This window comes from Pseudomonas sp. FW305-25 (assembly GCF_017351415.1).
Taxonomy (GTDB): Bacteria; Pseudomonadota; Gammaproteobacteria; order Pseudomonadales; family Pseudomonadaceae; genus Aquipseudomonas; species Aquipseudomonas chlororaphis.
Genome location: NZ_JACNDE010000027.1, coordinates 1 through 56,455 on the forward strand (window position 1 = coordinate 1; position 56,455 = coordinate 56,455).

The window sequence follows — 56,455 nt, forward strand, 5'->3', positions numbered from 1 at the left end:
GGAATTCTACAGCGTTACACGCTGCTGTCAACACCTCTTTTTCTCCGCTTTCGACCGAGAAGATCGAATCGTTAACTCGGCGAAAACTGACTGCCGAATCAACTCCTTCGGGCTTCGATAAACTGAAGCGTAACCGCTGTCGAAAACCGCTTAACTCGTTGAATCTCAAGGAGTTTTCCGCTTCGACTGCGCCGGAAGTGGGGCGAATTATAGACTTCCAGAATCTGCCGTCAACACTTATTTTCACAAATCTGTCATATCAGTCAAAAAGCCCCTAAAAGCAAAGGCCGCCCCCAAGGGGGCGGCCTTTAATACCCTTCTACTTATTACAAGCTAGGGAAGGCGAACTGCGAGGCTTCATGACTGGCACGCTGTGGCCAACGTTGAGTGATCGCCTTGCGACGGGTATAGAAACGCACACCGTCCGGACCGTAGGCATGCAGGTCGCCAAACAGCGAACGCTTCCAGCCGCCGAAGCTGTGGTATGCCACCGGTACCGGCAGCGGTACGTTGACCCCCACCATCCCGACTTCAATCTCGTCACAGAATAGGCGCGCCGCTTCACCGTCACGGGTAAAGATGCAGGTGCCGTTGCCATATTCGTGATCGTTGATCAGTTGCATGGCCTCTTCCAGGCTGTTCACCCGCACGACGCACAGCACCGGCCCGAAGATCTCTTCTTTATAGATGCGCATTTCCGGGGTGACGTTGTCGAACAGGCAACCACCGAGGAAGAAGCCTTCTTCGTGACCCGGCACGCTCAGGCCACGACCGTCGACCACCAGCTTCGCGCCCGCCTTCACGCCATCCTCGACATAACCGCTGACCTTGTCCCGCGCCTGCCCTGTGACCAGCGGCCCCATGTCCAGGCCACAGGAAGTGCCGGCACCGATTTTCAGCGCCTTGATCTGCGGAACCAGCTTGGCCACCAACGCATCGGCCACCTGGTCGCCGACACACACGGCAACCGAGATCGCCATGCAACGCTCGCCGCAGGAACCATAGGCCGCGCCCATCAAGGCACTGACCGCGTTGTCCAGGTCGGCATCCGGCATCAGCACAGCGTGGTTCTTCGCGCCGCCCAGTGCCTGCACGCGTTTGCCGCGCTTGGTGCCTTCGGCGTAGATGTATTCGGCAATCGGCGTCGAACCAACGAAGCTCAGTGCCTTGACTTCCGGCGCTTCGATCAGCGCGTCCACCGCGGCCTTGTCGCCGTGCACCACACTCAGCACGCCTTTCGGCAGGCCGGCTTCCAGCAGCAGCTGGGCAATCAGCAGGGTCGAACTCGGGTCACGCTCGGATGGTTTGAGGATGAAGCAGTTGCCGCAGACGATCGCCAGCGGATACATCCACAGTGGCACCATCGCCGGGAAGTTGAACGGGGTGATGCCGGCAACCACGCCCAGCGGCTGGAAGTCGGACCAGGCATCAATGTTCGGGCCGACGTTGCGGCTGTACTCGCCCTTGAGGATTTCCGGAGCGGCACAGGCGAACTCGACGTTTTCGATACCGCGCTTGAGCTCACCGGCGGCGTCTTCCAGGGTCTTGCCGTGTTCTTCGCTGATCAGCTGGGCGATGCGCGATTCGTTCTGCTCCAGCAATTGCTTGAAGCGGAACATCACCTGGGCACGCTTGGCCGGCGGCGTGTTGCGCCAGGCCGGGAAGGCAGCCTTGGCGGCATCGATGGCGCTCTGGATGGTTTCGCGGCTGGCCAGCGGCAGCTTGTGGATCGCCTGACCAGTGGACGGATTGAACACATCGACCGCGCGACCACTCTCGGTCACCAGTTCACCATTGATCAAATGCGGGATAACGCTCATCGGGGAACTCCTGAAGTTGTCCACAGGCGCCCGCCAAGGGGCGCCTGCTCTATATAGATGACTTTGAATATGAGCCAAACCACGGTGGCGCCTATAAGTACGCCATCGCGAGCAAGCTCAGCTCCTACAGTTTTTGGGAATCAGTCGAGCTTGTTCAGCACTTCGCCGACGGCATCGAACAGACGATCCAGATCCTGCGGCTTGCTGTTGAAGGTCGGGCCGAACTGCAGGGTGTCGCCGCCGAAGCGTACGTAGAAACCGGCTTTCCACAGGGCCATGCCCGCTTCGAACGGACGCACGATGGCATCGCCATCGCGCGGGGCAATCTGGATGGCACCGGCCAGGCCGTAGTTACGGATGTCGATGACATTCTTCGTCCCCTTGATGCCGTGCAGTGCCTTCTCGAAATGCGGTGCCACGTCAGCGACGCTCTGCACCAGGTTTTCTTTCTGCAACAGATCCAGTGCCGCCAGACCGGCCGCGCAAGCCACTGGGTGCGCCGAGTAGGTATAGCCGTGGGGGAATTCCACCGCGTACTCGGGGGTCGGCTGGTTCATGAAGGTCTGGTAGATCTCGGAGCTGGCAATCACCGCGCCCATCGGAATCGCGCCGTTGGTGACTTGCTTGGCGATGCACATCAGGTCCGGGGTCACGCCAAAGCTGTCGGCACCGAACATCTTGCCGGTACGGCCGAAACCGGTGATCACTTCGTCGAACACCAGCAGGATATTGTGCTGGTCGCAGATTTCCCGCAGGCGCTTGAGGTAACCCTGTGGCGGCACCAGCACGCCAGCGGAACCGGCCAGAGGCTCGACGAACACCGCGGCGATGTTGGAGGCGTCATGCAGTTCGATCAGCTTGAGCAGTTCGTCGGCCAGGGCGATACCGCCCTGCTCCGGAATGCCACGGGAGAACGCGTTGCTTGCCAGCAGGGTGTGCGGCAGGTGGTCGACATCCATCATCGCCTGGCCGAACAGTTTACGGTTGCCGTTGACCCCGCCGAGGCTGGTACCGGCGATGTTCACGCCGTGATAGCCACGGGCACGGCCGATCATCTTGGTCTTGGTCGACTGGCCTTTCAGGCGCCAGTAGGCGCGCACCATTTTCACCGCGGTATCGGCGCATTCGGAACCGGAGTCGGTGAAGAACACGTGGTTCAGATTGCCCGGGGTCAGCGCGGTGATTTTCTCGGCCAGCTGGAACGACAGCGGGTGACCGTACTGGAAGCCTGGCGAGTAATCGAGGGTGCCCAGTTGCTTGGCCACCGCTTCCTGGATTTCCTTGCGGGTGTGGCCGGCGCCACAGGTCCACAGGCCGGACAGCGAGTCATAGACCTTGCGCCCCTTGTCGTCGACCAACCAGCTGCCTTCGGCGGCGACGATCAGGCGCGGATCGCGCTGGAAGTTGCGGTTGGCGGTGTAGGGCATCCAGTGAGCATCGAGCTTGAGCTGGCTGGCCAGGGAAGCTGGAGCGTTTTCATGCATGTTCATGGGGCAAAACCTCGCAGGGCAATAAGCGGCGCAGGGATCGGAAAGCGTTGTTGCAGCTAAGTTGCCACGGCTATAAAGTCGGTGAAATCCAACTTTTATAACCTTCAGTCAGTGGCCCACTAAACTATGAGCAGCCGTCGCGCCGACCCGCTGGCGCAAGTCAGCGACTTTGATATCCGCCTGCTGCGGATCTTTCGCAGCGTGGTCGAGTGCGGAGGCTTCTCCGCCGCGGAAACTGTGCTCGGCATCGGTCGCTCGGCCATCAGCCAGCAGATGAGCGACCTCGAGCAGCGTCTCGGCCTGCGCCTGTGCCAACGCGGACGCGCCGGTTTCTCGCTGACCGAAGAGGGTCGCGAGGTATATCAATCGGCCCTGCAACTGTTGAGCGCCCTGGAAAGCTTTCGTACCGAGGTCAACGGCCTGCACCGGCACCTGCGTGGCGAACTGATCATCGGCCTGACCGACAACCTGGTCACCCTGCCCCACATGCGCATCACCCATGCACTGGCGCAACTGAAGGAGCGCGGGCCGGACGTGCAGATCCAGATCCGCATGATCGCCCCCAACGAAGTCGAACAAGGCGTGCTCGACGGGCGCCTGCATGTCGGCGTAGTGCCCCAGGCCAGTGCCTTGTCCGGGCTGGAATACCAACCGCTGTACAGCGAACGCTCGCTGCTTTATTGCGCCGTCGGCCACCCGCTGTTTTATGTCGACGACAAGCAACTGGACGATAGGCGCCTCAACGAGCAGGACGCCATCGCCCCGACCTTCCGCCTGCCCGCCGAGATCCAGGCCCATTACCAGGCGCTCAATTGCACCGCCAGCGCTTCGGACCGCGAAGGCATGGCGTTCCTGATTCTCACCGGACGCTACATTGGCTACCTGCCGGACCACTACGCCAGCCTCTGGGTCCAGCAGGGACGACTGCGCGCGCTCAAGCCCGGCTCACGTTTTTATGACCTGAGCCTGGCATCGGTCACACGCAAGGGCCGTCGCCCCCATTTGGTGCTGGAAAGCTTCCTGGACAGCCTGGCGGCCACCCGCTGAAAAAACCTACGACACTATAAAAGCCCCGCCCCCATTGCCCCATAACGGCAAACACAGGCAATAACCTGAGCACATGGACAGCTTTTTGCAGGGCACGATGACCTTGAACCATCAGCCCTGAGTTCCCCGTCCATGCAGCCAGACACCTTGCGCCAAAGCGACCTGATCTACGGTCTCGACGATCGCCCGAAACCACTCGCCGCGATCCTCGCCGCCCTGCAGCATGTGCTGGCGAGTTTCGTCGGCATCATCACCCCGCCACTGGTGATCGGCTCGACCCTGGGCCTGGGCGCCCACCTGCCCTACCTGGTCAGCATGGCGCTGATGGTTTCCGGCGTCGGCACCTTCATTCAAGCGCGTCGGCCGTTCGGAATCGGCGCGGGGATGATCTGCCTGCAAGGCACCAGCTTTGCCTTCCTCGGCGCGGTGCTGTCCGCGGGTTTTCTGGTCAAGCAACGGGGCGGCAGCCCGGAAGACATCCTGGCGATGATTTTTGGCGTGTGCTTTTTCGGCGCGGCGGTGCAGATCGTCCTGAGCCGATTCATCGGCCAATTGCGCCGGGTCATCACCCCGCTGGTCACCGGCATCGTGATTACCCTGATCGGTGTCAGCCTGATCAAGGTCGGCATCACCGACCTGGGCGGCGGCTTCAATGCCGCGGATTTCGGCGCGCCGGGCAACCTGGCGCTGGGCCTGTTGGTGCTATTGACCATCATCCTGCTGAACCGCTCGAACACGCCCTGGGTACGGCTGTCGGCGATCATCATCGGCCTGGCCCTGGGCAGCCTCGCCGCCTGGTTCAGCGGCAAGCTGGTGCCCCAGGCGTTGCCCGACCTGCCGCTGATCAGCCTGCCGACGCCCTTCCGCTTCGGTTTCAGCTTCGACTGGACGGCGTTCCTGCCCGTGGCGCTGATCTACCTGATCAGCACCCTCGAAACCGTCGGCGACCTGACCGCCAACTGCATGCTCGCCCGCCAGCCCATCAGCGGCCCTTCTTATATAAGCCGGCTCAAGGGCGGCATTCTCGGCGACGGCGTCAGTTGCATGATCGCCGCGACCTTCAGCGCCTTCCCCAACACCACCTTCGCCCAGAACAACGGGGTGATTCAGCTGACCGGCGTGGCCAGCCGCCATGTCGGGCTGTACATCGGCCTGTTGCTGTTTTGCCTGGGCCTGTTTCCACTGATCGGCGCGGTGCTGCAGCAAATCCCCAAGCCAGTGCTCGGCGGCGCCACCCTGGTGATGTTCGGCAGCGTCGCCGCGGCCGGCGTGCGCATCCTCGCCCAGGCACCGCTGGACCGGCGCAGCATGCTGATCATCGCCACCTCCTTCGGCGTCGGCCTGGGGATCGCGGCGCAACCGAACCTGCTGCACCTGTTGCCCAAGGTGGTGCAGAACCTGTTCGACTCGGCGATCACCAGCGGCGGCCTGACCGCGATCCTCATGTGCCTGTTGCTGCCGGAAGATCGGGCCGCGCTGCGTAGCGCAAATCCGGCCGGCGAAAGCGACACCCTGGAACCGCTTTGAGGGTTTTCTGCCCATTAAGACTTGTCTGAGGCCTGTGGGTGCGCTATCAACGCACTGGTTGCACCCACAGAACAGCTCGGAAATGCCTATGACCCTTGAAGTCCCAGCCCACGCCGGCCCTCAAACCGCCAAGCCCGCCAGCCGTATTCGTCAGAAAAACGAAGAAGCGATCATCAAGGCCGCCGAAGACGAGTTCGCCCGTCACGGTTTCAAAGGCACCAGCATGAACACCATCGCGCAGAATGCCGGCCTGCCCAAGGCCAACCTGCATTACTACTTCACCAACAAGCTTGGGTTGTATGTCGCGGTGCTGAGCAACATCCTCGAGTTGTGGGACAGCACCTTCAACACCCTGACCGCCGAGGACGACCCGGCCGAAGCGCTGACCCGCTACATCCGCGCCAAGATGGAGTTCTCCCGGCGCCAGCCGCAGGCCTCGCGAATCTTCGCCATGGAGATCATCAGCGGCGGCGAATGCCTCAGCGAATACTTCAGCCAGGACTACCGCGCCTGGTTCCAGGGGCGCGCCGCGGTGTTCCAGGCCTGGATCGACGCCGGCAAGATGGACCCCGTGGACCCGGTGCACCTGATCTTCCTGCTGTGGGGCAGCACCCAGCATTACGCCGACTTCGCCACCCAGATCTGCCGCGTCACCGGTCGCAGCAAGCTGACCAAGCAGGACATGGAAGACGCCGGCAACAACCTGATCCGCATCATCCTCAAGGGTTGCGGTCTCAAGCCTGCCTTATAAAGAACACAACGCATGCCCTTTACCCTCGCCGGCCTTTGCGAATACCGCGAAGAGATTCGCAAAAGCCGCTTTATCGCCCTCGCCGCGCCAATCAGCAGCGCGACCGAGGCCCAAGCCTTTATCGAACGGCACAGCGATCCCAATGCCTCCCACAACTGCTGGGCCTGGAAACTCGCCGAGCAATACCGCAGCAGTGATGACGGCGAGCCCGGCGGCACCGCCGGCCGCCCGATCCTCGCGGCCATCGAAGCCCAGGACTGCGATCAGGTCGCGGTCCTGGTGATTCGCTGGTACGGCGGCATTCAGCTGGGCACCGGCGGCCTGGCCCGCGCCTATGGTGGTAGCGCCAACAAATGCCTGCAAGGCGCCGAACGCATCGAACTGATCAGCCGCGTAGCCCTGCGTTGCGCCTGCAGCTTCAGCGAGCTGGCACTGGTCAAGCTGCGGGTCGCCGAACTCGGCGGGCTGCTGGTCGAGGAACACTTCACGGCCAACGGCGTAGAACTGCAACTGGCCCTGGGCGAAAGCCAGATCGCCACCTTACAAAGCCAGCTGGCCGACCTGAGTCGCGGGCGCATCCTCTTGCAGCGCTGAGCGCACCAATACGCACCAACGCCTCGAAATCATCCTGTGCACAACGGCCCGGTGGATAGCCGACTTGCCCACACCTGCTGTGCACCCGACTGTGGATAACCTGAGCACACTTGCCTGTAACCCTTCTGTCACGTGGCTTTGCAGCGATTGCTCACTTTTCAGCCAATCACCCGCCAAAAACATATTTTTCAAATTAAAACAGTAAGTTAGCGTGGTTTATCGCTTTTAGAAGAAAGCCACACAGTGCTTATGCCCGGCCTTCGGGCTTGCACACAAATACTGTGGAACAAGCTGTGGATAACCCGTGCAAGGCTGCGCCAGCCGCATAGAGCGCAAGGCTTGCAGGCACCTGATCATTTTTCGACCAGACCGTTCGGGCAAAACCGCCGCCGTTTCAAGCTCCTTGCCCTGAACTGGTGCCGAATAGCGGTGCAGGTAACGAGCAAAGGGGGCACGAGGCCGCAGTTCATCGGGGTCTCGGTAGTTTCCTGACTCACTGGCCAGGAAATTGCTTTATCCACCGGCATAACGTTCAGCAACCCGAGTCCGTCATGCCCAACCCTGTTCCCATCCCCGCTGCAACACCCCGCCTGCAACTGCGCGGAATAACCAAGCGTTATCCCGGTTGCCTGGCCAACGACGGGATCGACCTGAGTATCCAGCCGGGGGAAATCCACGCCCTGCTCGGTGAAAACGGCGCCGGCAAAAGCACCCTGATGAAAATCATCTACGGGGTGACCCAGGCCGACTCGGGCGAGGTGATCTGGCAGGGACAGCATCAGCTCATGCGCAATCCGGCCCAGGCGCGCAGCCTGGGGATCGGCATGGTGTTCCAGCATTTCTCGCTGTTCGAGACCCTGACCGTGGCGCAGAACATCGCCCTGGCCATGGGCACCGCGGCCGGCACACCGAAGCAGCTGGAGCCGAAGATCCGCCAGGTCTCGCAGCGCTACGGCATGGCCCTGGAGCCGGAACGCCTGGTGCACAGCCTGTCCATCGGCGAACGCCAGCGGGTGGAGATCATTCGCTGCCTGATGCAGGACATCCGCCTGCTGATCCTCGACGAGCCGACCTCGGTGCTGACGCCCCAGGAAGCCGACGAACTGTTCGTCACCCTGCGCCGCCTGGCCAGCGAGGGCTGCAGCATTCTGTTCATCAGCCACAAGCTCGGCGAAGTCCGCGCCCTGTGCCACAGCGCCACGGTGCTGCGCGGTGGACGGGTGGCCGGGCACTGCATACCCGCCGAATGCTCGGACCAGGAACTGGCGCGGCTGATGGTCGGCGAAGCCGCGAGCCTGATCACCGATTACCCGAAGGCCAAGGGCGGCGAGGCCTTCTTGCAGGTACAGAAACTGTCCTGGCCCAATCCGGACCCGTTCGGCTGCTCGCTCCAGGACATCGACCTGGACGTGCGCAGCGGTGAAATCGTCGGCATTGCCGGGGTCGCCGGCAATGGCCAGGACGAACTGCTGGCCCTGCTCAGCGGCGAACAGCATCTTGGCCGTACCGCCGCTTCCACCCTGCGCTTCGCCGGCCAGTACGTTGCCCATTTGCATCCCGATGCCCGCCGCCGACTGGGCCTGGCGTTCGTCCCGGCCGAGCGCCTGGGCCACGGCGCCGTACCGGAACTGAGCCTGGCGGACAACGCCCTGCTGACCGCCTTCCAGCATGGGCTGGTGAGCAACGGCCTGATTCAGCGCGGCAAGGTGCTGGCCTTGGCCGAGGACATCATTCGCCGCTTCGCGGTGAAAACGCCGGACAGCCAGACCGCCGCCCGCAGCCTGTCCGGCGGCAATCTGCAGAAATTCATCCTCGGCCGGGAAATCCTCCAGCGCCCCAGGCTGCTGATCGCCGCGCACCCGACCTGGGGCGTCGACGTCGGCGCCGCCGCGACTATCCATCGGGCCCTGGTGGCCCTGCGCGATGCGGGCGCGGCGATCCTGGTGATCTCCGAAGACCTCGATGAACTGTTCCAGATCAGCGATCGCCTGGCGGCCCTGTGCAGCGGTCGCCTGTCGGCCCTCAAGGCCACCGCGGACACCAGCCTGGTCGAAGTCGGCGGCTGGATGGCCGGCCAGTTCGATACCCCCGTCCACCTATCCGCTCAGCCAGCGTAACGGAGCTGTTTATTTATGCTGCTTTCTCTCGAACCCCGCGGCCAGCAATCGCGCCTGATGCTCTGGTGCTCGCCGCTGTTGGCCGCCGCCCTGACCCTGGGCTGTGGCTCGTTGCTGTTCGTCGCCCTGGGCCACGACCCGCTGGAAACCCTGCACACCTTGCTGATCGCCCCGATCAGCGACCTGTATGGCGTCTCCGAACTGTTGGTCAAGGCCCTGCCGATCCTGCTCTGCGCCCTCGGCCTGGCCGTGGCTTACCAGGCACGGATCTGGAACATCGGCGCCGAAGGCCAGTTGCTGCTCGGCGCCCTGGCCGGCAGCGCCCTGGCGGTGAACATCATCGACCTGCAAAGCCGCTGGGCGCTGGTGCTGATCCTGCTCACCGGCACCCTGGCCGGCGCCGCCTGGGCCGGCCTCACCGCCTGGTTGCGCACGCACTTCAACGCCAATGAAATCCTCACCAGCATCATGCTCAACTACATCGCCCTGAACCTGCTGCTGTACTGCGTGCACGGGCCGCTGAAAGACCCGGCCGGGTTCAACTTCCCCGAGTCGGCGATGTTCGGCGATGCCAGCCGCCTGCCGCTGCTCCTGGAAGACGGCCGGGTGCATGCCGGGGTGTATTTCGCCCTGCTGGCCCTGGTGGCGGTGTGGGTGCTGCTGCAAAAAAGCTTCGTCGGTTTCCAGATCAAGGTGCTGGGGCTGGACAAGCGCGCCGCCGGCTTCGTCGGTTTTCGCGAGAAGCGCCTGATCTGGCTGGCGCTGCTGATCAGCGGTGGGCTGGCCGGCCTGGCCGGGGTGTGCGAAGTCACCGGTCCCATCGGCCAGCTGGTGCCCCAGGTATCGCCCGGCTATGGCTATGCGGCGATCACCGTGGCCTTTCTCGGCCGCCTGCACCCGATCGGCATTCTGTTCTCCAGCCTGCTGATGGCGCTGCTGTACATCGGTGGCGAGAACGCGCAGATGAGCCTCAACCTGCCGCAAGCCATCACCCAGTTGTTCCAGGGCATGATGCTGTTCTTCCTGCTGGCCAGTGACGTGCTGATTCTCTATCGGCCGCGCCTGAACCTGCGCTGGGCACGTCGCGCCGCCAACCCTTGCGTGCAGGCAGGAGCGCTGTGATGGATATCGATCTGTTGAGCAATATTTTCTACGCCATGATCCGCTGCGGTACGCCGCTGCTGCTGGTGGCCCTGGGCGAACTGATCTGCGAAAAGAGCGGCGTCCTCAACCTCGGCCAGGAAGGCATGATGCTGTTTGGCGCGGTGATCGGTTTTATCGTCGCCCTGAACAGCGGCAACCTGTGGCTCGGCGTGCTGCTGGCGATGCTCGCCGGGATGCTGCTGTCATCGCTGTTCGCCCTAGTGGCACTGGTGTTCAACGCCAATCAGGTGGCCACCGGCCTGGCCCTGACCATCTTTGGGGTCGGGCTGTCGAGCTTCGTCGGCGCCAGTTGGGTCGGTAAACCGCTGGCCGGATTCGAGCCCATGGCGATTCCGCTGCTGAGCGAGATCCCCTTGATCGGGCGCATGCTGTTTGCCCAGGACCTGCTGGTCTACCTGTCCTTCGCCCTGTTCGCCCTGGTGGCCTGGGTGATCCTGAAAAGCCGGGTCGGCCTGATCATCCAGGCGGTCGGCGAAAACCCCGACGCGGCCAGCGCCATGGGCCTGCCGGTGCTGCGGGTACGCACCCTGGCGGTGCTGTTCGGCGGCGCCATGGCCGGCCTGGCCGGGGCATACCTGTCCCTGGCCTACACACCGATGTGGGCGGAAAACATGAGCGCCGGGCGCGGCTGGATCGCCCTGGCGCTGGTGGTGTTCGCCAGCTGGCGGGTGTGGCGCCTGCTGCTCGGCGCCTACCTGTTCGGCCTCGCCAGCATCCTGCATCTGGTGGCGCAAGGCCTGGGCCTGGCGGTCCCCTCGAACCTGCTGGCGATGCTGCCGTATGCCGCGACCATCCTGGTGCTGGTGCTGCTGTCCCGGGATGCGCTGCGCACCCGCCTGTATGCGCCGGTTTCGCTGGGGCAACCGTGGCAGGCGGGGCGATAGGTAGCGTTCGGGCGGGCGTTATCGCGGGCAAGCCTCGCTCCTACGGAATCCCTGGCAAGGGGTCGAGGCGTCTGTCCTGCTCGCGAACCGGCCACAACTGCGCCACCGCCCAGGCCAGCTCGAAAAACAGGATCACGCCGATCAAGGCCGTGCCACCCTGGGCCAGGGCGTAGATCTGCCAGGTGGCGAACAGCAGCCGGCCGGTGGCATCGTAGCGTCCGAAGGCCAGCTGCGGATCGCGGATGCGCAGCACCGACCACACGCAGACGATCGAGCCCATCAGGTTGACCATCAGCATGTGCATGGGCTCGAACGGCGGCAGTGCGCCGGGCAGGTCGAGGGCCTGGCTCCACTGCTGCATCAGGCCGTGCAGGGCGAGAAAGCTCCAGGGGGTGACAAAGGCGGCGGTGACGATCAGGTCGTACCAACCGCTGGCCCGCACCAATTGACGGTATTGCGCTGTGCTCCACATAAAGGATCGCTCCGGATATTCAAGGAGCACATAAGCTAAAGCCTGGAGTATGCTCCAGGGTCAAGCCCTTCCGAGACTCCAGCATGCGCATCGGTGAACTTGCCCAGGCCTGCGCCGTCAGCCGCGATACCCTGCGCTTCTACGAGCAGCGCGGGTTGATCGCGGCGCAACGCAGCGCCAACGGCTATCGTGAATACCCCAGCGACATGGTGCAGCTGGTGCTCTACATCAAGACCGCGCAGCGCCTGGGCTTCAGCCTCGGCGAGATCGGCAGCAGCGTTGCCGCGATCTGGCATGCCAGCGATCCGGACAGCGCCGTGACGCAACTGCTGCAAGACAAACTGACCCTGATCGAGACCCGAATCAGCGAACTGGGCGAGTTGCGCCAGGAGCTGCGACAACGGCTCGGCCAGCGTTGCCCATTAAATCCATGATCTTCACTCATCAAGGAATCCCCGCATGTCTACGCCAAAAACCGCACTGATCATCGGCGCCTCCAGAGGCCTGGGCCTGGGCCTGGTGCAACGTCTGCTGGACGCTGGCTGGCAGGTCAGCGCCACCGTGCGCAACCCGCAAAAAGCCGAGGCGCTCAAGGCCCTGGGCCCGGTCCGTATCGAGCAACTGGACATGGACGACCAGCAGGCGGTGATCGCCCTGAACCAGAAGCTCAAAGGCGAAGTGTTCGACCTGCTGTTCGTCAACGCCGGGGTCAAGGGGCCGGACGACCAGACGCCAGGCAAGGCGACCCTGGCGGAAGTCGGCCAGCTGTTCTTCACCAACGCCGTGGCGCCGATCAACCTGGCCCAGCGTTTCCTCCCGCAGATCCGTCCGGATAGCGGCGTGCTGGCGTTCATGAGTTCGGTGCTGGGCAGCGTGACCATGCCCGACGCGCCGGAGCTGGCGCTGTACAAGGCGAGCAAGGCAGCACTGAACTCCATGACCAACAGCTTCGTCACCCAGCTCGAGCAGAAGCTCACCGTGCTGTCGCTGCACCCGGGCTGGGTGAAGACCGACATGGGCGGCGAAGGCGCGGACATCGACGTCGAGACCAGCACCCGCGGCCTGATCGAGCAGATCAATGCCTATACCGGCAAGGGCGGGCACCATTTTGTCAACTACAAGGGCGAAACCATTCCCTGGTAAGCCTGCACCTGTAGCCGCTGCCAGAGACTGCGATAAGGCGCGAAGAGCCTTCCCGCGGCTGACATCGCAGCGCCCACTGCGTGGTCGAACGCAGCCTTCGGCAGCGGCTACAGGACGTCATCGCGGGCTAGCCTTGCGCCTACGGAGGGCGAGCTGGCCAGCGATAGACCGCAACGCGGTCTCGCCGTAAACTGCACCCCGCGTCGATCCTGACGCCCCTGGATCAGCAGACAGGGCAACACTGAGCTGGCTAACCTGAACCCACTTTCAGAGGAGCCGGCCATCATGCCTGCGACCCGTACCTGGTTAAAGAATCCCCTCGCCATTTTCACTGGCAATGCCCTCGACGCCCGTGGTGGCCTGGTGCTGCAAGACGGCCTGATCGTCGAAGTGCTCGGCGCCGGCCAGCAACCCGCCCAGCCCTGTGGACAGGTCTTCGATGCCCGCGAGCATGTGCTGCTGCCGGGGCTGATCAACACCCATCACCACTTCTATCAGACCCTGACCCGCGCCTGGGCGCCAGTGGTCAACCAGCCGCTGTTCCCCTGGCTGAAAACCCTGTACCCGGTCTGGGCCCGGCTGACCCCGGAGAAACTCGCCCTGGCCAGTAAAGTGGCGCTGGCCGAACTGCTGCTGTCGGGCTGCACCACCGCCGCCGACCACCACTACCTGTTCCCCGAAGGCCTGGAAAACGCCATCGACGTGCAGGTGGCCAGCGTGCGCGAACTGGGCATGCGCGCCATGCTCACCCGCGGCTCCATGAGCCTCGGCGAAGCGGATGGCGGCCTGCCGCCGCAACAGACCGTGCAACAGGGCGAGGTGATTCTCGCCGACAGCCAGCGGCTGATCGCCGAGTACCACGAACGCGGCGCCGGCGCGCAGATCCAGATCGCCCTGGCGCCCTGCTCGCCGTTCTCGGTGACCCCAGAGATCATGGCGGCCAGCGCCGAGCTGGCGGCAAAACTCGACGTGCGCCTGCACACCCACCTGGCGGAAACCCTCGACGAGGAAGACTTCTGCCTGCAACGCTTCGGCCTGCGCACCGTGGACTACCTGGACAGCGTCGGCTGGCTCGGCCCGCGGACCTGGCTGGCCCACGGCATCCATTTCAACCCGGATGAAATCGCCCGCCTCGGGGCCGCCGGGACCGGCATCTGCCATTGCCCGAGCTCCAACATGCGCCTGGCCTCGGGCATCTGCCCGACCCTGGAACTGACCGACGCCGGCGTGCCCGTCGGCCTGGGCGTGGATGGCTCGGCCTCGAACGACGCCTCGAACATGATTCTCGAAACCCGTCAGGCCCTGTACCTGCAGCGCCTGCGCTACGGCGCCGAAAAGATCACCCCGGAGTTGGTGCTGGGCTGGGCCACCCAGGGTTCGGCACGGCTGCTGGGGCGCAGCGATATCGGCGAGCTGGCCGTGGGCAAGCAGGCCGACCTGGCGCTGTTCAAGCTCGATGAGCTGCGCTTCTCCGGCAGCCATGATCCGTTGTCGGCGTTGCTGCTGTGCGGCGCGGACCGGGCGGACCGGGTGATGGTCGGCGGCCAGTGGCGGGTGATCGACGGGCAGGTCGAGGGCCTGGATCTGAGGGGCTTGATTGCCGATCACAGCCAGGCGGCCCGGCAGCTGATCGCCGGCGCCTGACACCGGACGCGTTCGCGGGCAAGCCACGCTCCATGCATCTGTAGGAGCGAGGCTTGCCCGCGAAGCTTTTACAGCCCCAACAACGACAACATGATGAAGGTCGCGAACAGCACGAAGTGGGTCATGCCTTCGATGGCATTGGTCTCACCGTCATTGAGGTTGATCGCGCTGACGATCAGGGTGATGAAGATCATCACCGTCTGCACTGGGGTCATCGCCATCTGGAACGGCTGGCCGGTGTAGAGCGCCATCGCCTCCATCACCGGCACCGTCAGGATCACCGTCGACAACGACGCGCCCAACGCAATGTTGACCACCGACTGCATGCGATTGGCTAACGCCGCGCGCAGGGCCGTGAGGATTTCCGGCGCCGCGGAAATCGCCGCCACCAGGATCGCCGTGATCACCGGCGGCGCGCCCGTGCCTTCCAGCCCCAGGTCGAGGGTCTTGGACATCACCTCCGCCAACGCGCCGATCAGTACCACGCCGAACACCAGGGTGGCGATGGAAAACGCCAGGCTGACAGGCGCCGACTGATCTTCTGTCGGTTCTTTCTTGCGGCGTTTTTCCGGGTAGCTGTAGCTGAAGAAGTAGCTGTGGGCGCCGACCTGCATGCGCAGGAACAGGGTGTACAACAGCACCATGGCGCCAATGGTGAAGGCCGAGTAGAGCTTCCATTTCGACTCGGGAATGAACTCCGGCACTACCATCGACACGCCCATGGCGGTGAGGATCATCACACTGTAGGAACGCGCCGAGTCGTCGTTGTAGGCCTGCTCGCCATGCTTGATCCCGCCCATCAGCGCGGCCAGGCCGAGGATGCCGTTGATGTCGAGCATCACCGCCGAATAGATGGTGTCGCGCACCAGGGTCGGCGAGGCCTCGTTGCTCATCATGATCGCCAGGATCACCACCTCCACCAGGACCGCGGCCAGGGTCAGGATCATGGTGCCGTAGGGGTCGCCGACCTTCTCCGCCAGCAGCTCGGCGTGATGGGCGACGCGCATCGAGGCCGCGACAATAAAACCGATCAGCACCAACCCCGAGATCAGCGCCACGCCCTGGCCGCTGTTGAGCAGCGCATGCTCCAGCGGATAGGCAACCAGCGCCGCGAGCAGCGCCAGCAGCAGAAAACTTTCTTGCTTGAGTGAAGTGAACATTGCAGTCCTTTGACCGGATAAATCGAGCAGAAAGAGATGAGCTAAAGACTGCATGGAGTCACTAATGTTTCGTTACACCTTAGTGCACCAGGGGTTGGCATGAAGTGGACGTGGCGCACCGGGTTAGCTCTTGGGCGGCCTTGAGATTGATCGCGGGCAAGCCTCGCTCCTACAGGTTTTACGCCATGCCGGATCCCATGATCGCCGCGACTCTGTAGGCGCGAGGCTTGCCCGCGAAGGCTTCACCCTGGTCTCCGAAGATTTTGTTGTCCTGTTGGTCAGCTATTTGCATTGAGCCATTCAAGCCTTAGAGCCCAGCCACGCCCCACAACAAAATGGAGTCCGGATTCATGCATAAACGTCCGTTGCAAAAACTGCTGTGCGCCCTCACCGCGGCCATCGGCCTGAGCGTCTCGCTGGGCGCCAGCGCCGCCGATCCGTTGAAGGTCGGCTTCGTCTATATCGGCCCGATCGGCGACCACGGCTGGACCTATCAGCATGAACAGGGGCGCCTGGCGCTGGTGGAGAAGTTCGGCGAGCAGATCAAGACCAACTATGTGGAGAACGTTGCCGAAGGCGCCGACGCCGAGCGGGTGATCCGCAACATGGCCAAGGATAAGTACGACCTGATTTTCACCACCTCCTTCGGCTACATGAACCCGACCCTGAAAGTCGCCAGGCAGTTTCCCAAGACCACCTTCGAACACGCCACCGGCTACAAGCAGGACAAGAACCTCGGCACCTACCTGGCCCGCACCTATGAAGGTCGCTACGTCGGCGGTTTCCTCGCGGCGAAGATGACCAAGAGCAAGAAGGTCGGCTACATCGCCTCCTTCCCGATCCCGGAAGTGATCCGCGACATCAACGCCATCCAACTGGCCCTGAACAAATACAACCCGGGCACCGAGATCAAGGTGGTGTGGGTCAACTCCTGGTTCGACCCGGGCAAGGAAGCCGACGCCGCCAATGCCCTGATCGACCAGGGCGCCGACGTGATCTTCCAGCACACCGACAGCCCGGCGCCGATCCAGGCCGCCGAACGCCGTGGCGTGTACGCCGTGGGCTACGCCTCGGACATGGCCCACTTCGGTCCGAAAGCGGTGCTGACCTCCATCGTCAACAACTGGGGCCCGCACTACATCCAGGCCACCCAGGGCGTGCTCGACCACAACTGGAAATCCCAGGACTACTGGGGCGGCCTGAAGGAAGGCACGGTCCAATTGCCGATCAGCGACCTGGTGCCGGCCGACGTCAAGCGTGAGGCCGAGCAGATCATCGCCGACATCAAGAGCGGTGCCTTCCACCCGTTCACCGGGCCGATCAAGGACCAGGCCGGCGTGGAAAAACTCGCCGCCGGGGTCAGCGCCAGCAATGCAGAGCTCGCGTCGATGAACTATTACGTGGAAGGCATGAAGGCCGACATTCCGAAATGACTCGCCTGTAGCCGCGGCCGCGGGTTGCACCAAGTTCCGAAGGTCCTTTGCTCGATATCCAGAGCACGCCCCCTTCGTCGGAGTGCCGCCCAGATCGAACGCAGCCTGTGGCAGCGGCTACAGGGCAGTGAGTACCTTGAGAGCATTTATATGAACCAGCTGCCAATCATCGACATCAGCCCGCTCTACGGCGACGACGCCCAAGGCTGGAACAGCGTCGCCCAGCAGATCGACCGTGCCTGCCGCGAGTGGGGGTTCTTCTATATCCAGGGCCACCCGATCACCTCCGGGCGCATCGGCCAGTTGCTCGACGCCGCCCGGCATTTCTTCGCCCTGCCGGCCGCCGAGAAACTCAAGATCGATATCACCCAGACCCGCCACCATCGCGGCTATGGCGCGATCGCCACCGAGCAACTGGACCCGGACAAACCCAGCGACCTCAAGGAAACCTTCGACATGGGCCTGCACCTGCCGACCGAGCATCCCGAAGTGCTCGCGGAAAAACCGTTGCGCGGCAGCAACCGGCACCCGGATATCGCCGGCTGGGAAACCCTGATGGAGCAGCATTACCTGGACATGCAGGCCCTGGCCCAGACCCTGCTGCGGGCCATGACCCTGGCCCTGGGCATCGAGCGCGATTTTTTCGACCGCCGCTTCAAGGAGCCGGTCAGCGTCTTGCGCCTGATCCATTACCCGCCGCGGCATACCGCCAGCAGCGACGAACAGCAAGGCGCCGGCGCCCACACCGACTACGGCTGCATCACCCTGCTCTACCAGGACAGCGCCGGCGGCCTGCAGGTGCGCAACGTCCAGGGCCAGTGGATCGACGCCCCGCCCATCGAGGGCACCTTCGTGGTCAACCTCGGCGACATGATGGCGCGCTGGAGCAACGACCGTTACCGGTCGACGCCGCACCGGGTGATCAGCCCGCTGGGGGTGGACCGCTACTCGATGCCGTTCTTCGCCGAACCCCATCCGGATACCCGCATCGAATGCCTGCCCGGCTGCCAGGATACCGGGCATCCGCCGAAGTACCCGGTCACCACCTGCGCCGAATTCCTCTTGTCGCGGTTCGCCGATACCTATGCCTATCGCCGGGAACCGCAAGCGTCCTGATCGCCCGGCTGGTCAGGTTTTGCCGAATCGTCCGCGTGCGCCTGTAGAATGCCTGCCCTTATGGGCGCGACTGGAACCTGACGCGCCCGCGCAGCCCTGGTTAAACCCGGGGCCGGCGCCTGTCATCGAACCTTGCGGTGGGCTTTTCGCCGCAGGATGATGGAGCGCAATACGTTCACGCAGCGCTCGACTGCACCTGATGAGATCACACCCATGTACGACTGGCTGAACGCCTTGCCCAAGGCCGAACTGCACCTGCACCTCGAAGGATCCCTGGAGCCCGAGCTGCTGTTCGCCCTGGCCGAACGCAACAAGATCGCCCTGCCCTGGAGCGATGTGGAAACCCTGCGCAAGGCTTATGCCTTCAACAACCTGCAAGAGTTCCTCGACCTGTACTACCAGGGCGCGGACGTACTGCGCACCTCCCAGGATTTCTACGACCTGACCTGGGCCTACCTGCTGCGCTGCAAAGAGCAGAACGTCATCCACACCGAACCCTTCTTCGATCCGCAGACCCACACCGATCGCGGCATTCCTTTCGAAGTGGTGCTCAACGGCATCGCCAGCGCGCTCAAGGATGGCGAGCAGCAACTAGGCATCACCAGCGGCCTGATCCTGAGCTTCCTGCGGCATCTGAGCGAAGACGAAGCGCAGAAAACCCTCGACCAGGCGCTGCCGTTCCGCGAAGCCTTTGTCGCGGTCGGCCTGGACAGTTCGGAAATGGGTCACCCGCCGAGCAAGTTCCAGCGGGTGTTCGACCGGGCCCGCAGCGAAGGTTTCCTCACTGTCGCCCACGCCGGTGAAGAAGGCCCGCCCGAGTACATCTGGGAAGCCCTCGACCTGCTGAAGATCCAGCGCATCGACCACGGCGTGCGCGCCTTCGAGGACGAGCGACTGATGCAGCGCATCATCGACGAGCAGATCCCGCTGACCGTCTGCCCGCTGTCGAACACCAAGCTCTGCGTGTTCGATCACATGTCGCAGCACAACATCCTCGAGATGCTCGAGCGTGGGGTGAAGGTCACGGTGAACTCCGATGACCCGGCCTACTTCGGCGGCTACGTCACCGAGAACTTCCACGCCCTGTACACCCACCTGGGCATGACCCAGGACCAGGCCAAACGCCTGGCGCAGAACAGCCTGGATGCGCGGCTGGTCAAGCCGTAAACCACCATCGCGGGCAACCTGCCCGCGATAACCCTGTAGCCGCTGCCGAAGGCTGCGATCGACCGCGAAGCGGGCGCCGCTCTTGAGGGCCTCGAAAGGCTCTTCGAACCTTATCGCAGCCTGCGGCAGCTGCTACGAGTCAGGCGCCGACTTCGCTCAACTCTTCCAGCGTCTTGCCCCGGGTCTCCATCCCGAACAGCCAGACCACCGCCGCGGCGACCGCGAAACACAGCGCGCCCAGGGCGAACACCCCACCCTGCCCGGTCATCGGGAATACCACGCCGGTCACCAAAGGACCGAGCAGCGACCCGATGCGCCCCACCGCCGAGGCGAACCCGGAGCCGGTAGCCCGCGCCGAGGTGGGATACAACTCAGGCGTGTAGGTGTAGAGCACCGCCCACATGCCGAACAGGAAGAACTGCATCAACAGGCCGGAGCTGATCAGCAGCGCCACGTTGCCGCCGAACACCGCGCTCTGCCCGTAGAAGAACGCCATGACCCCACCGCCCAGCAAGGTGATCACACACACCGGCTTGCGCCCCCAACGTTCCACCAGCCAGGCGGCCATGAGGAAGCCGGGAATCCCGCCGAGGGAAATCAGCACCGTGTAATACACCGACTGAGTCACGGCGAAACCCGATTGCTGCAACAAGGCACTGAGCCACGAGGTCAGGCCATAAAAACCCAGCAGGGCAAAGAACCACACACTCCAGATCATCATCGTGCGCTGGCGATAGAGCGGCGACCAGATCTCGCGCAAGGCCGAGAAGAAGTGCCCCGGCACGCTCTCCACCCGCGGCAGGCGCACCGGCTCGGGCAGGTCCGCGCGCTGCAACGAGGCGCGGACCTTATCCTCGATCCGCCGCAGCACCTGGTCGGCATCAGCGTGCCGCCCGGCCTGCTCCAGCCAACGCGGCGACTCGGGGATGAAGAAACGGATCGCCAGCACGAACACCGCCGGGATCGCCAGGACCAGGAAGATGTCGCGCCAGCCGATCAGCGGCAGCAGGAAGTACGAGAGCACGCCCGCCGCGACGAAACCCAGCGGCCAGAAGCCGTCCATCAAGGCGATATAGCGCCCGCGCCGCTTGGCCGGGATCATCTCCGAGAGCATCGACTGGGCGATGGGAAACTCCATGCCCATGCCGATCCCCAGCAGCACCCGGAACAGGGTCAGGCTGTCCACCGTCTGCGCCGTGGAGCACAGGTAACTGGCGATGCCCCAGAGCACGATGCTCCACTGGAACACCGGCTTGCGCCCGAAGCGGTCGGCGAGCATGCCCGACAGCGACGCGCCGACCACCATGCCGAAGAAACTCGAACTGGCCAGCAGGCCGGCCTGGGCGGTGCTCAGGCCGAACTCGGCTTTGATCGAGCCGAGCAGGAACGTCATCATCGCCAGGTCCATGGAGTCGAAGAAAAACGCCAGGGCGATGATGATGAAAATGACCCGGTGATAACCGCTGATGGGCAAGCGTTCCAGACGCTCTGCCGCACTGTATCCCTGACTTACCATGCCCCGTCCCCCCGATTGAATGGTCTGCAATCGAGTGTGCAAGATCGACGCCGCCGCTCAGTGCTGGATGCGACCTGCCCGCACCCGGCAACGACGCCGCCGGCCTGGGTCAGTGATCGGCATGGGTTGGCTTGGGGTAATGCGCGGAAACTTCAGCGCAGCGCGCCTGCAACATGTCCCGCAGCAGCTTCACCGGTTTGCTCAGTTGCGCCCGATGCGCGCACAACAGGTTCAGCGGTGCCCGTTCGCAGCGCAGCTCCGGCAGCAGCACCTTGAGCCGCCCGGCCAGCACATCGGCCGCCACGTCGAGCCAGGACTTGTAGGCGATGCCCCTCCCCGCCACCGCCCACAGGCGCACCACATCGGCGTCGTCGCTGAAACGATCGCCGCTGACCGTCAGGCCGACCTCGCGCTTGCCGTCATGGAAACTCCAATGGTCATGCACCCGGCTGCCAAGCATGTAGAGCAGGCAATTGTGCTGGGCCAATTGCTCCAGCTGACGCGGCTCGCCGTGGCGGGCCAGGTACTCGGGGGCGGCCACCAGCACCCGGCGGTTCTGCGGCGCGACAGGCAAGGCCACCAGGCTGGAATCTTCCGGTTCGCCGTAACGCAGGGCGATGTCCACCGGCTGGCGAAACAGGTCGGCGATACGGTCACCCAGCAGCAGGCGCAGCGTGAGCTTGGGGTGCTCCAGCTGGAACTGGTCGAGCCAGGGCAGCAACAGATTGCGGCCGAAATCCGAGGGCGCGGACAGCTGGAGAACGCCGCTGACCTGATCCTGCCCGCTGGCCAGCAGGCGCCGGCCCTCCTCCAGGTTGCTCAGGGCCGCGCGGGCGTATTCGAGAAACCCTTCGCCCTCGGCGGTCAGGCGCAGGCTGCGGGTCGAACGCGCCAGCAGCCGGGCGCCGAGCTGCTGCTCGATACGCTTGAGGGCAGCGCTGGCCACCGCCGCCGACAGGTCCATGACCCGCGCCGCGGCGGACAGGCTGCCGAGGTCGGCGGCGCGCACGAACAATTGCAGGTCATCGAATCGCAGCATCTGGCTCACCGGGCATTATCAAAAAAATATTGAAAGAGACTGCTGTTTTAGCCGGTTTTATCTTCAGGGGAAATGGCCAATGATCGGCCTACCGTCATATCAGCTCGTCACGCCAGCCTTTGAAGGAACTCCCTATGTCGCAAGCTTTTACCGCCATTGCCACCCTTGTCGCCAAGAGCGGCCAGCAGGCCGTGCTCAAGCGCGAACTCAGCGCCCTGGTGCAACCGAGCCGCGAAGAAGCCGGCTGCCAGTACTACAACCTGCATCAGGACGCCGAAGCCCCAGGCACCTTTTATGTACTGGAGCGCTGGGACGACGAGGCGGCCCTGGAATTTCACAACGCCACGCCGCACTTCCAGCATTTTCTCAGCCAGACCCGCGAGGCGATCGAGCACTTCGAGCTCAAACGCCTGCTGCTCCTCTGACCCAACCTTCATCTTCATCAGGAAAACCCACCATGAAAGCCATCGCCTACTACGCCTCCCTGCCGATCGACGATCCGCTATCCCTGCAAGACATCGAACTGCCGGAACCGCTCGCCGGCCCCCGGGACCTGCTGGTGGAAGTCAAAGCCATCTCGGTCAACCCGGTGGACACCAAGGTCCGGCAGAACGTCCAGCCTGAAGGTGGCGCCGCCAAGGTGCTGGGCTGGGACGTGGCCGGGGTGGTCAAGGCGGTGGGCAGCGACGTCAGCCTGTTCAAGGCCGGTGACAAGGTGTTCTACGCCGGCTCGATCGCCCGCGCCGGCGGCAACAGCGAATTGCACGTGGTCGACGAACGCATCGTCGGCCATATGCCCAAGAGCCTGGGCTTCGCCGAAGCCGCCGCCCTGCCGCTGACCGCGATTACCGCCTGGGAACTATTGTTCGAACGCCTGCAGATCGCCGAAGGCCAGGCTGATCGGCAGCAGAGCCTGTTGATCGTCGGCGCGGCCGGCGGCGTCGGTTCGATCCTCACCCAACTGGCCAGCCAGCTCACCGGGCTCAAGGTCATCGGCAGCGCCTCGCGCGCCGAAACCCAGGGTTGGGTACGCGAGCTGGGCGCCGACCTGGTGATCGACCATAGCCAGCCGTTGAGCCAGGAACTGAAAAAAGCCGGCCAGGCCAGCGTCACCCATGTCGCCAGCCTGACCCAGACCGATACGCACCTGGACGAGTTGGTCGAGGCCCTCGCGCCCCAGGGCCGGCTGGCGCTGATCGACGATCCGAAAACTCTCGACGTGACCAAGCTCAAGCGCAAGAGCCTGTCGCTGCACTGGGAGTTCATGTACACCCGCTCGCTGTTCGAAACCGCGGACATGCAGGAGCAGCACAAGCTGCTCAATCGCGTCGCCGAGCTGATCGACGCCGGCACCTTGAAGACCACCCTGGGCGAGCACTTCGGCACGATCAACGCGGCCAACCTGCGGCGCGCTCACGCGTTGCTGGAAAGCGGCAAAGCCAAGGGCAAGATCGTACTGGAAGGCTTCTGAGGCCGGAGCGGATGGCGTCCTGCCTGCGCTAAAAAGGGGCAGGATGCCGTCAGTCCGAGAGTTGATCCTTGTCATACTTGTGACCGTATTCGGGTCTACACTGGGGGCCTTTGCAATGCAGTCTTTTACGCTAGGAGGTCAGCAATGAAGATCCTGATAAAAGAATTGGCAAAATCCAAAGGCACCCAATGGCAGGTTCAACTCGACCAGCATGCGGTGACTTTCCGCAGCGAGGCCGAAGCCCGAGCCTTCGCCAATACGCTGGAAACGCGTCTGCAAGCCCCCCACCGATTCCCCGAAAGCCAACAGCGCGCCGCCGGCTGATTACAGCTGGGCGGCTTGCAGCGCCCTGGCGTTCTGCAATTTGCGGGTGACCATCGCCAGCGTCACCACCAGAACCCCACACAGGCTGATGACCGTTGCCATCGGCACGGCGCTGCCATCGTGCAGCACGCCCACCAACGCCGCGGCGCCAGCCGCCACGCTGAACTGCAGGCAGCCGAGCATCGCCGAGGCACTGCCGGCCCGCGCACCCTGACCGTTCATGGCGCAGGCCGAGGCATTGGGAAGGATGCAGCCCAGGCTGGCGATACAAATGAACAGCGGCGCCAGCAGCGGCCAGAGTTGTGCCGGGTGCAGCGAACTGACGGCGAGCAAGGCCAGGCCACCCAGCAGGTAGATCCACACCGTGCGTGCCAGCAGGAACGCCGGGCCACGCTTGGCCAGCAACCGCGCATTGATTTGCGCCACCAGGATGAAGCCGCCGGCGTTGATCCCGAAGAACCAGCCGAAGTGCTCGGCCGGCACGCCATAGAGCTTGATGAAGACAAAAGGCGAACCGGCGATGTAGGCGAACATCCCGGCGATGGCGATGCCCCCGGTCAGGGCATGGCCGAGGAACACCCGGTCAGCCAGCAACCGACCGTACTGGCGCAAGGCCCCGGACAACGGCTGGCGCGGCACATGGGCCGGCAGGCTTTCCGGCAAGCCCAGGGCTACCGCCAGGCCGGCCAGGGCGCTGAACAGGGTCAGCATGATGAAGATCGACTGCCAGCCGTAGAGATTCACCAGCAGGCCGCCGAGCATCGGCGCCAGGATCGGCGCCAAGCCCATGACCAGCATCAGCTGGGAAAACACCTTGGCCGAACCCACCGCATCGCACTTGTCGCTGACCACCGCCCGGGAAATCACCATGCCCGCGCAGCCGCCCAGGGCCTGGACGAACCGCGCGCCGATCAGCCATTCCAGGTTCGGCGCGTAGGCACAGGCCAGGGACGCCAAGGTGAACAGCCCCACCCCGACCAGCAACGGGATGCGCCGGCCGAAGCGGTCGGCCACGGGGCCGTAGGCCAGCTGGCCGATGGACAGACCGAGGAAGTAGGCCGCCAGGGTCAGCTGAACGTGTTTTTCATCGGTGCCAAAGGCCAGCGCCATCGCCGGGAACGCCGGCAGATAGAAGTCGATGGCCAGAGGACCGAAGGCGCTCAGGGCGCCGAGAATCAGGATTGTGCGAAGGTTCATCAGGCATCCAGGTGCGGGTCGGTCGGCAGCCCGACAGTTTATCCGCGCTTGGAGGCCTTGAACATTCCGATAGGTCGCTAACTATTAAAAAGACCGGCTAAATCCGCTCAGGCCAGCTTGACCGCATAGCCTTCTTCGCTGATCAGGCTGATCACCTCGTCGGCGGACAAGCGACTTTCCACACCCACTTCCCTGGCCCCGAGATCGACCTTGACGCTGGCCGCCGGATCCTTGCTCTGCACTGCCTGGGTGATGGCCCGGACGCAGTGACCGCAGGACATCCCTTCGACATTGAACACTTGCATGACGCTTCTCCTGTAGTGAGGGTTGTCGCCAGTCTCGACCTTGCCATCATGGCAAGGTCAAGTTCCGGATGCATCTGCCGGGCTGGCAATCGGCGACGCGCTCGGCCAAGCTTCACCCCTCAACGACACGACACTAGGAGATTCAGCCATGCGCTGGTCGGTTATCAGCCTGTTCAGCCTCCTCGGCCTGATCGCGGCATCCCCTTCGGTCAACGCCGCCGGTGAGGACTACGGCGTCCTGATCATTTCCCGGGAACGCCTGGAAGTCGCCACGTCCTGCGAAATCGGCCTGTACATCGAGGACCAGTTGGCGGGCCGGCTGTTCCAGGAACAAGCCACGTCCTTCAACCTGCCGCCGGGCAAAGTCTCGCTGCGCCTGAAACTGCTGCCGGGGCAGATGCCGGGCTGCAACCCGGGCATGCTCGCGCCAGGCTCCCAGGACATCAGCCTCAAGGCCGGCGACGTACTGAAGTTCCGCATCGCCATGAGCCCGTCGGGCCTGCTCCTCCAGCGCACCGGCCTGGGATACTGAGGCCGCGGGTCGTTGCCTGTGCCCTGTCCCTCCCCGGAACCGGCACGGGCGACGATCCGGGCGCTACCCCCCGAGACAGATTGAAGCACCCCGCACCATGGCGCTTGACCTTGCCAGCATGGCAAGGTTGATCCTGTAGACCACCGTTTACAGGGAGTGTCAGTGATGTCCGAATCAACCACTTTTGACCTGCCGATTTCCGGCATGACCTGCGCCAGCTGCGCCGGGCGCGTGGAACGCGCCTTGAGCAAGGTCGCGGGCGCCGCGGCCGTCAGCGTCAACCTCGCCACCGAACAGGCCCGTGTCCAGGCGCCCAGCGACAGCCTGCCGGCGCTGATGGCCGCGGTGCAGGATGCCGGCTACAGCGTGCCGGCCCACAGCCTGGAGCTGAACATCGGCGGCATGACCTGCGCCTCCTGCGTCGGTCGCGTGGAACGCGCACTGAGCAAGGTGGCCGGGGTCACCCGGGTCAGCGTCAACCTGGCCAACGAACGCGCGCACATCGATCTGCTGGGCCAGGTCGATAGCGCCGACTTGATCGCCGCCGTCAGCAAGGCCGGCTACTCCGCCACCCTGTGGCAGGCCGACCACCCCGAGCGCGACGATCAGGAACAACGCCTGCGGCACGAACGCTGGTCCCTGGTGCTGGCGATCCTGCTGGCCCTGCCGCTGGTGCTGCCCATGGTGGTGCAACCCTTTGGCCTGCACTGGATGCTCCCGGCCTGGGCGCAGTTCGTCCTGGCCACGCCGGTGCAATTCATCTTCGGTGCGCGTTTTTATGTCGCCGCCTGGAAAGCCGTGCGCGCCGGCGCAGGCAACATGGACCTGCTGGTGGCCCTGGGCACCAGCGCCGGTTACGGCCTGAGCCTCTACCAATGGGCCATCACCCCCGCCGGCGGCATGCCGCACCTGTACTTCGAGGCCTCGGCCGTGGTCATCGCCCTGGTGCTGCTGGGCAAGTACCTGGAAAGCCGCGCCAAACGCCAGACCGCCAGCGCCATCCGCGCCCTCGAAGCCTTGCGCCCGGAACGGGCGATCCAGGTCGTCGATGGCCGTGAGCAGGAAGTGGCGATCAGCACCCTGCGCCTGAACGACCTGGTGCTGGTCAAGCCCGGCGAGCGCTTCCCGGTGGACGGCGAAGTGGTCGAAGGCCAGAGCCATGCCGACGAAGCCCTGATCAGCGGTGAAAGCCTGCCGGTGCCGAAACAGCCCGGCGACCCGGTCACCGGCGGCGCCATCAACGGCGAAGGCCGGCTGCTGGTGCGGACCCTGGCCCTCGGCGCGGAAACCGTGCTGGCGCGCATCATCCGCCTGGTGGAAGACGCCCAGGCCGGCAAGGCACCGATCCAGAAACTGGTGGACCGGGTCAGCCAGGTGTTCGTGCCGGCGGTGCTGGTGCTGGCCCTGGCGACGCTGATCGGCTGGTGGCTGTATGGCGCGCTGCTGGAAACCGCGCTGATCAATGCGGTCGCGGTGCTGGTCATCGCCTGTCCCTGCGCGCTGGGGCTGGCCACGCCGACCGCGATCATGGCCGGCACCGGCGTCGCCGCCCGCCACGGAATCCTGATCAAGGATGCCGAAGCCCTGGAGCGCGCCCATGAAGTCAGCACGGTGGTCTTCGACAAGACCGGCACCCTGACCTCCGGCACGCCACGCATCGCCCACCTGGATGCGGTCGACGGCGACGAAGACCGCCTGCTGCAACTGGCCGGCGCCCTGCAACGCGGCAGCGAACACCCGCTGGCCAAGGCGGTTCTCGACCTGTGCGCCGAACGCCAGCTGGCGGTAGCCGACGTCAGCGCCAGCCAGTCCCTGACCGGCCGCGGCATCGCCGGCACCCTGGACGGCCGCCAACTGGCCCTGGGCAACCGACGCCTGCTCGAAGAAAGCGGCCTGCAGGCCGGCGACCTGGCGGCCTCGGCCCAGGCCTGGGAAACCGAAGGCCGCACCCTGTCCTGGCTGATCGAACAACAGCCGCAATCACGGGTGCTGGGCCTGTTCGCCTTTGGCGACACCCTCAAGCCCGGCGCCCTGCAAGCGGTGCAGCAACTGAGTGTGCGCCATATCGGCAGCCACCTGCTGACCGGCGACAACCGCGGCAGCGCCAAGGTGGTCGCCGAGGCCCTGGGCATTACCGACGTGCACGCCGAAGTGCTGCCCGCCGACAAGGCCGCCACCGTCGCCGAACTGAAAAAGACCGGCGTGGTGGCGATGGTCGGCGACGGCATCAACGACGCCCCGGCCCTGGCCGCCGCCGATATCGGCATCGCCATGGGCGGGGGGACCGATGTGGCGATGCACGCGGCGGGGATCACCCTGATGCGCGGCGACCCGCGCCTGGTGCCGGCGGCCCTGGAGATCAGCCGCAAGACCTACGCGAAGATCCGCCAGAACCTGTTCTGGGCCTTCGTCTACAACCTGATCGGCATTCCGCTGGCGGCGTTCGGCCTGCTCAACCCGGTGCTGGCCGGTGCGGCCATGGCGCTGTCCAGCGTCAGCGTGGTGAGCAATGCGCTACTGTTGAAAACCTGGAAACCCAAAGACCTGGAGGACGCTCGATGAACATCGGCCAAGCAGCCCGCAAAAGCGGCCTGAGCGCCAAGATGATCCGCTACTACGAGTCCATCGGCCTGCTCCGGCCGGCCCATCGCAGCGACAGCGGCTACCGCCTGTACGGTGACGACGACCTGCACAGCCTGGCCTTTATCAAGCGCTCGCGGGATCTGGGGTTTTCCCTGGAGGAAGTGGGCAAGCTGCTGACCCTGTGGCAGGACCGCCAGCGCGCCAGCGCCGATGTCAAAGCCCTGGCCCGCCAGCACATCGACGAGCTCAACCGGAAAATCGCCGAGCTGGCCGGGTTGCGCGACACCCTGCAGGACCTGGTGCAGCACTGCCACGGCGACCATCGCCCGGATTGCCCGATTCTCAAGGACCTTGCTTCGGGCGGGTGCTGCACGCCCCCATGACCTGTAGCCGCTGGCGCAGGCTGCGACAAGGGCCGAAGGCCCTTCTGGCGGTTTCAAGAGCAGCGCCTGCTTCGCAGTCGATCGCAGCCTATCGGCAGCGGCTACGTGATTCACGGGCACAAAAAATCCGGCCGAGGCCGGATTTTTTGTGCCCGTGAATCACTGCATCCAGGGCGGAGGCGGTGGTTCCTCGGACTTGGCCGGTGGCGCGTCGTCGGCCATGCGCATGGCCTGGCGCCGTTCCTCGTCCAGGCGCGCCGCCTCGATCTCCCGCAGCACGCCGCCGACATCCGCCAGTTCTTCCGGATCGTCGAACTCGCCGGTCAGGACGCTGGCCGGGTGCAGGGTGCCGGCTTCGTACAGAGCCCACATCTCCTTGGCGTAGCGGGTGCGCTTGAGCTCCGGGGCGAAACGCCCGAAGTAGGACGCCATGTTGCCAACATCCCGCTCCAGCATGCTGAAGGCGTGGTTGTTGCCCGCCGCATCCACCGCCTGGGGCAGGTCGATGATCACCGGGCCGTCGGGGGTCAGCAGCACATTGAACTCGGACAGGTCACCGTGCACCAGGCCGGTACACAGCATCAGTACGATCTGGGAAATCAGGAAGGCGTGATATTCGCGGGCCTGATCCGGCTCCAGCACCACGTCGTTCAGGCGTGGCGCGGCATCGCCGTATTCATCCGCCACCAACTCCATCAGCAGCACGCCTTCGAGGAAGTCGAACGGCTTGGGCACCCGCACGCCGGCGTTGGCCAGGCGGAACAGCGCCGCCACTTCGGCGTTCTGCCAGGCGTCCTCGGTCTCCTTGCGCCCGAACTTGGACCCCTTGGCCATCGCGCGAGCCTGACGGCTGTTGCGCACCTTGCGGCCTTCCTGATACTCGGCCGCCTGACGAAAACTTCGTTTGTTCGCCTCCTTGTAAACCTTGGCGCAACGTAATTCGTTGCCGCAGCGCACCACATAAACAGCTGCTTCTTTACCACTCATGAGTGGGCGCAGCACCTCGTCGACCAGACCGTCCTCGATCAGGGGTTCAATGCGTTTTGGAGTCTTCATCAGCTTTTATCAGGGGTCCTTTATTACCAAACACGCGAATGTCACTCGTTATACGGCAATCCTCGCACCACGGGGAGAGGTTACCGACCTACGACAGTGCCGATGCACTCAATGTGCCAGGTCAACCCGTCATGTCGACAGGCTCGACCGACCAGGATCATAGCCCAGTGCTCGGTGGCTGCCCGTTATTAAAGGCTGGGGTATAGGTGACAGAAGCTGACGAGTGCTTCGCGCTCGATCGCGAGCAAGCTCACTCCTACAGGGGGCCGCCACTGCGCAAACACCTGGCCCCTCAGCGCTCGACAATCGCCGTCACGCCCTGGCCACCGGCGGCGCAGATCGAAATCAGGCCACGCCCCTGCCCCGCCACCTCCAGCAGCTTCGCCAGGTTGGCGACAATGCGCCCGCCGGTGGCGGCGAACGGATGCCCGGCGGCCAGCGAGCTGCCTTTGACATTCAGCCGGCTGCGGTCGATGGAACCCAAGGGCGCGTCCAGCCCCAGGCGGGTCTTGCAGTAGTCTGCATCCTCCCAGGCCTTGAGCGTGCACAGCACCTGCGCGGCGAAGGCCTCATGGATTTCGTAGTAATCGAAGTCCTGCAGTGTCAGGCCGTTGCGGGCCAACAAGCGTGGCACCGCGTAGACCGGCGCCATCAGCAGCCCTTCCGCGCCGTGGACGAAATCTACCGCCGCCGCTTCGCCGTCGCGCAGATAGGCGAGGATCGGCAAGCCACGTTCCTTCGCCCATTCCTCACTGCCCAGCAGCACCAGGGACGCGCCATCGGTCAACGGCGTGGAGTTGCCCGCGGTCAGGGTGCCTTTGTCGCCGCGTTCGAACACCGGCTTCAACGACGCCAGCTTTTCCAGGGTCAGGTCCGGGCGCAGGTTGTTGTCGCGGGTCAGGCCGAGGAAGGGGGTCATCAGGTCGTCGTGCCAACCCTCGGCATAGGCGGCGGCCATTTTCTGATGGCTCTCCAGCGCCAACTGATCCTGCTCGTCGCGGGGAATGTTCCAGGTTTGCGCCATCTGCTCGCAGTGCTGGCCCATGGACAAGCCGGTCCGCGGTTCGCCATTGCGCGGCAGTTCCGGCTTGAGGTGCCAGGGGCGCAGTTGCAGGAAGGTCATGAGCTTGTCGCCCAGGGTCTTGCCGCGGTTGGCTTGCAGCAGGATCTTGCGCAGCCCCTCGTTGACCCCGATCGGCGCGTCCGAGGTGGTATCGACGCCGCCGGCGATGCCGCATTCGATCTGCCCCAGGGCGATCTTGTTGGCCACCAGCAACGCCGCTTCCAGGCCGGTGCCGCAGGCTTGCTGGATATCGTAGGCCGGGGTGGTCGGCGACAGCCGCGAGCCGAGCACGCATTCGCGGGTCAGGTTGAAATCCCGGGAATGCTTGAGCACCGCGCCAGCGGCCACTTCGCCCAGGCGCAGGCCGTGCAGGCGGTAGCGCTCGATCAGGCCTTCCAGGGCCGCGGTAAGCATGGCCTGGTTGCTCGCGGTGGCGTAAGGCCCGTTGGAACGGGCAAAGGGGATGCGGTTGCCGCCGATAATCGCAACACGACGCAGCTGAGTCATGGAAAGCTCCCTATTCTGTGAGTGGCACAACCGACAAGCGTAGGTTCTGTAAGAAAAGTCGCCGAGCGGCGATCAGGCCGTTCATATGCAGAACCCAGCTTGTATCTCATGGACCGAACGACCAAAGGCCCCTCGTGGTCCACACTTTGAACCTCAGTTCCTGGAGCGTGTTCCATGTCAGATCGTTACATCGACTTCGCCAACTCGTCCATCGGCCACCGCCTGGTCGGGGCCCTTGGCCTGCCGTCGCCGGTACGTCTGGAGCGCTGGCAGGCCGGCCGCATGCGCCCGGTCGAGGGGGCGCTGCTGATCGGCGGCGGCCCGCTGACCCAGCAGGTCGGCGCCATCGCCCCGCGGCTGACCGAGAGCATCTACAGCTACGGCACCGATCCGACCCTCGCCACCGCCTGGATTCCCGGCCACGGCCCCAAGCTCAAGGCCGTGGTGTTCGACGCCAGCGACCTCCTGCAGACCGACCAGCTCAAGCAACTGCGCGAATTTTTCCAGCCGCTGATGAAGAACCTCGAACCCAGCGCGCACCTGGTGATTCTCGGCCGCGCCCCCGAAACCCTCGGCGATCCGTTCGCCGCCAGCGCCCAACGCGCCCTGGAGGGTTTCAGCCGCTCGCTGGCCAAAGAGCTGCGCAGCGGTGCCACCCTGCAATTGCTCTATGTCGGCGAGGGTGCCGAAAGCCAGCTGGAAGGCGCGCTGCGCTTCTTCCTCTCGCCGAAAAGCGCTTACATCTCCGGCCAGGCGATCCGCCTGAACCCCTGCGCGCCCCAGGTCCAGGACTGGACCCGGCCGCTGGCCGGCGCGCAGGCACTGGTCACTGGCGCGGCGCGCGGCATCGGCGCCTCGATCGCCGAGACCCTGGCCCGGGATGGCGCCCAGGTGGTGCTGCTGGACGTGCCCGCAGCCAAGACCGACCTCGAAGCCCTGGCCGCACGCCTGGGCGGCCACGCGATCACCCTGGATATCTGCGCCGAAGACGCCGCGACCCGGCTGGTGGAACAGTTGCCGGACGGCATCGACATCGTGGTGCACAACGCCGGCATCACCCGCGACAAGACCCTGGCCAACATGACCCCGGAATTCTGGGACGCGGTGCTGGCGGTCAACCTCAACGCGCCGCAGGTGCTGACCAAGGCCCTACTGAACAGCGGCTGCCTGCACGACAACGGCCGGCTGATCCTGCTGGCGTCCATCAGCGGTATCGCCGGCAATCGCGGGCAGACCAACTATGCGGCGAGCAAGGCCGGGCTGATCGGCCTGGCCCAGTCCTGGGCCCCGCTGTTGCAAGAGCGCGGCATCAGCATCAATGCCGTGGCCCCGGGCTTTATTGAAACCCAGATGACCGCGCACATTCCGTTCGCCCTGCGCGAGGCCGGGCGGCGCATGAGTTCGCTGGGGCAAGGCGGCCTGCCGCAGGACGTCGCCGAAGCCGTGGCCTGGCTCGCCCAGCCGGGCAGTGGCGCGGTCAGCGGGCAAGCGCTGCGAGTCTGTGGGCAAAGCGTATTGGGAGCGTGAACATGAGCCTGCAATGGCATGAGCTGGATACTCCGCCGAACCTGCCCGAGCTGTACTGGAAGGCCGCGATCCGCCGCAAGATCACCGGTATCGAGCTGCCTGAATATGGCCTGCGCCGCCAGGTGAGCGTGCAACCGGCGAAGCTTGCGGCCTATCGCCAGGTCTGCGGCTTTACCGAGAACGGCCTGCTGCCGCCGACCTATCCCCATGTGCTGGCGTTCGCCCTGCAGATGCAATTACTGACCGCCAGCGACTTCCCCTTTCCGCTGCTGGGGCTGATCCATCTGGCCAACCGCATTCGCGTGCTACGGCCCATGGGTGGGGTCGGCAACTTGAGCATCGGGGTGCGTGCGGACAACGTGCAGCCCCATGCCAAAGGCGCGGTTTTCGATCTGTTGACCTACGTCGACGACGCCCTGGGACCGCTGTGGGAAGCACAAAGCCGGATGCTCTGTCGGGGTGTGCAACTGCCGGGCGAAGCACCGGCCGAAGAGCCGTCGGCCGAGGCCAGCCTCAGCGAGCTGACGCGCTGGCAAGCCCCCGCCGACATCGGCCGGCGTTACGCCCGGGTGTCCGGCGACTACAACCCGATTCACCTGAGCGCCATCAGCGCCCGAATGTTCGGTTTCCCCCAGGCCATCGCCCACGGCCTGTGGAACAAGGCGCGGACCCTGGCGGCATTGAGCGAACATTTGCCGGCGGCCCCTATCGAGATTGCCGTGGACTTCAGAAAACCGGTGCGCCTGCCCAGCGAGGTGTGCCTGCTGGCAAGCGCTGCGGGCTCGAGCGGTGACCTGCGCCTGACCGGCGCGGGCGACCTGGAACATATGAGCGGGCACTGGCAGCCGCTGGCCTGAGCCCGCCTCAACCGCGACGAATCAGGAACACGCCCGCCAGGATCAGCACCAGCCCGGCAATCTTGCCCAGGCTGATGGGGGCCTCGCGAAACCCCGCCCAGCCGAAATGGTCCAGCGCCAGGGCCATGCCCAACTGCCCGGCGAGTACCAGGGCCATGAACAGCATCGCGCCGATCCGTGGCCCGGCGAAGGCCGCGGTGGCAATGAAAAACGCCCCCAGCAGACCGCCGCACCAGTGCCACCAGGTCAGGCTTTTCAAGGCAGTCAGGCCGGGCACTTCGCGCTGGGCCATGGCCAGGACCAGCAAGGCCACGGTACCGACAAAAAACGAGATCAGCGCCGCCGCCAGCACGCTGGAAACCTGCTTGGCCAATTGGCCGTTGATTCCCGCTTGCAGGGGTAAAAAAGCACCGGCAATCACCGGCAGGCAAAGCAGCCACCAGACAGGGGCAGGCATAAAGTTTCTCCAAAAAAAAGCCAGGCTGCGGATTATAAGACAAGTTGACGCCAAATCCGTGACGGGCTCGCCAGGCAATTAATTGTATATATATAACTTTCGTTGACGCGCCCTCACGGTTCTCACATGAAAAACACAACATACTGATTAATAACATCTTTTAAAAAACATATGCATTCACCACACCTTTGGCATTAGTCCTTCCGCAGGAGCAAAAACAGCCGATATATAAGTTGTTAATACCAACTTGAGAATGGTGAAAAAAAGCACTTGGGCCTTTTATAGCGACTACGGACGAAAACATCTCCAGCAACAGAACTGGAGAGTTATCGAAGACAACAAAACGTTGTAACAGGTGCAAGGAATCTCACTCATGAAAACTCAAGTCTGGTTGAAAACAAGCACAGCGCTGGCCCTGATCCTGGCCCTCGGCCTGACCGGTTGCAGCAGCGGCGGTGGCGGCCACAAGAGCAGTTCCGGCAGCTCCTCGCCCGACAGCGCGGCAGGTACCGACAGTGGCTCTGGTGGCTCCGGCGATGGTTCGGGCGGTGCCGGCGGCACCGCGGGCACAGGCGGGACTGGCGGAATCGATGGCGGCACTGATGGTACAGGCGGGATCGGCGGCGGTACGGGTGGTACAGGTGGAACCGGCGGCGGCACTGCAGGGACGGGTGGCACTGGCGGGACCGGAGGTACTGGTGGCGGGACCGGTGGCGGCACCGATCCAACCAACCCAACGGATCCGACCGACCCGACAACCCCCACCACTACCCCGTTGGTCACCTCGACCCTGGTGTCCGACCTCGGCAGCACCATCAGCGGCGTCGGCGACGGTGTCAGCACCCTCAGCAGCGCGCTGGCTCCGCTTCCGGTAGTCGGCGGGGTCCTGCAAAGCGCGGTGAACACTTCCGGCAATGTGGTCGACACCGTAGGCGATGGCCTGACCAATGGCCTCGGCCAACTGGGCAGCGATCCACAGGCCTTGAGCAAGACCACGGCCATAGTCGGCAACGTGGTGTCGGACGTCGGCGATGGCGTCTCGGACATCAGCGGCAAGCTGGCCACCAGCACCAGCAGCATTCCCCTGGTGGGCGGCGTGGTCACCCGGGTGGCGCCGGTACTCGACGGCGTCGGCGACAAGGTCAGCATGCTCGGCGACACCCTCACCACCGTGACCAGTAGCGGCCCCCTGGGGACAGTGACAGACAAGGTCGGCAACAACCTGCTGGTGCCGGTCGTCACCCTGGCAGAAGGCCTGACTGGCAAGGTGGTCAGCGCCACGGGCCTGAGCGCTCCGGTCGGCGGCCTGATCGACAAGGTGGCAACGACCGTTGACGGCCTGGGCGACAAAGTCACCGCCACGGGCAGTGGCAACACGCTGACCAATACCCTGGGCGGCACCCTGAACAATGTCGCCACCACCATCGGCAATACCAGCAGCCTGACGACCGCCCCAAGCACCGGCGGGGGAACCATCGGCGGCACCGGCCTGCTGGAAACCGTCGGCGGTGCGGTGGTCAACCTGGGTACCGGCTTGAATGCCGGCAACACCAACACCCTGGTCAGCGCCACAGGGGTAAGCACAGCGTCGGTCGGCAACGTCGTAGCCTCGGTGGGTGGAGCCCTGGGCGGCACGGGTGTGGCCAATGTCGGCGCCACTGCGCCACTGGCCGGTGTCGGCGCCACGGTCGGCGCAGCGTTGAACCCGGTCACCACGACCGTCACCGGCCTGACCCAGCAAGTAGGCGCCACGACCGGCACCGGCACCCCCATCGCCGGCCTGCTCACCCAGGTAGGAGGCGCCGTCAGCACGGTAGGCACCACCCTCACCGCCAGCGCCCCCAACCCTGTGGTGAGCACCGTCGGCCAGACCGTGAACACCCTGGGGACCACGGTCACCTCGGTCGGGACCCTGGTCGACGGTGGCACCACTGGCGGCACCACGGGCAGCCTCGGTGGTGTGCTCGGCGGGCTGACCGGAACCCTGGGCGGCACCCGATAAGCGTTTTGCACCTGGCCGATTCGACGGCCCTACCTACAGCGCCTACGCTTGGTTGGAGACGAGGGATTCGATTGAGTCTCTCGTCTTTTTCTTGCCTGGAGCATGACGGTTGCAGTCCTTGATCAAGGCCAAGACCCTGACAAGCGCCGCCGATTGAAGTACCTCTCGCGTTGCTGCGACTTGACCATGGAGTGTCCTATGCGCGCTTTGGCTCCCTTGCTGTTAGTCTCGCTTTGCTCATACGTCCACGCCGAAAACCTTCCCAGCTTTCTCAATAGCAACGAAACCATCCGCAACCTGCCGGTGCCCAACCTGCCGGCCGACGCCTACCGCCCCACGACCCCGGCGCCCAAACTGGCGCCCCCCACGGAACCCCAGGCCCAGCCCCTGATGATGGGCACCACAGTCAACGTCAGCACCGTGCAGATCGAGGGCGGCACCCTCTATCCACTGAGCGAGCTGGCAGAGATCTACAAGCCGCTGATCGGCCATGCAAGCACCCTGGGGCAACTGATCGAAGCCACCCGGGAAATCACCCGCCGCTACCAGCAGGACGGCTACCTGTTGTCCTATGCGTTCCTGCCGCAACAGAGCTTCGACCAGGGCACCGTGCGCGTGGTCCTGGTGGAGGGCTACATCAAGGACTACCAGCTGCAGGGCGATATCGGCCCGGTCTCGGCCTACCTCGACAAACTGGTGGCAAAACTCAAGGCCGAACGGCCGCTGACCCGCAAGACCTTCGAGCACTACACCACCCTGATGAGCCGCATTCCCGGGGTCACCCTGCAAGCCCAGGTGCCGCCACCGGGAACCACCGACGGCGCGGCCTACCTGATTGCCCAGGCCAGCCGCAAACCGTTCACCAGCAGCCTCAGCACCACCGACGACAACCGCAATGGCCTGCAAGCGCTGCTGGCGGTCAGCAGCAACTCGCAGACCTCCATGGGCGAGCAGGTAACCCTCAGCGGCCTGTTCCCGCCGGGGGACGATCACGAGCACTACTACCGCCTGGACTACAACCAGTTTCTCAATGACGAAGGCACCCAGCTGAGCCTGTACGGCACGCGCTACCGCGCCGACCCGGGGACCAATGTGCGGCTCGACAACGGCCTCGAACTCAAGCCCCACCGGGAGAACGACCGCTACTCCATAGGCTTGAGCCACCCAGTCATCGCCGCGCCCAACGAGCTGCTGATCCTGGGGTCGCGCCTGTATGCGGTCAACGACAAGACCCGCTATCAAGTGGTGGGTTATCCGCAGAGCGTCGAACTGAAAACCGACATTCGTGCCCTGGCCTTCGAGGGCGACTGGCGCAAGGCCAATGCACGCCAACTAAGGATTCTCAGTGCCGGGGTGTACCAGGGGCTGGACGCCCTGGGCGCGAAGACCAACGACAACCTGTACGACCTGGACTTCTTCCGCGTGCGCCTGTCCGGCGTGCAGAGCGACAAGTTCTTCGACAACTGGCAAGGGGTGCTGTCGGCGGCCCTGTACTGGAGCCGCGACAACCTGCCCGACAGCGAGCGCGCGGTGTTCGGCGGGCAGAACTTCGGCCGTGGCTACCCCGACGACCAGGCGTCCGGCGACAAGGGCTGGGGCGCGGCCTACGAGGTGAACTACAGCTTCAATCGCGAAGACCGCTGGCTGCGAATCCTCCAGCCGTACGTGGTGCTGGATCGCTCGCGAACCTGGTTCAACGAACTGCCGGTCCAGGGCAACGACCTGTCGTCGGCCGCCGTCGGCCTGCGCTTTGGCGACGCCAAGTACTACAACATCTCCCTCGAAGCGGCCAAGCCGATGTCCGATGAAGCCCTGGACACCCACAACCGGCGCCCGCGCTACACCCTGAGTTTCAGCTACCAGCTGTAAAAAGCCCCTCAAGCCAAACGAAAACGACCCGCTCCAAGGCGGGTCGTCTTGTTCAGGCAAGCATCAGAAGTCGTAGCGCACCTTGGCGGTGAAGGTGTCAGCAGAGAAGTCGGTCTTGGTCAGGTAGTTGTACGAACCGCCCAGGCTCCAGGCACCGACGCGATAGGTCGCGCCCAGGCTCGTTTCATAACTGTCGCGTACCGGCGATGCGCCGCTGGTGGTGAATGGCGTGCCCCCCAGGACAAAGGTCGAGGTGGTGTTGGCCTTGTCAGCGATGAAGTCGTGCCAGGCCATGACCCTGGCTTCCGGCTCCAGGCTGCCCCGGCCCAGATCGAACGCGGCGGCCAGGCGCGCGCCAATGCCCAGCTCGCCCACTTCATAACGCTGGCTGGCGACATTCAAGGCCGCCGAGCTGCCTTTTTCGCGGTACGAATCGATCATCACGTTGGCGTAACGGGCACCGATCTGCGGCTCGAGCAGCAGGTGCCGGTCAAGGCGCAGGCTGTAGCCGGCCAGGGCATTGACGCCGAAGATTTCACTGTCGTAATCGCCCTTGGCGCGGGTGCCGGCGACGTAGCGTTTGGACTCGTTGTCGTTCCAGCCGTACATCAACGAGGCGTCGACGAAGAAGTTGTCGTGGGTCCAGTCGCCATACAGGGTCAGGGCATGGCCGGTGACATCGGTCTTGTTGCCAGAGGAAGACTTCACGTCGCTATCCAGGTAGCTGTAGGCCAGGCCCAGTGTGGTATCGGCGTTGAGCTGGCCGTCGGCACCCACGGCAATCCCGTGGCTGTTGGCGTCATAACCCTCGACACCCTTGCGGCTGTCCTGGTCGGCGTCACTGGACAGCGCCTGGAGCCACACGCCCTTCCCGGCCAACACGTCGCCCGAAGACAAACCATTGCGAGCGCTGCTGGAGCGGTTGGTGATCACGTTGCTGACCAGATTCTGGCCGCTGGTGGCGGCATGAATCACGCCACGGCTGACGTCCGGGCCCAGGGTCTCGGAGAGCCTGGCCAGCTCGGCATCCGAGGAGGCGCTGGCAAAGGCGCGAAACACCGGATCGTTTTCATCGAGCCGTGTCATCAGGCTGTTCGACAACGGCTTGATGGCGTTCGCGGCGTTTTGCGAGCCGTCCGCCTGGATGATGTTCTCCTCGACCACCGCAGGGTTCTTGGTGGTGACCAGCGCCTTCAGGTCATTGCCTTCGATGCCGAAGCTTTTGACTTCCAGTAACGCGGACGACGACACCACATTGGCGTTCTGCGGCTCTTCCCAAGTGCCGGTATTGATCAGGGTGTAGCGTGTGCCATCGGCTCCGGTGCGAAAATTGCTGGAGCGCGCCGCCAGTTCAATCTGGCTGCCTTCGCCGAAAGAAGTAGAGCCCGTGACCTTCAGGATCGGCGTCGTCGGGTTGGTATCGTTGTCCAGCAACAAGCGCAAGATGGCGGTCGAAGAGTCCAGGTCGAGCCCACCATCGAGGGTGGTTTGCGGGCGCAGCAGGGTCAGGCGGCCGTCATCGATGTCCACATAGCCGGCGCGAATGGTCGAGCCGTCGAAGCTCACCTCACCGCTGGCTAACACACCGGAAAGCCCAAGCAGATCACCCTTGACCTGCCCTCCCTGCCAGTAGAAATAAGTGTTTGGCTGATCGGCCCGGATCGCCGCGATGCCCCCTTCGATCAGGCCCTCGGTCTGGCTGATGGAGAACAGCACAGAGGGGTTGGCAAAGCTGACCACGTGTACGCCGATACCATCGGCGGCAATCGTGCCGCTGTTGACGATACCGTTGCTGACCCCGCCGTTGGAAACGGCATTTTCGATTTCGATGCCCTTGGCGCTCCGCCCACGAGCGGTGATGGTGCCGCGATTGTCGATGGTCGTTGCGCTGATGGCGCTGTCGCTGCCGATGCCGGTGGAGGTAGAGAACATCAACACGCCGTAGGCGCCCTCCCCCGTGACCGCAATCGTTCCGGTGTTGAGCACCTGGCCGGCGATGGTCGCCTGGTAGATATCCAGGCCGACGGCCCCCTCGGCCGCCACCGAAATATTGCCTTCGTTGATCAAGTCACCACCGATCTGGCTGCCGGAATGCAAAATGCCGCTCGGCGTGGCAGAAGCATCCAGGCCGTCGATCCGGACCGAACCGCGGTTGATGAAGTCGCCGGTAAAGGTCGAAGCGGTCGACGCCTGAGAAGCGAAGAACAACCCGGCCTGGGTCGAGCCGCTGCTGAAATTGACCGCCCCGTCATTGATAAAACCGCCCTGGACCGTCAACCCCCTGAAATCGGCGCCAGTGTTCTGCGACGTCCCGCTCAACCGCACATTGTCGAAGGTCTGCAGCGTGCTGTTCAAGGCACCGCCACCGAGGTCGTAGTTCAGGTCCGCCGCCATCGACGATGGCGCATGGGGCACGGCGACGGCCACAGACAGCGCCAGCAGCGAGCGGCGCAGGAATGAAGTATTCAATGGGGATATCCCTTCCAGAAACGCGGACGACAGGTTTCAGCAGGCGCGCCGGTGTCTTTCAGGCATCCCTACCGGCTTGTCGGCAAACGCCCGGACAAGCGGCGGCAAATGTACAGGAGCCATCATTATGACACCATCGAAAAATCACACCGACGGCGACGAAAACCGGGCATCGGGAGGAGCGCGAAGGTTCAGGGATTGACCAGATGGATGCGTGGCTGCGGGAACAGCGTGTTCAGGGTTTCCAGCAGGCGCACGTGGTAGATGGGTTTGCGGAACAGGTCCAGCACTTGCAGGCGCAGCAGGTCGCTGACGTCATCCATGTCGGCATGCCCCGAGGTGACGATCACCGGCAGGTGCTGGCGGGAGGTGTGATCGCGCAGGCGCCTGATCAGCGACAGGCCACTCTCCTCCGGCATGCGCAGGTCGGTGATGACCAGCGCGATGTCCGGGTGTTGAGTGAGATGGGCCAGGGCGAGCTTGACCGAGGTCGCGGTGAAGCAGCAAAAGCCTTCACCTTCAAGCAATTCGGCGAGCTCGAGCAGAGCGTCCTCTTCATCGTCCACGAGAAGAAGCTGCTGGCGTGGAAACGAAGAGGAGCTCATGGGCAATACCTGAAAGTGACTGAATACCGATGGGTATCGACGCCTCGATAAAGCCTTGAGGACCGGTGTTACGGGGTACTAGGAGCAGCAGCGGTAGTGTCGCCCTCCAACGCCCCTTGCAAAGTCGTGAAGGTGGTGGTGATAGCGCTTGAAATGTCAGGTACGAATGCCGCGATGGCCACGGCCACCATACCGGCGATAAGTGCGTACTCGATTCCTGACGCCCCCTCGTTATTCTTGAGGAACCGCAGGAGCCGGGAGGCCAGAAGGGTGATCCATTGGGTAGCGAGAATGAAGAACATCTAGTTTCTCCTCAATGCATCGGGTGTTGCAGCGTTGCAACATGATTCCCCTGTGCCACCACAGCATTGTCAACAAAATTCCAGCCAACAACTGTAAGAACGAATTAATCATTAAGTATTAGCTCGTCTCTTTGACGTCAAAAAAAACGCGACATCAGACAGGGCACGGATAAGCCAAGTTATTTTCTCGACAGTAATGGCGTTTTGTTGCAGCTGTTCTACCTTCAAATAGCGAAATAGTTGCTTGTTCATAGCTGCCTGATTGCGAAATTGACTCATTGGATGTGCGAGTCGGTAATGCAGCGGGAAAGGGAGAGCCGTCATGAACAGTCGTATCACTATGGGGTTGGCTGGGGTGTTTCTGGTGGGGGCTCTCATTGCCGGTTACTGGGGCCTGGCATTGAGTCGCCGGCCCGCAGCGCAACCTGTAGCGCAGCCTTCCCCCGACGCCGTGCAAACCGTCACTGCTTCCGCCGATGATGCGACTCGCCAGCCCGTCGCGGTGCTGGTACGCGACATACCTCCGTTCGTTCCCATCAAGGCCGGCGATGTCACGCTGGAGCGGCTGCGCACCGCGCCCGCCGGCAGCCTCAAAAGCCTCGATCAAGTCATCGGACGCACGCCATGGCGGGCGTTGCCGGCGGGGACCTGGCTGAGCGAGGAAAGCTTCGAAGCCGGGGGCAGCGTGGCCCGCATGATCCGTGCCGACGAGCGCGCCCTGGCCGTCGCGGTAGACGAAGTCATCGGCGCCAGCGGGCAACTGAGCCCTGGCGACTACGTCGATGTGCTGCTGTTCCTGCGCCAGGACAGCAACAACCTGCTGCCCTCGGCCCAGGTCGTGGTGCCGGCCCTGCGGGTGCTGGGCATTGGCGAGCAACTGGGCCTGACCAACGATGGCAAGCCGGGCTCGCCGCCCGCCAGTGCCGAGGAAAAACTCAAACAGGATCAGCGTCGCCTGAACGCGCGCAGCGTGTTGCTGGCTGTCCCGGAACCCTTGCTGAGCCGCTTGATGCTCGCGGCTCAAGCCGGCGTTCTGCGCCTGGCGGTACGCAGCGCCGACGAGAAACGCCTGGCGCATTACTGGGCCGGCGAAAAAAGCGCGTCGAAGCATCTGCAAAACGCCGACAGATCCTTGATCCAGTTCAACCAGTTGGCCCTGTCCACCCCCTCTCCCTCCACCACCAGAACGTTCGACGCCACATCGCGTCGCGCCCAGATAGAAGTCATACGCGGCATCGAAGCGAGCCAACAAACACCCTGATCATGCAAGGACACTTCTTCATGTCCAATGATTCCCAGCCCCTGTTCAAAGGCCTGATCCGGCCCCTGATGTCGAGCGGTGTACCTGCCGAGGGCGACGCCCCGCTGTGTAAGCACGACCCGAACGGGTACTCCCTGGAAAACCGCAACTTCAATCAACGCAGTGGGCTATCGCAATGAGTCAGAACCTGAGCCAGACCTTCCTCGCGATCACCCGCAACGGCACCGACCTGGAATGGCTGCAAGGCGCCCTGGCGCCACTCGGGCAGGTGGTCAGCGCTGGCAGCGGCAGCCTCGACGAATTGCTGGCGCTGGTGGATGTGACATTCGCCAGCCTGGTCTTCGTCGGTCTCGATCGCGAGCATGTGGTCACCCAGTCGGCGTTGATCGAGGGCGCGCTGGAGGCCAAGCCGATGCTGGCCATCGTCGCTCTGGGCGACGGCATGGACAACCAACTGGTACTCAACGCCATGCGCGCCGGAGCCCGCGACTTCGTGGCCTACGGCTCGCGCTCCAGCGAAGTGGCCGGCCTGGTACGGCGCCTGAGCAAACGCCTGCCCCAGGTCACGCCGAGCACCCAACTCGGCGGCCTGACTGTGCTCTACGGCACCCAGAGCGATGCCGATGGCGCCCTGCTCGCCAGCCATCTGGCGCTGGTGGTGCAGAAGAGCGGCCAGCAGACGCTGTTGCTCGACCTCGGCCTGCCGCGCGGCGACAGCCTGGCGCTGCTGGGGCTGGAAAGCTCGTTCCACTTCGGCGATGCCTTGCGCCATCTGCGGCGCCTGGATGCGACCCTGATCGACAGTGCCTTCACCAGCACCGAAGCTGGGCTGCGGATCCTGGCCTATGCCGGCCATGACGAGCCGCTGGAGCGCACCAGCGCCGCCGAGTTGTACATGCTGCTCAGCGCCCTGCGCCAGCACTTCCAGCACATCGTGGTGAACCTCACCGGACAACCGGACAGCGAGGCCCTGCGCACCTTCGTCGGTCATTGCGACAAGTTGCTCTGGTACACCGACCAGAGCGTACTCGACTGCCGCCGCAACCTGGCGGTGCTCAATCTCTGGCGCGAAAAAGGCATGAAGCTGGAACACGCCCGCCTATTGGTCGACCGCTACCTGCGCGGGGTCGCTCCGGATGCGGAAACCCTGGGCAAGACCTTTGCCCTGGAAGTGATCGCGGTCCTGGCCTATAGCCCCGAGGTACGCCTCAACGCGAAAAACCAGGGCGTCACACTGTTCGAACTGGCCCCCCGCGAAGGCCTGACCCAAGCCCTGAAGACCCTCGGCGAGCGCCTGGCCAGACGCTCCCAAGGACTGCCCACGGCGAAGCCCGGCTGGTTCGAACGCCTCAGGGGAAGTCGATGAGCAGAGAAAAACTTTTCGGCGCCCAGTCCCACAGCCCGGTCGGCAACACCGATCACGAGGGCCTGAAACTGGTGCTGCATCGCTACGTCATCGACGCCATCGAGGAATCGGGAAAAAACCTGCTGGAAGGTTCGCGCCAGGCACTGGCGCGCTTCATTACCGACAAGGTGGCCGAGTACATCTCGCGCCTGCACCTGGCGATTTCCCGCTATGAAATGGAGCGCCTGGCCGAAGAACTGGTGGACGAACTCACCGGTTTCGGCCCGCTGGAAGTCTTGCTGCGCGATCCGGCGGTGACCGAGATCCTGGTCAACGGCCCGCACCGGGTGTTCGTCGAGCGCGATGGCGTGCTGCACCAGAGCGACCTGCGCTTCATCGACGCGCACCATGTGGAGCGGGTCATGCAACGCATCCTCGCGCCCCTGGGTCGACGCCTCGACGAGTCCTCGCCCATGGTCGATGCACGGCTGCCCGACGGCAGCCGGGTCAACGCGATCATCCCGCCGATCGCCCTCGACGGCCCTTGCCTGTCGATCCGCAAATTCCGCAAGGACATGCTCAAGAGCAGCGACCTGATGGCCATGCAGACCATCGACCAGGCGATCTTCGAATTCGTCCAGGAGGCCGTGGGCAAGCGTTGCAACATCCTGATCAGCGGCGGCACCGGCACCGGCAAGACCACCCTGCTGAATATCCTCAGCCAGTTGATCAACCCTCACGAACGATTGGTGACCATCGAGGACGTGGCCGAACTGCAACTGGGCCATCCCCATGTGGTGCGCCTGGAAACCCGCCCGCCGAACGCCGAAGGGCATGGCGAGGTCAAGGCCAGCGACCTGATCCGCAACGCCCTGCGCATGCGCCCGGACCGGATCATCCTCGGCGAGATCCGTGGCGTCGAAGTGCTCGATGTACTGACGGCGATGAACACCGGCCACGACGGTTCCATGAGCACCGTGCACGCCAACAATGCCCAGGATGCCCTGCTGCGCCTGGAAACCCTGGTGGGCCTGACCGGGCGCCAGGTGGCCGAACGCACCCTGCGGCAGATGATCTGCGCGGCCCTGGACGTGGTGATTCAGCTGACGCGCCTGCCCGATGGCCGGCGCTGCGTCAGCGAGGTGGTGGAAGTGGTCGGCGTACGCGAAAACATCTACGTCACCAACACCCTGTTCCGTCTGAACCGACGTAGCGGTTTCGGCTTTCTGCGCGAAGCGGCCAACCCCGCTGGCGACAAGCTGCGACGCGACGCCGACCTGCCCGTCAACTGAGCCAGGGAGCGCCACCGCATGTTAGGTCCCGTGCTGCTTGCCCTCCTGTGCCTGACCCTGCTGGGGCTGTCGGGCTGGATGTTCTACAGCGGCCTGCGCCAGGCCCGCACCGCCCGGGTGCTCGACCGCCTGGCCCAGGGACAACCGCAACCAAGCGAGGAAAAGACCTCGTGGAACCGGCTCGAAAGGGCCTTTCTGCGCGCGGGCCTCGGTCGTCCCACCGAACGCCTGGGGCTATGGCTGGTGGTCTGGGCCCTGGGCTGCATGCTCGGGTATGGGCTGGGCAAGTGGCCGGGGCTGCTCGCCCTGCTCGTCGCACCGCCTGTGCTGCTGCGCCTGTATATCAGCTGGCTGTACCGGCGGCGCCTCAAGCGCATGATCGAACAGCTGCCGCCATTGCTCGACCATGCCGTGCGCAGCCTCAAGTCGGGACGCACCCTGGCCGACGCGGTGCTGGGCGGCATCGAGGCCGCCGACAATCCCTTGAAGCACGCCATGGGCCGGGTCCAGCGCAACGTGCTGCTGGGGGTCAACCTGCCGGATGCGGTGGCGGACTTCGCCGAATTGTACGAGCGCGATGAACTGCGCCTGTTCGCCCTGGGGCTCAAGGTCAACCACCGCTATGGCGGCAATGCCAGCGAGCTGCTGGAAAACCTGATCAAGCTGATCCGCGAACGCGACCAGGCCGCCCGGCAACTGCGCGCGATGACCGGCGAAACCCGTATCACGGCGATGGTCCTCGCGGCCCTGCCGGTGTCATTGGCCGGCTATTTCCTGATAGCCAACCCGACCTACCTGATGAGCATGTGGAACCAGAGCGGCGGCCGGATGATGCTGCTGGCCGCCTTCGGTTTGCAGGTCATCGGCTGCGCGCTGCTGTGGCGCATGCTGCGGAGTGTTTGACATGACGGCCTTGCTGATCAGCGCACTGTTGTTTCTCGCGGCCATGCTGCTGGTGCTGGGCAGCTTGCTGGAACAGCGTCGGAGAACGCGTCAGGTGACCGAGCGCCTGCAGGGGCACCTGGCGCGCGACAACACACTCGGCAACTGGCTGCACGTGCTGGGCGACAGCAAGATCGGCCAGCACGCGGTCAGGCTCGACAATGAAACCCAGTTGCTGCTCAACCGCCTGGGCTGGCGCAGCGCGCGGCAACGCTCGCTGTTCGCCGCCTGCCAGATCGGCACACCGATTCTCGCCCTGGGCCTGACCCTAGTGATCCAGGGGGTGTTTTTCCCGGCGGCGAAAAACCACTGGGTCGCTCCGGTGTTCGCTCTGAGCCTCGGCTACCTGTTGCCCAAGCGCCTGTTGGCCATGGCCGCCGGCAGGCGGCAGAAACAACTGGCGGTCGATATCTCCACCTTCATTCCCCTGTTGCGCATCCTGTTCGAGTCGGGCATGGCGGTGGAACAGGCCCTGCGGGTGTTGAGCAAGGACGCGCAGAAACTGCTGCCGGCCCTGACCCAGGAATTGCGCATGGTGCTGGCCCGGGTGGATTCCGGCCTGGAACTGGGGGACGAACTGAACAAGTCCGCGCGGCTGCTGGCCGTCGATGAGTTCACCGACACCTGCGTGATCCTGCAACAGCTGATTTACCAGGGCGGCGGGGCGATGAAGTCGTTGCAGTCGCTCAAGCTGCTGCTCGATGACCGGCGCCTGACGCGCCTGCAGGAATACATCTCGAAGATGTCGGCGAAAATGTCCGTCGTGATGATGCTGTTTCTCTTCCCGGCGTTACTGATCGTCCTGGCCGGACCTGGCGTCAGTGCCATTGCCCGGGCCTTCACCCACCAATAGAAGGACGCAGCGGCCCGCACTGCGCGGCAAAAGCCGGCCGGCATGCGCAGCAAACCCTCGCTCGCTACTGCTGGGGTTTACTGCGTGGCGGGAGGCGTCAGTGGGCGGTCACGCGCTGGCGCAACCCCGAGTTGCTGGGTGCCAGCGCCAACGCCAGTTGGGTGCGGTTGTGCATATGGGTCAGGCGCAGCACCTGGGACACGTAGAGCTTCACGGTGTTTTCCGTGATCCCCAGTTCACAGGCGATCTGGTAGTTGGTCTGCCCCTTGCCTACCAGGCGGGCCACATCCAGTTGCCGGGGCGACAGCTGATTGAAGATCGCCGGGACTTCGATCTGCTCCGCCTCGCCGCCGCCCTGGCCCGACGCCTGCGTCGTCGGTGGCGCGAGTGGCGCGCGACGTACTTTGTCCAGATCCTGGTAAAGATCGTCAATGGATTCGGAAAGGAACTGCAGCTTCTGGTTCAGGTGCCCCAACTGCAGGTTTTTCTGCCGCTCCTGCAACGTTTCCTCCTGGCGTTGCAGGCCGGCCAGCAGCTCCTCGAGGTCGATCGGTTTCTGGTAGTAATCGGCGATGCCGGCGCGCAAGGCCTTGATCACATCCTGCTTGTCGGCCTGGCCGGTGAGCATGATGGCCTCGAAGACCCGATGCTTGCCGGCGATACGCTGCAGCTCCTGCACCAACTGGATGCCATCGAGATCGGGCATGTGCAGGTCGCACAGTACCAGGCCGATTTCGGCATCTTCATTGAACTGCTGGATCGCCTGGCGGCTGGACTCACAAGGGACGCAGCGATAACCGCTGCTTTCAAGAAACTCGCAAAGCTCTTCGACTATCAACGGCTGGTCGTCGACCACGAGTACTTTGATGCGAGATATAAGCTTGTTCACGCGCAACTCCATGCCTGGCAAGCCCAAGACGAATGTTCCTGCCCTGCCGCGTCCACTTCGGGCAGGTACAGAATAAACGTAGACTACTTTCCGACTATGTACATAGAGATAGGCTGCATGAATAGCGGGCCCAAAGCAGGGTCAGGGCCATGCCGACCAGGACGAAAGGGGCGAAGGCGAACTTTTGCCCCTGCCGCGGATCGAGGTATTGCAAGGACCTTGCCAGCGGTTGGTCGGCCGCGGGCAACAGCCTGGGTGCGAGCAACCACCACAGGCCGCTGGCCAACGCGGCACCGATGAAGGTACCCAGCAGGTGCAGGGGGTCGGACGCCAGCCCCAGGGCCGCCAGGAGCTTCACGTCGCCGCCGCCCATCCGGCCCAGCACATAGCCAGGCACGGTCAGCAGCAACGCCAGCAACAGCGCCCTGCCCCCCTCCACCGCGTCGGCGCCCAGCCAGGTGTTGCCGGCCCACAGCAAGTACCCCAGCGCCAGCAGCGCGACACCCAGGGTCAAGCCGTTGGCGAGATGACGCTGGCGGATATCCTGCACCGCGCACAGCCCCAGCCAAGCCAATAGAATCCAATGCTGCATCGGTTAAAAAACATCCCTTCTGGCTGAATGATTCTATGCTGACATGACCTACTAGCAGTCAGGGTAGACGCCGCCGTGAAAGTCGACCTGCCAGAAAAACAAAAAGGTGCCGTGGCCATCGAGTTCGCCATGGTCTTCATCATTTTTTTTGCCGTGTTTTATGCCCTGGTCAGCTACAGCGTGCCGCTGCTGATGGTGCAGTCCTTCAATAAGGCCACTGCCGAAGCGGTGCGGCGCAGCGTCGCCCTGGACCCCGCCACGCCCGGCTATGACGCCGCCCTGATAGCGCGCGCGAAGAACACCTTGCGCGAGCAACTGACCTGGATTCCGCAGGCCTTCAACTTCAATGCCAACAACGCCAGCGATGCCACCGTGACTTACGCGGGTGGCCTGCTCACGGTCCGTGTCCACTACTCCACCGACAAACTCAGACAGGTCATCCCCTTCCTGGTGCTGCCGGGCCTGGGCAGCGTGCCCGCTCTGCCCGCGAACCTCAGCGCCCAGTCGAGTCTGCAATTTTGAGCTCGGGCGACAAACTCCTCGGGCGTTTTCTCGGCCGGACGACGCCCCAGGCGCTTCCTCCCGCGCCGCCCCTGGCCACGCCCGGGGTCGGCCTGCTGGTGCACCTGGACCACAACGCCCAGGTGCTGCAAATGACCGGCCCGCTGCGCCACGCCCTGGCCCAGCCGCCGGCCGCCGAAGGGCCGGCGCCGCTGCTGGACTACCTGCTGGCGCACAGCGCGCTGAGTGTCGAAGGCAGCCCTGGCGACTGGCAGGGGCATGTGCTCGATCTGGACTTCCATGGCGCCGGCGGGCAAACCCTGCACCTGCGCGGCTGGGTGCAACCGTCCACCCAAGGCTGGCTCCTGCACCTGCTGGACATCGGCGACCTGTTGCTGGAACGCCAGCAGGCGCAGCAACGCCAGGACTGCCAGCAGTTCGCCGCGCAGATCAGCGAACAGCTGCGCCTGTGCAGCCTCTTCCGCCTGCCCGAAGTGCTGCATGAACAACTCCATGCCCTGGCCCGGCACTGGCATATCCCCTGCCTCGCCCTGGCACTGCTCGACGACCTGGAACAGGGCTGGTACATCCACGGCCTGTATCAGGCCGCCGATGCACCGCAGCTGTGGCACAAGGGCCAGGTCCTGGGCACCGGGCTGGACAGCCTGAACGGCAATGCCCCGCAGTCGCTGATCTTCACTCAAGGCCTTGGCGAGCATCCGCGCCTGCAACATGCGTTCGGCAGCAGCGAAGGCTTTGTCGTGCCCTTTCGCGACGATCACGGTGTCGCGGCCTGGCTGCTCTGCGGCCTCTACCCGGTACGCCAGCAGGCACCGCAGTTGAGCGAACGGGACTGGCTGCAATTGAGCGCCGCCCTGGCCGGGCCCTTGCTCGGACGTTTGCGCGAACAGCAGCACCATCACCAGCTGGAGCGCCTGGAGGCCTTGCAAGGTTTGCTCGGCACCGGTTGGTGGGAGTTGTTCGCGCAAGACAACGAGATCCAGCTGGCGCCGCAGCTGGCCCTCAACCTGCTGCTGGAACCCCAGACCCGGCGCCTGTCGCTGCAGGCCTGGCTGGCCCTGATCCACCCCGCCGATCGCCAGGAACTGAGCAGCCGCCTGCAAGAGCTGCGACAGGGCAAACCGCTGCTGCTCTGCGTACGGTTGCAGCGGGCCGACCCGCAGTTGCCGGCCATCTGGTACCGCCTGCAGGGGCAAGCCCTGGGCATTGGCCAGAACCAGCGCTTCGTCGGTTTCATGCTGGACATCAGCGACATCAAGAATCAGGAGCAGCAGGCGGCCGCGGCCCACGCCCGGCTGGACAACCTGATCGCCCATTCGCCGGCGGTGATCTATGTCCAGCGCTATGTCGAGGGTGCGCTGCAGCCGACGTTTTTCAGCGACAGCCTGCAGCCGTTGCTCGGCTGGACCCTGAACGACTGCAACGACGGCGCCCTGGCGGAACGGGTGCATGCCGACGACCGCGACCGCTACTTCGAGCGCAACCGGCAACTGCTGCGCGAAGGCGCGGTGCGCAGCCGCTACCGCCTGCTCGACAGCCGTGGCGAATACCACTGGGTGCTCGACGAGGCCAGGCTGCTGCGCGACGACCTGGGCATGCCGGTCGAGGCCGTCGGCCTGTGGCTGGACGTCACCGACGCCACCCTGGCCGCCGAGCAGATACGACTCAGCGAGGAGCGTTACCGGATCCTGGTGGAAGACTCCCCGGCGATGATCTGCCGCTACCTGCCCGACCTGACCCTGACCTTCGGCAACCGGCCCCTGGCGACCTACCTGGAATGCCCGCCCGAACAACTGGCCGGAGCCAACCTCGGTGACTGGCTGTCCGCCGAACAACACGCCGCCTTCGTGCAACGCATCCGCCAGCTGACCCCGGAATTTCCGGTCAGCACCGCGGAAATCAACCTGCAACTGCCGGGGCGCGAACATGCCTGGTGGGTCTGGTCCGACCGCGGGGTGTTCGACGAGCAAGGACGCCTGCGGGAGATCCAGGCCGTCGGCCGCGACAACACCGAAGTCCGCCGCTCCCAACTGCAACTCATGCAAAGCGCGAAGATGGCCACCCTGGGCGAAATGGCCACCGGGCTGGCCCATGAAATCAACCAGCCGCTGAATGTGATGCGCATGGCCATCGTCAACGTGCTCAAGCGCCTGAACAACGGCGACGTGCAACTCGACTACCTGCAGGACAAGCTCAAGCGCATCGATGCCCAGGTCCAGCGGGCCGGCCGGGTGGTGGACCACATGCGGGTGTTTGGCCGCAGCTCGGAGATCGAGCAACAACCTTTCGATCCGGCCCAGGCGGTGGAAGGCTGCCTGTCGCTGCTGGCCGACGGCATGCGCGGCAAAGGCGTTGAATTGCGTGTCGCGCCAATCGACTTCAACGTGCAGGTGCGGGGCCATGTCGATCAGCTTGAGCAAGTCTTGATCAACCTCCTGGTCAATGCCCGGGATGCGCTGCTCGGCCGGCGCGAGCAGGATCCGGACTTGCGGCCCTGGATCGCCATACGCGCCGAACATGACGCGCAGCGGGTGCGGCTGCTGGTCGAAGACAATGCCGGCGGCATCGACCCGCGTCTGCTGGGGCGCATCTTCGAACCGTTCTTTACCACCAAGCCGGTCGGCGTGGGCACCGGCCTGGGGCTCTCGGTGAGCTACGGCATAGTCGAGAACATGGGCGGGCGCCTGAGCGTGAGCAACACCGGCGAAGGCGCCTGCTTCTGCATCGACCTACCGCTGGTACAGAGCGATCAGATCACCAGATAGGCCCGGCCGGTTTGGCCGCAGGTGATGTTGGCTCCCACCTCGACCTTGCCCAGATCGATGCCCAACACCGCCAGGACATTGTTCAGCAATGGGTCCAGCAACGGGCCGAGCAAGGCGCCGATAGCCGTGGCCAGCAGGCCGACTACGGTGTTCAACGCCGACAGCAAGGTATTGAGCACCACCCCGAGCAGGCTGCCGATGCTGGGCGGATGCGTAGTCAGAGTGATGCCGGTCAACGACGCACGCAGGCTGCTGACCACATTGGAGGCGGTCACGCTGTGCCAATCGTCGTCCGCCAGTTCCTGCTTCATTTTCGGCGGATTGACGAAGGTGAAATTCGGCTCGTGGGTACCGGCGACCGACGTGTCGATCATCAACTCGCTGCCACCACCGGCAAACGAGACGCGTGCCCCACAAGGGCCAAGCAGCCCCTGACAGGTCCTCGCTCCGATATCCACCAGAGGCAACGGGCTCACGCTGACTTGAGCGGTCGAAGACGCCCAGTTGCTGGCGTCCACTCGACCGACCTTGAGCTTGACCGCGGAGGTGGTGGTGTCGACGGAAAGGCTGTTGTCGCTGTCGCTGACGCAGGTATAGCCGGTGACATGACTGTCGCCGGCCGCCACTTCAAGGCTGACATCCAGGTTCGCGCCGTTCGGCAGGATCAGCAGGTCAGTCTTTACACAGGGGCCACCGAGCACACAGCTGAGATTGGCACTGAGCACCGTATTGAGCGTGACCACCACCGGCGACAGCAGGGTATTCACCGCCTGCAGCACGCTGTTGATCAGCGAGAGATCCACCGTCAGCAACGCCCGTACCTGAGCGGTACGTACATAGATGCGATTGGGTCCCAGCGGGTCGACGGCGGCCAGTTCCGGGTTGCCGATGGCGAACTCGGGAGGTGAAACGATCTTGACCCGGGTGGTGACGCCCGCCAGCCCCAACACACTCACCGGCAGCTCGACCGCCGCGGCGCTCTGGCTGCTGGCCAGTTGCAGGAACGCCTCGACCAGGCTCAGCAATTGGACGTTGGCATCCAGCCCGGAGTCCGCAGTGCCGGTCTGCAACTTCAACAGGTCACCCAGTTTCACCGGAGCCGTATTGATCGCAGCGGCCTTAATGCTGCCTAGGGCTGTCAGCACCTCGAGGGTGGCGCCATTTCTCTGGGCCACGCTGATGGCGGTCTGGAGCAGTTGGGTAATGTCGGTATCGACGTCGAGCAGTTCGCTGTAGTTTCCGGCGCTCACATTCAGATCAATGGCCAGCTGCTTCAGGTAACCGAGCAGGCTGATGTCGGTATCGACCAGGCCCTGCCAACCGAGCAGGCTGACATTGATCGCGCTACCCGCGAGGCCGCTGAGGGCGCCGTTCAACAGATTGAGGTCGACCAGCGTGCTGCGAATCGTCAATTGCGCCAGCGGTGGCTTGGGTTGAGCCGCTACCGCCGTGGCACTCAACGAGGTCGTGGTGCTGACGGGATTGTCGGAAAACAGATTGGTTACGCCGAGGGCGATGCTGGTGGGCACCGCTTCACTGACCACCACTCGGATGGCGCTGGCCTGACTGGCGTTGGGGCTGAAGGTGCGCAAGTTGTCGGCACCGGTCTGCAGCGAGCCACAGGTGGCTGTCAGCGGTCTGTCGTCTCCCACCACAAAGCCGTTGCGCGCCGCGCTTTCTCTGGCGAATGCCGCCGCGCTGCCCCCCGCCAGGCAATTGCCGCCCCGCGCCACCGCCTCCAAGGCGGCGTTATCGGCCACTCGCTGCAACTCGCGCTGATCCAGGTACAGGCGCCCGCTGTCGACTACCACCAGCGTGCACAACACCGCCGTGCCCAACGCCAACGCCCCTATCAGACCAATAGCGCCACGCTGCCGAGCCGGTCCGGAAAACTGCGTGCGGGAAAACATGGAGCACTCCTTTGCCGGCGCACCGCCGGGCGCAATCTCCGCTGGGTGAAAGGAGTGTAGTCAAGGCTGGAATACAACGCTGGCGACTTGCCAGCGCTGTGTTTGGGCAGGGTGCCGTTGGGGCAAGAGCCTGTGCAGCCCTCGCCCCGTGGTGGAATGCAGCAACTTACCTGGGCGGGTAGTTCGCCAGGATCCGGCCGACGGTCTCCCTGATCGCCGTGCTGCGATCGGCGGGGTTCGGCGTGCTGCTGAGTATCTGCTCGTCGCTGCCGCGCCACACCAGCTTGCCGTCCTTGCCATCGAGCAGATCGATCTGGATGGTGGCGACCTTGTAGGTGATGTTGCGGGTTTCGTTGTACATCGGCGCGCCCCAGTAGCCGTTCCACGGGCCACCCCAGCCGCCGCCGTAATTGGTGGTGACCTGTTGCTGGCGGTTCTCGACGATCAGGTAGGTCTGGACGTTGAGATCGGCCTTTTTGCCCGCTGCGGCTGGACGCAGGCCGCGCTGGTCGAGCTGATCGCTGACGGCCTGGCGGATGCGCTGCTCGGTGAGGTCGCTCTTGATCCGCGGATCGTCGGGGCGGTATTGCAGGGCGGGTTCCTTGAAGCTCCAGCTGCGATAGGCCGCGAAGTCGCGGCTGGCATCGAAGTCATGGTTGACCTGGTTGGCGGCGCAGGCGCTGAGCAGCGCGGCCAGGGCCAGTAAAGCAAGAGGGCGGAACATGATGTTTCTCCAGAAGAGCAAATGCACCTGAAGGGATGTCGCTAACTAGGAGGATACGCCGCCATAGCCTTTTCCACAGCCTCGCGCAGCGCATCGGCGCGCTCGCTCAGGCTGCCCTGGCTCGAGGTTTCCGCGCTGGCGCTCCACACCGGCTGGCCACTGCTAGCGTCGAACAGGTTGACCCGTACCACCACGACTTCCACCTCGTAGGTACGCACCACCGGCACTGTGTTGTACATGCCGTAGCCGGGGCCGTAGCGGTTGTAGCCATAACCGCCGTAACCATAGCCATAGTCGTCCTGCACCTGGCGCAGGCGCTTTTCCAGGTGCAGGTCGGCGCTGACCCACAGGTCCGCCGGACGGTTGTCGTGCAGCGGGCGCAGGCCGCGCTGGTCGAGGGCGTTGCTGACCGCCTCGGCGACCTGCGCCGAATCGGCCCAGGCCGAGCCATTGGGCAGGCGCCCGTTGCGCCAGGCCCAGCTGCGATAGCGCCCATAGTCGCGCTGGGGCGCGGGGTAGGCGCTGCGGTCGAAGGTCCCGGCCGCCTGTGGCGGCGCCGGCGGCAGTGGATTGGAACTGGCGACATAGGGGTTGGGGCTCTGGCAGGCCGCCAGCCCCAGGCACAGCACAAGCAAACCAGCGTGGCGTTTCATTTCGAGCTCCGCTCAGACCGGACGACAAATCCAGTGCAGGTAACGCCCAAGCCCGGCAAAGCTTGGGTGACGACGATGGGCCAATTCCATTTCCAACAGGTCCAGCAACTCGGCGCGGGCCTGGAATTCCACCGGCATGTAGTCATGGAAAACCCGTACCCCGCTCTGGGTTTCGACCCGCCACAAACCGTCGAGTTGCGCCGCCAGTTCCCGCGGATCGAGGGGCTGTTGCGGGGTCAGGCTCTGCTTCTCGCCGGCCATGTCGTTCTTGCGCATCTTGCGAAAGTGGCCCTTGAGCAGGTTGCGATAGATCAGCGCATCGCGGTTGTAGAACGCCAGCGACAGCCAGCCGTCCTGGGTGGTCAGTTGATGCAGTACCGGCAGGATCGCGTGGGGCTCGGCCAGCCATTCCAGCACCGCATGGCACAGCACCAGGTCATAGGGTTCGGTGAGCTGGCCCAGCAGGTCCTGCCAGGGCGCCTGGATAAAGGTCGCCTGTTGGCCGGCCTCGGCGAAGCGCTGGCGGGCACCCTCGAGCATCGGTTCGGCCGGTTCGGCCAGGGTCACCTGATGGCCACGCTGGGCCAGCCACAGCGACATATGCCCCAGCCCGGCGCCGATATCCAGCACCCGCAGCGGGCGGTCCGGCAAGGCTTCGGCCAGGTCGGCCTGGAGCACCGCCAGGCGGATCGCGCCCTTGGCGCCGCCGTAGATCTTTTCCGCGAAGCGGGTCGCCAACTGGTCGAAATGACGGTCGCTCATCAGCCGAACCGCCGTTCGCTGTCGGCCAGCTTGCTGCGCACCACCTGCTCCAGGTCCAGGCCCAGTTCGCTGCACAGCAGCAACAGGTAGAGCACGATGTCGCCGACTTCCTGGCCGGCATGGGCCAGCTTGTCGGCCGGCAGTTGCCGCGACTGGTCTTCGCTCAGCCACTGGAAGATCTCCACCAGTTCGGCCATCTCCACGCTGGCGGCCATGGCGAGGTTCTTCGGGCTGTGAAATTGCCGCCAGTCATTGCGATCGCGAATGGCATGCAGGCGTTGGGTCAGTTCGTCTAGGTTCATCGGGGTCTCCTGAAGGCGTATAGCTTCGGGGGGATGGCGGATGAAGGCAA

The 56,455-nt window shown here is 64.3% G+C and carries 53 protein-coding genes; 32 read left to right on the forward strand and 21 right to left on the reverse strand.

Translation table 11 applies throughout. The annotated features are described in order from the left end of the window. Positions 1-278 (forward strand): hypothetical protein (locus J4E58_RS22255; RefSeq protein ID WP_207255329.1); only part of this gene is annotated, 278 nt, incomplete at its 5' end. 48 nt (positions 279-326) lie between these two features. Here the strand turns inward: J4E58_RS22255 and J4E58_RS22260 are convergent. Together J4E58_RS22260 and J4E58_RS22265 are read right to left on the reverse strand one after the other, a co-directional pair. Beyond that, entirely contained in the window at positions 327-1,820 is a 1,494-nt protein-coding gene (locus J4E58_RS22260) for a CoA-acylating methylmalonate-semialdehyde dehydrogenase (protein WP_007930704.1), read from the reverse strand. A 140-nt stretch (positions 1,821-1,960) separates the two neighbouring features. Continuing rightward, positions 1,961-3,310: an aspartate aminotransferase family protein gene (locus tag J4E58_RS22265; RefSeq protein ID WP_053259531.1), complete on the reverse strand. Its 1,350-nt coding sequence runs from the start codon at positions 3,308-3,310 to the stop codon at positions 1,961-1,963. 126 nt (positions 3,311-3,436) lie between these two features. On the opposite strand from J4E58_RS22265, the gene J4E58_RS22270 reads away from it, so the two are divergent. The 7 genes from J4E58_RS22270 (at position 3,437) to J4E58_RS22300 (ending at position 11,394) form a co-directional block, all read left to right on the forward strand. Further along, the gene (locus J4E58_RS22270; RefSeq protein ID WP_007930700.1) at positions 3,437-4,357 is read left to right on the forward strand and encodes a LysR family transcriptional regulator; all 921 of its coding nucleotides are present in this window, start codon (positions 3,437-3,439) and stop codon (positions 4,355-4,357) included. 132 nt (positions 4,358-4,489) lie between these two features. Next, positions 4,490-5,884, forward strand: a complete 1,395-nt coding sequence (locus tag J4E58_RS22275; protein ID WP_087092518.1) for a uracil-xanthine permease family protein — start codon at positions 4,490-4,492, stop codon at positions 5,882-5,884. An 88-nt stretch (positions 5,885-5,972) separates the two neighbouring features. Continuing rightward, positions 5,973-6,635 carry a TetR/AcrR family transcriptional regulator gene (locus J4E58_RS22280; protein ID WP_007930696.1) on the forward strand — a complete coding sequence of 221 codons (663 nt, stop codon included), beginning with the start codon at positions 5,973-5,975 and terminating at the stop codon, positions 6,633-6,635. Positions 6,636-6,647: 12 nt separating this feature from the next. After that, complete coding sequence (locus J4E58_RS22285; RefSeq protein ID WP_007930693.1) at positions 6,648-7,229, forward strand: YigZ family protein; 582 nt, start codon at positions 6,648-6,650, stop codon at positions 7,227-7,229. A 551-nt stretch (positions 7,230-7,780) separates the two neighbouring features. Continuing rightward, the gene (locus J4E58_RS22290) at positions 7,781-9,346 is read left to right on the forward strand and encodes an ABC transporter ATP-binding protein (protein ID WP_087092519.1); all 1,566 of its coding nucleotides are present in this window, start codon (positions 7,781-7,783) and stop codon (positions 9,344-9,346) included. A 15-nt stretch (positions 9,347-9,361) separates the two neighbouring features. Continuing rightward, positions 9,362-10,468 carry an ABC transporter permease gene (locus J4E58_RS22295; RefSeq protein WP_087092520.1) on the forward strand — a complete coding sequence of 369 codons (1,107 nt, stop codon included), beginning with the start codon at positions 9,362-9,364 and terminating at the stop codon, positions 10,466-10,468. Then, positions 10,468-11,394, forward strand: coding sequence for an ABC transporter permease (locus J4E58_RS22300; RefSeq protein WP_007930689.1), 927 nt, complete (start codon positions 10,468-10,470; stop codon positions 11,392-11,394). Before J4E58_RS22295 ends, J4E58_RS22300 begins: the two co-directional genes overlap by 1 nt. Before the next feature lie 40 nt (positions 11,395-11,434). Here J4E58_RS22300 and J4E58_RS22305 read toward each other — a convergent pair whose 3' ends face one another. Beyond that, positions 11,435-11,866, reverse strand: a complete 432-nt coding sequence (locus J4E58_RS22305; RefSeq protein ID WP_087092521.1) for a hypothetical protein — start codon at positions 11,864-11,866, stop codon at positions 11,435-11,437. Between the two features lie 83 nt (positions 11,867-11,949). Between J4E58_RS22305 and J4E58_RS22310 the strand changes: the two genes are divergently transcribed. The 3 genes from J4E58_RS22310 to J4E58_RS22320 all read left to right on the forward strand — a co-directional run bounded on the left by J4E58_RS22310 (position 11,950) and on the right by J4E58_RS22320 (position 14,653). Further along, complete coding sequence (locus tag J4E58_RS22310) at positions 11,950-12,300, forward strand: MerR family transcriptional regulator (protein WP_053259523.1); 351 nt, start codon at positions 11,950-11,952, stop codon at positions 12,298-12,300. A 25-nt stretch (positions 12,301-12,325) separates the two neighbouring features. Then, positions 12,326-13,009, forward strand: a complete 684-nt coding sequence (locus J4E58_RS22315; protein WP_087092522.1) for an SDR family oxidoreductase — start codon at positions 12,326-12,328, stop codon at positions 13,007-13,009. A gap of 285 nt (positions 13,010-13,294) precedes the next feature. Then, positions 13,295-14,653: an 8-oxoguanine deaminase gene (locus J4E58_RS22320; protein ID WP_087092523.1), complete on the forward strand. Its 1,359-nt coding sequence runs from the start codon at positions 13,295-13,297 to the stop codon at positions 14,651-14,653. A gap of 68 nt (positions 14,654-14,721) precedes the next feature. On the opposite strand, the gene J4E58_RS22325 is transcribed toward J4E58_RS22320, so the two are convergent. After that, the gene (locus J4E58_RS22325; protein ID WP_087092524.1) at positions 14,722-15,813 is read right to left on the reverse strand and encodes a calcium:proton antiporter; all 1,092 of its coding nucleotides are present in this window, start codon (positions 15,811-15,813) and stop codon (positions 14,722-14,724) included. Positions 15,814-16,163: 350 nt separating this feature from the next. On the opposite strand from J4E58_RS22325, the gene J4E58_RS22330 reads away from it, so the two are divergent. From J4E58_RS22330 to J4E58_RS22340, 3 genes are all read left to right on the forward strand, one after another. Further along, positions 16,164-17,246 carry a BMP family ABC transporter substrate-binding protein gene (locus J4E58_RS22330; protein WP_087092525.1) on the forward strand — a complete coding sequence of 361 codons (1,083 nt, stop codon included), beginning with the start codon at positions 16,164-16,166 and terminating at the stop codon, positions 17,244-17,246. 150 nt (positions 17,247-17,396) lie between these two features. Continuing rightward, complete coding sequence (locus tag J4E58_RS22335) at positions 17,397-18,362, forward strand: 2-oxoglutarate and iron-dependent oxygenase domain-containing protein (protein ID WP_087092526.1); 966 nt, start codon at positions 17,397-17,399, stop codon at positions 18,360-18,362. Between the two features lie 213 nt (positions 18,363-18,575). Continuing rightward, complete coding sequence (locus J4E58_RS22340; RefSeq protein WP_007923280.1) at positions 18,576-19,529, forward strand: adenosine deaminase; 954 nt, start codon at positions 18,576-18,578, stop codon at positions 19,527-19,529. Positions 19,530-19,668: 139 nt separating this feature from the next. On the opposite strand, the gene J4E58_RS22345 is transcribed toward J4E58_RS22340, so the two are convergent. Both J4E58_RS22345 and J4E58_RS22350 read right to left on the reverse strand, forming a co-directional pair. Then, the gene (locus tag J4E58_RS22345) at positions 19,669-21,045 is read right to left on the reverse strand and encodes an MFS transporter (protein WP_087092527.1); all 1,377 of its coding nucleotides are present in this window, start codon (positions 21,043-21,045) and stop codon (positions 19,669-19,671) included. Between the two features lie 109 nt (positions 21,046-21,154). Beyond that, positions 21,155-22,084 (reverse strand): LysR substrate-binding domain-containing protein, encoded by a 930-nt coding sequence (locus J4E58_RS22350; protein ID WP_087092583.1) that lies wholly within the window; start codon positions 22,082-22,084, stop codon positions 21,155-21,157. 134 nt (positions 22,085-22,218) lie between these two features. Here J4E58_RS22350 and J4E58_RS22355 point away from each other — a divergent pair, with 134 nt between their 5' ends. From J4E58_RS22355 to J4E58_RS22365, 3 genes are all read left to right on the forward strand, one after another. Beyond that, the gene (locus J4E58_RS22355) at positions 22,219-22,509 is read left to right on the forward strand and encodes a putative quinol monooxygenase (protein WP_009042017.1); all 291 of its coding nucleotides are present in this window, start codon (positions 22,219-22,221) and stop codon (positions 22,507-22,509) included. Positions 22,510-22,541: 32 nt separating this feature from the next. Further along, positions 22,542-23,555, forward strand: coding sequence for a zinc-binding alcohol dehydrogenase family protein (locus tag J4E58_RS22360; protein WP_009042016.1), 1,014 nt, complete (start codon positions 22,542-22,544; stop codon positions 23,553-23,555). Positions 23,556-23,699: 144 nt separating this feature from the next. Further along, positions 23,700-23,879 (forward strand): hypothetical protein, encoded by a 180-nt coding sequence (locus tag J4E58_RS22365; protein WP_007923286.1) that lies wholly within the window; start codon positions 23,700-23,702, stop codon positions 23,877-23,879. Here the strand turns inward: J4E58_RS22365 and J4E58_RS22370 are convergent, their stop codons facing one another. Together J4E58_RS22370 and J4E58_RS22375 are read right to left on the reverse strand one after the other, a co-directional pair. Then, a complete protein-coding gene (locus J4E58_RS22370; RefSeq protein WP_087092528.1) occupies positions 23,880-25,076 on the reverse strand; it encodes a multidrug effflux MFS transporter in 1,197 nt (398 codons plus the stop codon). It lies immediately after the preceding gene. A 107-nt stretch (positions 25,077-25,183) separates the two neighbouring features. Then, a complete protein-coding gene (locus tag J4E58_RS22375) occupies positions 25,184-25,381 on the reverse strand; it encodes a heavy-metal-associated domain-containing protein (RefSeq protein ID WP_007923288.1) in 198 nt (65 codons plus the stop codon). Positions 25,382-25,529: 148 nt separating this feature from the next. On the opposite strand from J4E58_RS22375, the gene J4E58_RS22380 reads away from it, so the two are divergent. From J4E58_RS22380 to cueR, 3 genes are all read left to right on the forward strand, one after another. After that, a complete protein-coding gene (locus J4E58_RS22380; RefSeq protein WP_007923289.1) occupies positions 25,530-25,913 on the forward strand; it encodes a hypothetical protein in 384 nt (127 codons plus the stop codon). Between the two features lie 165 nt (positions 25,914-26,078). Then, positions 26,079-28,475: a heavy metal translocating P-type ATPase gene (locus tag J4E58_RS22385; protein WP_087092529.1), complete on the forward strand. Its 2,397-nt coding sequence runs from the start codon at positions 26,079-26,081 to the stop codon at positions 28,473-28,475. Next, positions 28,472-28,879, forward strand: coding sequence for a Cu(I)-responsive transcriptional regulator (gene cueR / locus J4E58_RS22390; protein ID WP_053259511.1), 408 nt, complete (start codon positions 28,472-28,474; stop codon positions 28,877-28,879). Before J4E58_RS22385 ends, cueR begins: the two co-directional genes overlap by 4 nt. 159 nt (positions 28,880-29,038) lie before the next feature. Here cueR and J4E58_RS22395 read toward each other — a convergent pair whose 3' ends face one another. Beyond that, a complete protein-coding gene (locus J4E58_RS22395) occupies positions 29,039-29,935 on the reverse strand; it encodes a PA4780 family RIO1-like protein kinase (RefSeq protein ID WP_007928734.1) in 897 nt (298 codons plus the stop codon). Between the two features lie 292 nt (positions 29,936-30,227). After that, complete coding sequence (locus tag J4E58_RS22400) at positions 30,228-31,505, reverse strand: acetyl-CoA C-acetyltransferase (RefSeq protein ID WP_087092530.1); 1,278 nt, start codon at positions 31,503-31,505, stop codon at positions 30,228-30,230. Between the two features lie 174 nt (positions 31,506-31,679). Here J4E58_RS22400 and J4E58_RS22405 point away from each other — a divergent pair, with 174 nt between their 5' ends. After that, positions 31,680-33,032, forward strand: coding sequence for a 3-oxoacyl-ACP reductase (locus J4E58_RS22405; protein ID WP_087092531.1), 1,353 nt, complete (start codon positions 31,680-31,682; stop codon positions 33,030-33,032). 2 nt (positions 33,033-33,034) lie between these two features. Further along, a complete protein-coding gene (locus J4E58_RS22410; RefSeq protein ID WP_087092532.1) occupies positions 33,035-33,889 on the forward strand; it encodes a MaoC/PaaZ C-terminal domain-containing protein in 855 nt (284 codons plus the stop codon). A gap of 7 nt (positions 33,890-33,896) precedes the next feature. Here the strand turns inward: J4E58_RS22410 and J4E58_RS22415 are convergent, their stop codons facing one another. Beyond that, complete coding sequence (locus tag J4E58_RS22415) at positions 33,897-34,346, reverse strand: DMT family transporter (RefSeq protein ID WP_007928728.1); 450 nt, start codon at positions 34,344-34,346, stop codon at positions 33,897-33,899. Between the two features lie 373 nt (positions 34,347-34,719). On the opposite strand from J4E58_RS22415, the gene J4E58_RS22420 reads away from it, so the two are divergent. After that, positions 34,720-36,348: a collagen-like triple helix repeat-containing protein gene (locus tag J4E58_RS22420; protein ID WP_087092533.1), complete on the forward strand. Its 1,629-nt coding sequence runs from the start codon at positions 34,720-34,722 to the stop codon at positions 36,346-36,348. A 198-nt stretch (positions 36,349-36,546) separates the two neighbouring features. After that, positions 36,547-38,217: a ShlB/FhaC/HecB family hemolysin secretion/activation protein gene (locus J4E58_RS22425; protein WP_007928718.1), complete on the forward strand. Its 1,671-nt coding sequence runs from the start codon at positions 36,547-36,549 to the stop codon at positions 38,215-38,217. A gap of 63 nt (positions 38,218-38,280) precedes the next feature. On the opposite strand, the gene J4E58_RS22430 is transcribed toward J4E58_RS22425, so the two are convergent. The 3 genes from J4E58_RS22430 to J4E58_RS22440 form a co-directional block, all read right to left on the reverse strand. Beyond that, the gene (locus J4E58_RS22430; RefSeq protein ID WP_087092534.1) at positions 38,281-40,686 is read right to left on the reverse strand and encodes an autotransporter outer membrane beta-barrel domain-containing protein; all 2,406 of its coding nucleotides are present in this window, start codon (positions 40,684-40,686) and stop codon (positions 38,281-38,283) included. Positions 40,687-40,877: 191 nt separating this feature from the next. Beyond that, the gene (locus J4E58_RS22435; RefSeq protein WP_025807936.1) at positions 40,878-41,291 is read right to left on the reverse strand and encodes a response regulator; all 414 of its coding nucleotides are present in this window, start codon (positions 41,289-41,291) and stop codon (positions 40,878-40,880) included. A 68-nt stretch (positions 41,292-41,359) separates the two neighbouring features. Further along, positions 41,360-41,593: a Flp family type IVb pilin gene (locus tag J4E58_RS22440; protein WP_087092535.1), complete on the reverse strand. Its 234-nt coding sequence runs from the start codon at positions 41,591-41,593 to the stop codon at positions 41,360-41,362. Positions 41,594-41,915: 322 nt separating this feature from the next. On the opposite strand from J4E58_RS22440, the gene cpaB reads away from it, so the two are divergent. Genes cpaB through J4E58_RS22470 form a run of 6 tightly spaced genes read left to right on the forward strand, consistent with a single transcriptional unit; the run spans position 41,916 to position 47,286 of the window. Beyond that, complete coding sequence (gene cpaB, locus J4E58_RS22445) at positions 41,916-42,854, forward strand: Flp pilus assembly protein CpaB (protein WP_087092536.1); 939 nt, start codon at positions 41,916-41,918, stop codon at positions 42,852-42,854. 20 nt (positions 42,855-42,874) lie between these two features. Beyond that, the gene (locus J4E58_RS22450; RefSeq protein WP_172963078.1) at positions 42,875-43,033 is read left to right on the forward strand and encodes a hypothetical protein; all 159 of its coding nucleotides are present in this window, start codon (positions 42,875-42,877) and stop codon (positions 43,031-43,033) included. Next, positions 43,030-44,220 carry a pilus assembly protein gene (locus J4E58_RS22455; protein ID WP_087092537.1) on the forward strand — a complete coding sequence of 397 codons (1,191 nt, stop codon included), beginning with the start codon at positions 43,030-43,032 and terminating at the stop codon, positions 44,218-44,220. Before J4E58_RS22450 ends, J4E58_RS22455 begins: the two co-directional genes overlap by 4 nt. Continuing rightward, positions 44,217-45,491, forward strand: coding sequence for a CpaF family protein (locus J4E58_RS22460; RefSeq protein ID WP_009041999.1), 1,275 nt, complete (start codon positions 44,217-44,219; stop codon positions 45,489-45,491). Before J4E58_RS22455 ends, J4E58_RS22460 begins: the two co-directional genes overlap by 4 nt. Positions 45,492-45,509: 18 nt before the next feature. Continuing rightward, entirely contained in the window at positions 45,510-46,394 is an 885-nt protein-coding gene (locus J4E58_RS22465) for a type II secretion system F family protein (RefSeq protein ID WP_053259499.1), read from the forward strand. A gap of 1 nt (position 46,395) precedes the next feature. Then, positions 46,396-47,286 (forward strand): type II secretion system F family protein, encoded by an 891-nt coding sequence (locus tag J4E58_RS22470; protein ID WP_087092538.1) that lies wholly within the window; start codon positions 46,396-46,398, stop codon positions 47,284-47,286. 97 nt (positions 47,287-47,383) lie between these two features. On the opposite strand, the gene J4E58_RS22475 is transcribed toward J4E58_RS22470, so the two are convergent. Together J4E58_RS22475 and J4E58_RS22480 are read right to left on the reverse strand one after the other, a co-directional pair. Then, on the reverse strand, positions 47,384-48,175 hold the full coding sequence (locus tag J4E58_RS22475; protein ID WP_087092584.1) for a response regulator transcription factor: 792 nt from the start codon (positions 48,173-48,175) through the stop codon (positions 47,384-47,386). Between the two features lie 94 nt (positions 48,176-48,269). Beyond that, on the reverse strand, positions 48,270-48,767 hold the full coding sequence (locus J4E58_RS22480) for a prepilin peptidase (RefSeq protein ID WP_087092539.1): 498 nt from the start codon (positions 48,765-48,767) through the stop codon (positions 48,270-48,272). A 75-nt stretch (positions 48,768-48,842) separates the two neighbouring features. On the opposite strand from J4E58_RS22480, the gene J4E58_RS22485 reads away from it, so the two are divergent. Together J4E58_RS22485 and J4E58_RS22490 are read left to right on the forward strand one after the other, a co-directional pair. Further along, positions 48,843-49,289 (forward strand): TadE/TadG family type IV pilus assembly protein, encoded by a 447-nt coding sequence (locus tag J4E58_RS22485; RefSeq protein ID WP_007928690.1) that lies wholly within the window; start codon positions 48,843-48,845, stop codon positions 49,287-49,289. Beyond that, positions 49,286-52,054 (forward strand): PAS domain-containing sensor histidine kinase, encoded by a 2,769-nt coding sequence (locus J4E58_RS22490; RefSeq protein ID WP_087092540.1) that lies wholly within the window; start codon positions 49,286-49,288, stop codon positions 52,052-52,054. Before J4E58_RS22485 ends, J4E58_RS22490 begins: the two co-directional genes overlap by 4 nt. Here the strand turns inward: J4E58_RS22490 and J4E58_RS22495 are convergent. From J4E58_RS22495 to J4E58_RS22515, 5 genes are all read right to left on the reverse strand, one after another. Next, entirely contained in the window at positions 52,039-53,964 is a 1,926-nt protein-coding gene (locus J4E58_RS22495) for a TadG family pilus assembly protein (RefSeq protein WP_087092541.1), read from the reverse strand. The genes J4E58_RS22490 and J4E58_RS22495 overlap by 16 nt on opposite strands. Before the next feature lie 166 nt (positions 53,965-54,130). After that, the gene (locus tag J4E58_RS22500) at positions 54,131-54,688 is read right to left on the reverse strand and encodes a DUF4136 domain-containing protein (RefSeq protein WP_007928685.1); all 558 of its coding nucleotides are present in this window, start codon (positions 54,686-54,688) and stop codon (positions 54,131-54,133) included. Between the two features lie 41 nt (positions 54,689-54,729). Continuing rightward, positions 54,730-55,341, reverse strand: coding sequence for a DUF4136 domain-containing protein (locus tag J4E58_RS22505; protein WP_087092542.1), 612 nt, complete (start codon positions 55,339-55,341; stop codon positions 54,730-54,732). Positions 55,342-55,353: 12 nt separating this feature from the next. Continuing rightward, positions 55,354-56,103, reverse strand: a complete 750-nt coding sequence (locus J4E58_RS22510; RefSeq protein ID WP_007928683.1) for a methyltransferase — start codon at positions 56,101-56,103, stop codon at positions 55,354-55,356. Beyond that, positions 56,103-56,405 carry a MazG-like family protein gene (locus J4E58_RS22515; protein ID WP_053259493.1) on the reverse strand — a complete coding sequence of 101 codons (303 nt, stop codon included), beginning with the start codon at positions 56,403-56,405 and terminating at the stop codon, positions 56,103-56,105. Before J4E58_RS22515 ends, J4E58_RS22510 begins: the two co-directional genes overlap by 1 nt. Positions 56,406-56,455: the final 50 nt, after the last annotated feature.

Bases quoted from the DNA above. Each gene is read 5' to 3' on its own strand.
- J4E58_RS22510 (WP_007928683.1), bottom strand. From the start codon at position 56,103: ATGAGCGACCGTCATTTCGACCAGTTGGCGACCCGCTTCGCGGAAAAG.
- J4E58_RS22380 (WP_007923289.1), top strand. From the start codon at position 25,530: ATGCGCTGGTCGGTTATCAGCCTGTTCAGCCTCCTCGGCCTGATCGCG.
- J4E58_RS22270 (WP_007930700.1), top strand. From the start codon at position 3,437: ATGAGCAGCCGTCGCGCCGACCCGCTGGCGCAAGTCAGCGACTTTGAT.
- J4E58_RS22425 (WP_007928718.1), top strand. From the start codon at position 36,547: ATGCGCGCTTTGGCTCCCTTGCTGTTAGTCTCGCTTTGCTCATACGTC.
- J4E58_RS22395 (WP_007928734.1), bottom strand. From the start codon at position 29,935: ATGAAGACTCCAAAACGCATTGAACCCCTGATCGAGGACGGTCTGGTC.
- J4E58_RS22470 (WP_087092538.1), top strand. From the start codon at position 46,396: ATGACGGCCTTGCTGATCAGCGCACTGTTGTTTCTCGCGGCCATGCTG.
- J4E58_RS22450 (WP_172963078.1), top strand. From the start codon at position 42,875: ATGTCCAATGATTCCCAGCCCCTGTTCAAAGGCCTGATCCGGCCCCTG.
- J4E58_RS22495 (WP_087092541.1), bottom strand. From the start codon at position 53,964: ATGTTTTCCCGCACGCAGTTTTCCGGACCGGCTCGGCAGCGTGGCGCT.
- J4E58_RS22295 (WP_087092520.1), top strand. From the start codon at position 9,362: ATGCTGCTTTCTCTCGAACCCCGCGGCCAGCAATCGCGCCTGATGCTC.
- J4E58_RS22375 (WP_007923288.1), bottom strand. From the start codon at position 25,381: ATGCAAGTGTTCAATGTCGAAGGGATGTCCTGCGGTCACTGCGTCCGG.
- J4E58_RS22265 (WP_053259531.1), bottom strand. From the start codon at position 3,310: ATGAACATGCATGAAAACGCTCCAGCTTCCCTGGCCAGCCAGCTCAAG.
- J4E58_RS22455 (WP_087092537.1), top strand. From the start codon at position 43,030: ATGAGTCAGAACCTGAGCCAGACCTTCCTCGCGATCACCCGCAACGGC.
- J4E58_RS22345 (WP_087092527.1), bottom strand. From the start codon at position 21,045: ATGGTAAGTCAGGGATACAGTGCGGCAGAGCGTCTGGAACGCTTGCCC.
- J4E58_RS22335 (WP_087092526.1), top strand. From the start codon at position 17,397: ATGAACCAGCTGCCAATCATCGACATCAGCCCGCTCTACGGCGACGAC.
- J4E58_RS22330 (WP_087092525.1), top strand. From the start codon at position 16,164: ATGCATAAACGTCCGTTGCAAAAACTGCTGTGCGCCCTCACCGCGGCC.
- J4E58_RS22365 (WP_007923286.1), top strand. From the start codon at position 23,700: ATGAAGATCCTGATAAAAGAATTGGCAAAATCCAAAGGCACCCAATGG.
- J4E58_RS22460 (WP_009041999.1), top strand. From the start codon at position 44,217: ATGAGCAGAGAAAAACTTTTCGGCGCCCAGTCCCACAGCCCGGTCGGC.
- J4E58_RS22435 (WP_025807936.1), bottom strand. From the start codon at position 41,291: ATGAGCTCCTCTTCGTTTCCACGCCAGCAGCTTCTTCTCGTGGACGAT.
- cueR (WP_053259511.1), top strand. From the start codon at position 28,472: ATGAACATCGGCCAAGCAGCCCGCAAAAGCGGCCTGAGCGCCAAGATG.
- J4E58_RS22275 (WP_087092518.1), top strand. From the start codon at position 4,490: ATGCAGCCAGACACCTTGCGCCAAAGCGACCTGATCTACGGTCTCGAC.
- J4E58_RS22410 (WP_087092532.1), top strand. From the start codon at position 33,035: ATGAGCCTGCAATGGCATGAGCTGGATACTCCGCCGAACCTGCCCGAG.
- J4E58_RS22400 (WP_087092530.1), bottom strand. From the start codon at position 31,505: ATGACTCAGCTGCGTCGTGTTGCGATTATCGGCGGCAACCGCATCCCC.
- J4E58_RS22360 (WP_009042016.1), top strand. From the start codon at position 22,542: ATGAAAGCCATCGCCTACTACGCCTCCCTGCCGATCGACGATCCGCTA.
- J4E58_RS22350 (WP_087092583.1), bottom strand. From the start codon at position 22,084: ATGCTGCGATTCGATGACCTGCAATTGTTCGTGCGCGCCGCCGACCTC.
- J4E58_RS22415 (WP_007928728.1), bottom strand. From the start codon at position 34,346: ATGCCTGCCCCTGTCTGGTGGCTGCTTTGCCTGCCGGTGATTGCCGGT.
- J4E58_RS22285 (WP_007930693.1), top strand. From the start codon at position 6,648: ATGCCCTTTACCCTCGCCGGCCTTTGCGAATACCGCGAAGAGATTCGC.
- J4E58_RS22405 (WP_087092531.1), top strand. From the start codon at position 31,680: ATGTCAGATCGTTACATCGACTTCGCCAACTCGTCCATCGGCCACCGC.
- J4E58_RS22280 (WP_007930696.1), top strand. From the start codon at position 5,973: ATGACCCTTGAAGTCCCAGCCCACGCCGGCCCTCAAACCGCCAAGCCC.
- J4E58_RS22290 (WP_087092519.1), top strand. From the start codon at position 7,781: ATGCCCAACCCTGTTCCCATCCCCGCTGCAACACCCCGCCTGCAACTG.
- J4E58_RS22515 (WP_053259493.1), bottom strand. From the start codon at position 56,405: ATGAACCTAGACGAACTGACCCAACGCCTGCATGCCATTCGCGATCGC.
- J4E58_RS22440 (WP_087092535.1), bottom strand. From the start codon at position 41,593: ATGTTCTTCATTCTCGCTACCCAATGGATCACCCTTCTGGCCTCCCGG.
- cpaB (WP_087092536.1), top strand. From the start codon at position 41,916: ATGAACAGTCGTATCACTATGGGGTTGGCTGGGGTGTTTCTGGTGGGG.
- J4E58_RS22505 (WP_087092542.1), bottom strand. From the start codon at position 55,341: ATGAAACGCCACGCTGGTTTGCTTGTGCTGTGCCTGGGGCTGGCGGCC.
- J4E58_RS22500 (WP_007928685.1), bottom strand. From the start codon at position 54,688: ATGTTCCGCCCTCTTGCTTTACTGGCCCTGGCCGCGCTGCTCAGCGCC.
- J4E58_RS22300 (WP_007930689.1), top strand. From the start codon at position 10,468: ATGGATATCGATCTGTTGAGCAATATTTTCTACGCCATGATCCGCTGC.
- J4E58_RS22340 (WP_007923280.1), top strand. From the start codon at position 18,576: ATGTACGACTGGCTGAACGCCTTGCCCAAGGCCGAACTGCACCTGCAC.
- J4E58_RS22305 (WP_087092521.1), bottom strand. From the start codon at position 11,866: ATGTGGAGCACAGCGCAATACCGTCAATTGGTGCGGGCCAGCGGTTGG.
- J4E58_RS22325 (WP_087092524.1), bottom strand. From the start codon at position 15,813: ATGTTCACTTCACTCAAGCAAGAAAGTTTTCTGCTGCTGGCGCTGCTC.
- J4E58_RS22480 (WP_087092539.1), bottom strand. From the start codon at position 48,767: ATGCAGCATTGGATTCTATTGGCTTGGCTGGGGCTGTGCGCGGTGCAG.
- J4E58_RS22465 (WP_053259499.1), top strand. From the start codon at position 45,510: ATGTTAGGTCCCGTGCTGCTTGCCCTCCTGTGCCTGACCCTGCTGGGG.
- J4E58_RS22355 (WP_009042017.1), top strand. From the start codon at position 22,219: ATGTCGCAAGCTTTTACCGCCATTGCCACCCTTGTCGCCAAGAGCGGC.
- J4E58_RS22315 (WP_087092522.1), top strand. From the start codon at position 12,326: ATGTCTACGCCAAAAACCGCACTGATCATCGGCGCCTCCAGAGGCCTG.
- J4E58_RS22385 (WP_087092529.1), top strand. From the start codon at position 26,079: ATGTCCGAATCAACCACTTTTGACCTGCCGATTTCCGGCATGACCTGC.
- J4E58_RS22310 (WP_053259523.1), top strand. From the start codon at position 11,950: ATGCGCATCGGTGAACTTGCCCAGGCCTGCGCCGTCAGCCGCGATACC.
- J4E58_RS22320 (WP_087092523.1), top strand. From the start codon at position 13,295: ATGCCTGCGACCCGTACCTGGTTAAAGAATCCCCTCGCCATTTTCACT.
- J4E58_RS22370 (WP_087092528.1), bottom strand. From the start codon at position 25,076: ATGAACCTTCGCACAATCCTGATTCTCGGCGCCCTGAGCGCCTTCGGT.
- J4E58_RS22420 (WP_087092533.1), top strand. From the start codon at position 34,720: ATGAAAACTCAAGTCTGGTTGAAAACAAGCACAGCGCTGGCCCTGATC.
- J4E58_RS22260 (WP_007930704.1), bottom strand. From the start codon at position 1,820: ATGAGCGTTATCCCGCATTTGATCAATGGTGAACTGGTGACCGAGAGT.